This window comes from Salinivibrio sp. IB574, assembly GCF_001996205.1.
In the GTDB taxonomy this organism is placed as follows: domain Bacteria; phylum Pseudomonadota; class Gammaproteobacteria; order Enterobacterales; family Vibrionaceae; genus Salinivibrio; species Salinivibrio proteolyticus.
Genome location: NZ_MUFN01000003.1, coordinates 3,208 through 60,878 on the forward strand (window position 1 = coordinate 3,208; position 57,671 = coordinate 60,878).

49 protein-coding genes, 1 tRNA gene, 2 rRNA genes and 1 pseudogene (2 of these 53 only partly in view) are annotated in these 57,671 nt (G+C 51.0%); 41 read left to right on the forward strand and 12 right to left on the reverse strand.

Annotated elements, in window-relative coordinates:
• The 3 genes from BZJ17_RS02050 to BZJ17_RS02060 all read left to right on the forward strand — a co-directional run.
• Window positions 1-32, forward strand: a 23S ribosomal RNA gene (locus BZJ17_RS02050) (its annotated part extends 3,207 nt beyond the left edge of the window); the annotation flags it as partial.
• Between the two features lie 48 nt (window positions 33-80).
• Window positions 81-196: ribosomal RNA gene (gene rrf / locus BZJ17_RS02055) — 5S ribosomal RNA — on the forward strand.
• Between the two features lie 205 nt (window positions 197-401).
• A tRNA-Asp gene (locus BZJ17_RS02060) sits at window positions 402-478 on the forward strand.
• Between the two features lie 308 nt (window positions 479-786).
• Here the strand turns inward: BZJ17_RS02060 and BZJ17_RS02065 are convergent.
• From BZJ17_RS02065 to rdgC, 3 genes are all read right to left on the reverse strand, one after another.
• Entirely contained in the window at window positions 787-1,041 is a 255-nt protein-coding gene (locus BZJ17_RS02065; RefSeq protein WP_069590579.1) for a YfhL family 4Fe-4S dicluster ferredoxin, read from the reverse strand.
• A gap of 1 nt (window position 1,042) precedes the next feature.
• Entirely contained in the window at window positions 1,043-2,389 is a 1,347-nt protein-coding gene (gene yegQ, locus BZJ17_RS02070) for a tRNA 5-hydroxyuridine modification protein YegQ (RefSeq protein WP_077639615.1), read from the reverse strand.
• Window positions 2,390-2,549: 160 nt separating this feature from the next.
• The gene (gene rdgC / locus BZJ17_RS02075; RefSeq protein WP_198534070.1) at window positions 2,550-3,458 is read right to left on the reverse strand and encodes a recombination-associated protein RdgC; all 909 of its coding nucleotides are present in this window, start codon (window positions 3,456-3,458) and stop codon (window positions 2,550-2,552) included.
• A gap of 117 nt (window positions 3,459-3,575) precedes the next feature.
• Here rdgC and BZJ17_RS02080 point away from each other — a divergent pair, with 117 nt between their 5' ends.
• The 5 genes from BZJ17_RS02080 (at window position 3,576) to BZJ17_RS02100 (ending at window position 11,718) form a co-directional block, all read left to right on the forward strand.
• Window positions 3,576-4,856, forward strand: coding sequence for an exonuclease SbcCD subunit D C-terminal domain-containing protein (locus tag BZJ17_RS02080; RefSeq protein WP_077639617.1), 1,281 nt, complete (start codon window positions 3,576-3,578; stop codon window positions 4,854-4,856).
• A 3-nt stretch (window positions 4,857-4,859) separates the two neighbouring features.
• Window positions 4,860-8,627, forward strand: coding sequence for an AAA family ATPase (locus tag BZJ17_RS02085; protein WP_077639618.1), 3,768 nt, complete (start codon window positions 4,860-4,862; stop codon window positions 8,625-8,627).
• Between the two features lie 107 nt (window positions 8,628-8,734).
• Window positions 8,735-9,424: a phosphate regulon transcriptional regulator PhoB gene (gene phoB, locus BZJ17_RS02090; protein WP_069590589.1), complete on the forward strand. Its 690-nt coding sequence runs from the start codon at window positions 8,735-8,737 to the stop codon at window positions 9,422-9,424.
• A gap of 45 nt (window positions 9,425-9,469) precedes the next feature.
• Window positions 9,470-10,765, forward strand: coding sequence for a phosphate regulon sensor histidine kinase PhoR (gene phoR / locus BZJ17_RS02095; RefSeq protein WP_077481289.1), 1,296 nt, complete (start codon window positions 9,470-9,472; stop codon window positions 10,763-10,765).
• Complete coding sequence (locus BZJ17_RS02100) at window positions 10,759-11,718, forward strand: phosphate ABC transporter substrate-binding protein (RefSeq protein ID WP_077639619.1); 960 nt, start codon at window positions 10,759-10,761, stop codon at window positions 11,716-11,718. Before phoR ends, BZJ17_RS02100 begins: the two co-directional genes overlap by 7 nt.
• Here BZJ17_RS02100 and BZJ17_RS02105 read toward each other — a convergent pair.
• The 3 genes from BZJ17_RS02105 to BZJ17_RS02115 are packed head-to-tail and all read right to left on the reverse strand — an operon-like array spanning window position 11,715 to window position 15,669.
• Window positions 11,715-13,049 carry an exopolyphosphatase gene (locus BZJ17_RS02105; protein WP_077639620.1) on the reverse strand — a complete coding sequence of 445 codons (1,335 nt, stop codon included), beginning with the start codon at window positions 13,047-13,049 and terminating at the stop codon, window positions 11,715-11,717. The genes BZJ17_RS02100 and BZJ17_RS02105 overlap by 4 nt on opposite strands.
• Window positions 13,027-15,138, reverse strand: a complete 2,112-nt coding sequence (gene ppk1, locus BZJ17_RS02110; RefSeq protein WP_077639621.1) for a polyphosphate kinase 1 — start codon at window positions 15,136-15,138, stop codon at window positions 13,027-13,029. The genes BZJ17_RS02105 and ppk1 overlap by 23 nt, the downstream gene beginning before the upstream one ends.
• Window positions 15,139-15,159: 21 nt before the next feature.
• The gene (locus BZJ17_RS02115; RefSeq protein WP_069590601.1) at window positions 15,160-15,669 is read right to left on the reverse strand and encodes an ACT domain-containing protein; all 510 of its coding nucleotides are present in this window, start codon (window positions 15,667-15,669) and stop codon (window positions 15,160-15,162) included.
• Between the two features lie 240 nt (window positions 15,670-15,909).
• Here BZJ17_RS02115 and BZJ17_RS02120 point away from each other — a divergent pair, with 240 nt between their 5' ends.
• Genes BZJ17_RS02120 through phoU form a run of 4 tightly spaced genes read left to right on the forward strand, consistent with a single transcriptional unit; the run spans window position 15,910 to window position 21,332 of the window.
• The gene (locus tag BZJ17_RS02120) at window positions 15,910-18,111 is read left to right on the forward strand and encodes an ABC transporter permease subunit (RefSeq protein WP_077639622.1); all 2,202 of its coding nucleotides are present in this window, start codon (window positions 15,910-15,912) and stop codon (window positions 18,109-18,111) included.
• An 18-nt stretch (window positions 18,112-18,129) separates the two neighbouring features.
• The gene (pstA, locus tag BZJ17_RS02125) at window positions 18,130-19,776 is read left to right on the forward strand and encodes a phosphate ABC transporter permease PstA (protein ID WP_077639623.1); all 1,647 of its coding nucleotides are present in this window, start codon (window positions 18,130-18,132) and stop codon (window positions 19,774-19,776) included.
• 19 nt (window positions 19,777-19,795) lie between these two features.
• Window positions 19,796-20,614: a phosphate ABC transporter ATP-binding protein PstB gene (gene pstB, locus BZJ17_RS02130; RefSeq protein WP_077639624.1), complete on the forward strand. Its 819-nt coding sequence runs from the start codon at window positions 19,796-19,798 to the stop codon at window positions 20,612-20,614.
• A 10-nt stretch (window positions 20,615-20,624) separates the two neighbouring features.
• The gene (gene phoU / locus BZJ17_RS02135) at window positions 20,625-21,332 is read left to right on the forward strand and encodes a phosphate signaling complex protein PhoU (RefSeq protein WP_069590609.1); all 708 of its coding nucleotides are present in this window, start codon (window positions 20,625-20,627) and stop codon (window positions 21,330-21,332) included.
• Window positions 21,333-21,335: 3 nt separating this feature from the next.
• Here phoU and ppk2 read toward each other — a convergent pair whose 3' ends face one another.
• The 3 genes from ppk2 to BZJ17_RS02150 all read right to left on the reverse strand — a co-directional run bounded on the left by ppk2 (window position 21,336) and on the right by BZJ17_RS02150 (window position 23,868).
• Entirely contained in the window at window positions 21,336-22,157 is an 822-nt protein-coding gene (gene ppk2 / locus BZJ17_RS02140) for a polyphosphate kinase 2 (protein WP_077639625.1), read from the reverse strand.
• A gap of 146 nt (window positions 22,158-22,303) precedes the next feature.
• Window positions 22,304-23,044, reverse strand: a complete 741-nt coding sequence (locus BZJ17_RS02145; RefSeq protein WP_077639626.1) for a copper homeostasis protein CutC — start codon at window positions 23,042-23,044, stop codon at window positions 22,304-22,306.
• A 221-nt stretch (window positions 23,045-23,265) separates the two neighbouring features.
• Window positions 23,266-23,868: a peroxiredoxin C gene (locus BZJ17_RS02150; RefSeq protein WP_069590615.1), complete on the reverse strand. Its 603-nt coding sequence runs from the start codon at window positions 23,866-23,868 to the stop codon at window positions 23,266-23,268.
• A 143-nt stretch (window positions 23,869-24,011) separates the two neighbouring features.
• On the opposite strand from BZJ17_RS02150, the gene BZJ17_RS02155 reads away from it, so the two are divergent.
• The 3 genes from BZJ17_RS02155 to aceA all read left to right on the forward strand — a co-directional run bounded on the left by BZJ17_RS02155 (window position 24,012) and on the right by aceA (window position 28,336).
• Window positions 24,012-24,875, forward strand: coding sequence for a hydrogen peroxide-inducible genes activator (locus BZJ17_RS02155; protein WP_077639627.1), 864 nt, complete (start codon window positions 24,012-24,014; stop codon window positions 24,873-24,875).
• A gap of 476 nt (window positions 24,876-25,351) precedes the next feature.
• A complete protein-coding gene (aceB, locus tag BZJ17_RS02160; protein WP_077639628.1) occupies window positions 25,352-26,959 on the forward strand; it encodes a malate synthase A in 1,608 nt (535 codons plus the stop codon).
• A gap of 72 nt (window positions 26,960-27,031) precedes the next feature.
• Window positions 27,032-28,336 carry an isocitrate lyase gene (gene aceA, locus BZJ17_RS02165; protein ID WP_069590620.1) on the forward strand — a complete coding sequence of 435 codons (1,305 nt, stop codon included), beginning with the start codon at window positions 27,032-27,034 and terminating at the stop codon, window positions 28,334-28,336.
• A 46-nt stretch (window positions 28,337-28,382) separates the two neighbouring features.
• On the opposite strand, the gene BZJ17_RS02170 is transcribed toward aceA, so the two are convergent.
• Window positions 28,383-28,823, reverse strand: coding sequence for a CBS domain-containing protein (locus tag BZJ17_RS02170; protein ID WP_069590622.1), 441 nt, complete (start codon window positions 28,821-28,823; stop codon window positions 28,383-28,385).
• A 218-nt stretch (window positions 28,824-29,041) separates the two neighbouring features.
• Between BZJ17_RS02170 and queA the strand changes: the two genes are divergently transcribed.
• The 5 genes and pseudogenes from queA (at window position 29,042) to secF (ending at window position 34,268) form a co-directional block, all read left to right on the forward strand.
• Complete coding sequence (gene queA / locus BZJ17_RS02175; RefSeq protein ID WP_077639629.1) at window positions 29,042-30,121, forward strand: tRNA preQ1(34) S-adenosylmethionine ribosyltransferase-isomerase QueA; 1,080 nt, start codon at window positions 29,042-29,044, stop codon at window positions 30,119-30,121.
• Between the two features lie 84 nt (window positions 30,122-30,205).
• Window positions 30,206-31,327: a tRNA guanosine(34) transglycosylase Tgt gene (tgt, locus tag BZJ17_RS02180; protein ID WP_069590626.1), complete on the forward strand. Its 1,122-nt coding sequence runs from the start codon at window positions 30,206-30,208 to the stop codon at window positions 31,325-31,327.
• A 36-nt stretch (window positions 31,328-31,363) separates the two neighbouring features.
• Window positions 31,364-31,693 carry a preprotein translocase subunit YajC gene (gene yajC, locus BZJ17_RS02185; RefSeq protein WP_069590628.1) on the forward strand — a complete coding sequence of 110 codons (330 nt, stop codon included), beginning with the start codon at window positions 31,364-31,366 and terminating at the stop codon, window positions 31,691-31,693.
• Between the two features lie 27 nt (window positions 31,694-31,720).
• Window positions 31,721-33,574, forward strand: a complete 1,854-nt coding sequence (secD, locus tag BZJ17_RS02190) for a protein translocase subunit SecD (RefSeq protein ID WP_077456433.1) — start codon at window positions 31,721-31,723, stop codon at window positions 33,572-33,574.
• Window positions 33,575-33,585: 11 nt separating this feature from the next.
• Window positions 33,586-34,268: pseudogene (secF, locus tag BZJ17_RS02195) on the forward strand (protein translocase subunit SecF).
• 108 nt (window positions 34,269-34,376) lie between these two features.
• Here the strand turns inward: secF and suhB are convergent.
• Entirely contained in the window at window positions 34,377-35,180 is an 804-nt protein-coding gene (gene suhB, locus BZJ17_RS02200; protein WP_069590632.1) for an inositol-1-monophosphatase, read from the reverse strand.
• A 261-nt stretch (window positions 35,181-35,441) separates the two neighbouring features.
• On the opposite strand from suhB, the gene trmJ reads away from it, so the two are divergent.
• From trmJ to der, 19 genes are all read left to right on the forward strand, one after another.
• Window positions 35,442-36,197: a tRNA (cytosine(32)/uridine(32)-2'-O)-methyltransferase TrmJ gene (gene trmJ, locus BZJ17_RS02205; RefSeq protein ID WP_077639630.1), complete on the forward strand. Its 756-nt coding sequence runs from the start codon at window positions 35,442-35,444 to the stop codon at window positions 36,195-36,197.
• Window positions 36,198-36,329: 132 nt separating this feature from the next.
• Window positions 36,330-36,851, forward strand: coding sequence for a Fe-S cluster assembly transcriptional regulator IscR (gene iscR, locus BZJ17_RS02210; protein WP_069590637.1), 522 nt, complete (start codon window positions 36,330-36,332; stop codon window positions 36,849-36,851).
• A 29-nt stretch (window positions 36,852-36,880) separates the two neighbouring features.
• Complete coding sequence (locus tag BZJ17_RS02215) at window positions 36,881-38,095, forward strand: IscS subfamily cysteine desulfurase (RefSeq protein ID WP_077456440.1); 1,215 nt, start codon at window positions 36,881-36,883, stop codon at window positions 38,093-38,095.
• 54 nt (window positions 38,096-38,149) lie between these two features.
• The gene (gene iscU, locus BZJ17_RS02220; protein ID WP_069590641.1) at window positions 38,150-38,533 is read left to right on the forward strand and encodes a Fe-S cluster assembly scaffold IscU; all 384 of its coding nucleotides are present in this window, start codon (window positions 38,150-38,152) and stop codon (window positions 38,531-38,533) included.
• A gap of 21 nt (window positions 38,534-38,554) precedes the next feature.
• Entirely contained in the window at window positions 38,555-38,878 is a 324-nt protein-coding gene (gene iscA, locus BZJ17_RS02225) for an iron-sulfur cluster assembly protein IscA (protein WP_069590643.1), read from the forward strand.
• A 13-nt stretch (window positions 38,879-38,891) separates the two neighbouring features.
• Window positions 38,892-39,404 carry a co-chaperone HscB gene (hscB, locus tag BZJ17_RS02230; protein ID WP_069590645.1) on the forward strand — a complete coding sequence of 171 codons (513 nt, stop codon included), beginning with the start codon at window positions 38,892-38,894 and terminating at the stop codon, window positions 39,402-39,404.
• A gap of 47 nt (window positions 39,405-39,451) precedes the next feature.
• A complete protein-coding gene (gene hscA / locus BZJ17_RS02235; protein WP_077639631.1) occupies window positions 39,452-41,302 on the forward strand; it encodes a Fe-S protein assembly chaperone HscA in 1,851 nt (616 codons plus the stop codon).
• Window positions 41,303-41,304: 2 nt separating this feature from the next.
• Window positions 41,305-41,643, forward strand: a complete 339-nt coding sequence (gene fdx, locus BZJ17_RS02240) for an ISC system 2Fe-2S type ferredoxin (RefSeq protein WP_077639632.1) — start codon at window positions 41,305-41,307, stop codon at window positions 41,641-41,643.
• Window positions 41,644-41,677: 34 nt separating this feature from the next.
• Window positions 41,678-41,872: a Fe-S cluster assembly protein IscX gene (gene iscX, locus BZJ17_RS02245; RefSeq protein WP_175418670.1), complete on the forward strand. Its 195-nt coding sequence runs from the start codon at window positions 41,678-41,680 to the stop codon at window positions 41,870-41,872.
• A 205-nt stretch (window positions 41,873-42,077) separates the two neighbouring features.
• The gene (gene pepB, locus BZJ17_RS02250) at window positions 42,078-43,373 is read left to right on the forward strand and encodes an aminopeptidase PepB (protein WP_077639633.1); all 1,296 of its coding nucleotides are present in this window, start codon (window positions 42,078-42,080) and stop codon (window positions 43,371-43,373) included.
• Window positions 43,374-43,527: 154 nt separating this feature from the next.
• A complete protein-coding gene (ndk, locus tag BZJ17_RS02255) occupies window positions 43,528-43,956 on the forward strand; it encodes a nucleoside-diphosphate kinase (protein WP_077456448.1) in 429 nt (142 codons plus the stop codon).
• A gap of 236 nt (window positions 43,957-44,192) precedes the next feature.
• Complete coding sequence (locus BZJ17_RS02260; RefSeq protein ID WP_069590656.1) at window positions 44,193-45,314, forward strand: bifunctional tRNA (adenosine(37)-C2)-methyltransferase TrmG/ribosomal RNA large subunit methyltransferase RlmN; 1,122 nt, start codon at window positions 44,193-44,195, stop codon at window positions 45,312-45,314.
• Between the two features lie 29 nt (window positions 45,315-45,343).
• Window positions 45,344-46,099 carry a type IV pilus biogenesis/stability protein PilW gene (gene pilW / locus BZJ17_RS02265; protein ID WP_077456452.1) on the forward strand — a complete coding sequence of 252 codons (756 nt, stop codon included), beginning with the start codon at window positions 45,344-45,346 and terminating at the stop codon, window positions 46,097-46,099.
• The gene (gene rodZ / locus BZJ17_RS02270; protein WP_077639634.1) at window positions 46,089-47,021 is read left to right on the forward strand and encodes a cytoskeleton protein RodZ; all 933 of its coding nucleotides are present in this window, start codon (window positions 46,089-46,091) and stop codon (window positions 47,019-47,021) included. Before pilW ends, rodZ begins: the two co-directional genes overlap by 11 nt.
• A 15-nt stretch (window positions 47,022-47,036) precedes the next feature.
• The gene (gene ispG / locus BZJ17_RS02275; protein ID WP_069590662.1) at window positions 47,037-48,170 is read left to right on the forward strand and encodes a flavodoxin-dependent (E)-4-hydroxy-3-methylbut-2-enyl-diphosphate synthase; all 1,134 of its coding nucleotides are present in this window, start codon (window positions 47,037-47,039) and stop codon (window positions 48,168-48,170) included.
• A gap of 47 nt (window positions 48,171-48,217) precedes the next feature.
• Window positions 48,218-49,486, forward strand: a complete 1,269-nt coding sequence (gene hisS / locus BZJ17_RS02280; RefSeq protein ID WP_077456456.1) for a histidine--tRNA ligase — start codon at window positions 48,218-48,220, stop codon at window positions 49,484-49,486.
• Between the two features lie 12 nt (window positions 49,487-49,498).
• Window positions 49,499-50,101: a tetratricopeptide repeat protein gene (locus BZJ17_RS02285; RefSeq protein ID WP_077456458.1), complete on the forward strand. Its 603-nt coding sequence runs from the start codon at window positions 49,499-49,501 to the stop codon at window positions 50,099-50,101.
• A 9-nt stretch (window positions 50,102-50,110) separates the two neighbouring features.
• Window positions 50,111-51,268 carry an outer membrane protein assembly factor BamB gene (gene bamB, locus BZJ17_RS02290; RefSeq protein WP_077456460.1) on the forward strand — a complete coding sequence of 386 codons (1,158 nt, stop codon included), beginning with the start codon at window positions 50,111-50,113 and terminating at the stop codon, window positions 51,266-51,268.
• Window positions 51,269-51,359: 91 nt separating this feature from the next.
• A complete protein-coding gene (gene der, locus BZJ17_RS02295; RefSeq protein WP_069590670.1) occupies window positions 51,360-52,853 on the forward strand; it encodes a ribosome biogenesis GTPase Der in 1,494 nt (497 codons plus the stop codon).
• A 402-nt stretch (window positions 52,854-53,255) separates the two neighbouring features.
• On the opposite strand, the gene xseA is transcribed toward der, so the two are convergent.
• Window positions 53,256-54,620: an exodeoxyribonuclease VII large subunit gene (gene xseA / locus BZJ17_RS02300; RefSeq protein WP_241836741.1), complete on the reverse strand. Its 1,365-nt coding sequence runs from the start codon at window positions 54,618-54,620 to the stop codon at window positions 53,256-53,258.
• Between the two features lie 247 nt (window positions 54,621-54,867).
• Here xseA and guaB point away from each other — a divergent pair, with 247 nt between their 5' ends.
• Both guaB and guaA read left to right on the forward strand, forming a co-directional pair.
• The gene (gene guaB / locus BZJ17_RS02305; protein WP_069590671.1) at window positions 54,868-56,331 is read left to right on the forward strand and encodes an IMP dehydrogenase; all 1,464 of its coding nucleotides are present in this window, start codon (window positions 54,868-54,870) and stop codon (window positions 56,329-56,331) included.
• Window positions 56,332-56,426: 95 nt separating this feature from the next.
• Window positions 56,427-57,671, forward strand: the 5' portion of a protein-coding gene (gene guaA, locus BZJ17_RS02310) for a glutamine-hydrolyzing GMP synthase (protein ID WP_077639636.1). The gene runs 333 nt beyond the window's last position; the window shows 1,245 of its 1,578 coding nt (coding positions 1-1,245); the start codon lies at window positions 56,427-56,429; its stop codon lies off the right edge, out of view.

Consider the following 57,671-nt stretch of genomic DNA (forward strand, 5'->3'; position numbering starts at 1 on the left):
AATTTATCAAATACATCCTTGTATTTGACCCTGACGGGCCGCACTGAAGTGCATTAAATTTTGTTCCAGACAAAATTTTGCTTGGCGACCATAGCGCTTTGGACCCACCTGATTCCATGCCGAACTCAGTAGTGAAACGAAGCAGCGCCGATGGTAGTGTGGGGTCTCCCCATGTGAGAGTAGGACATCGCCAGGCTTTAATTGCTTATCTTATTGATAGCTCGATGCTGTTGATATCTGCGATGCTCATGTATTGGCATACACTGCGCGTCTCGATTCAACATCCTCATCGCATCAAATAAGATAACCTAATTAAAGCAGCTACATGTAAGGCTTTAATTAGACACAATTTGAGCATCAAAGCAGATATGCGTAAGACTTTGATGAGACAGAATTGGTGCGGAGTGGTAGTTCAGTTGGTTAGAATACCGGCCTGTCACGCCGGGGGTCGCGGGTTCGAGTCCCGTCCACTCCGCCACTACTTAGAAACCCTAGCTGAAAAGCTGGGGTTTTTTGCGTTTAAGGCGTCCCTAATTCAAGAGCTTATTCATGTTAGAGAATTGCACGGCGTAGAGTGTTTCGCTCGCCTTTCACTATACGTTTTTACTAACGCATGCTTAGTCGCGGCTTGATGAATGCATAAACTGCGATATGTGCGAGCCTGAGTGTCTCAATGCAACTTCGTTACTCTAGACTGTCATGCATTATTGCTACGCGCTTAGCAATAGTTCACTGTTGTAGGTTGATGTAGACATAAAAAAAGCGCCTTGCGGCGCTTTTAATTGTTTAGGCCATCCCTTGAATGACCACAAACTTTTCTAGGAGTTGCTCCTCGGTCTCGACATTATCAGGGTCGGTGATAATGCATTTGGAGATCGGACAGACTGACTGGCACGTCGGCTTTTCGTAGTGACCTTTACACTCGGTGCATAAATCTGGCTCGATCTCAAAGATCTCTGAACCCATCGAGATAGCCCCGTTGGGACACTCGGGTTCACACATATCGCAGTTTATGCATTTATCCGTGATGAGTAATGCCATACTACTTTCCTGATGGATTACGCGTATCTTGACCTGATTGTAGGTTACGCATCAGTAGTGCGTATTCCAAGTCCATATCTTCTGGAACAGGAATAAACACAAAGTGACCATTACCTTTGGCATCGTCGATAGACTCTGATTTGCGGCTTTCCATGACTTCAAGAGTGAAGTGGACGTTGCCTTTCGGCGTCATGAGCTCAAGGCTATCACCTAAAACAAACTTGTTCTTCACGGCAACTTCCGCTAAATCGCCACGGCGCTTACCGGTAAACTCACCAACAAATTGCTGTTGGTCAGAGACTGAATAGCCGTAATCATAGTTTTGGTAGCTATCGTGTGTATGGCGACGTAAGAAACCTTCGGTATAACCGCGGTGCGCGAGGTTTTCCAGTGTGCTCATGAGGCTTTCATCGAAAGGCTTACCGGCCACGGCATCATCAATCGCCTGACGATAAACTTGGGCTGTTCGAGCGCAGTAGTAGAAGGACTTCGTCCGACCTTCGATTTTCAGCGAGTGAACGCCCATTTGGGTCAAGCGTTCAACGTGCTGAATGGCACGGAGGTCTTTTGAGTTCATAATGTAAGTGCCGTGCTCATCTTCATAAGCGGCCATTAATTCACCGGGGCGACGGCCTTCTTCAAGCAAAACCACATCGTCGACAGGCTGACCTTCACCCAATGTTGGCGTGACTTCTTGTACTTGTACCACTTGGCCGGCATCGTCTTCTTTGGCTTCGTGAACCTTATAGTCCCAGCGGCACGCATTGGTACAGGTACCTTGGTTAGGGTCGCGCTTGTTGATGTAGCCGGAGAGCAGACAACGGCCCGAGTAAGCCATGCACAGTGCGCCGTGCACAAATACTTCAAGCTCCATCTCTGGGCATTGTTTGCGGATCTCTTCGATCTCTTCAAGCGACAGCTCACGTGAAAGGATTACGCGTTCAACACCTTGCGAATACCAGAACTTCACTGTCGCCCAGTTCACCGCGTTGGCTTGTACTGACAAGTGAATTGCCATATCGGGGAAATGCTCACGCACCATCATGATAAGGCCTGGATCAGACATGATCAGCGCATCAGGACCCATATCGATGATAGGTTGTAAATCGCGGATAAAAGTTTTCAGCTTGGCATTGTGCGGCTGAATGTTACAGACCACATAGAACTTTTTGCCCTGAGCGTGGGCTTCATCGATCCCGATTTTCAAGTTCTCGTGGTTAAATTCGTTATTACGCACACGTAAGCTGTAACGCGGTTGTCCGGCGTAAACGGCATCAGCCCCATAGGCGAATGCGTAGCGCATGTTTTTAAGGCTACCGGCGGGTGAGAGTAGTTCTGGAGTAAACATAATTCCTAGCTAAAGTCTGAGTGTAAGTCAGGCACCTTCATAGTGAAGGTGAGTGTGGGCGCTATTTTACTGTGACAGTGCCCACACTACCAGCAGGAATTACCTAGTCTTTGTGTGGATTAAGCCTGTTGCATCAGTATGCAAAGGCTCACTCGGGCGACTAATCGGTTTGTAAACCGCCAAGGGTCGTGAATAATCCATCAAGTAATACATCGAGCTCACCGCACATCAACGACAAGTCAGCATCCAGTCGGGCTGCGATATCTTCGCGGTCGATATCCGCGTTTTGATCGCGTAACTCTTCTGAAAACTTCAGGCGCTTAAGGCTGAGATCATCGCCCAACACAAAATGGATTTGTTCTTGCCAGTCCATGGCGAGTTTGGTGACTTGTTTGTCGGCATCGAGGTGAGCGTGAATTTCTTCACTGGTGAGATCTTGCTGTTTGCATTTAATCACCCCACCTTCTTCAAGCAGTGCTTTGAGTTCAGCCTCATCACCAAGGTGGAAGCCCTGAGGCGCGCTGCCTTGTTTCACCCATTCTGTCATGGCGTGTTCTACCGGTGTTTGGGTTTCGACGGGCACTACCGGTAAGCTACCGATGGATTTACGGAGTAAGGCAAGTAGCTCTTCGGCTTTCTTAATACTGGCCGCATCGACCAGAACCAGCCCTTTTGCCGGCATGAGAAGGGCGCACATCTGGCTTTGGCGGGTAAAAGCGCGCGGGAGCAACTCCATGACAACATCATCTTTTAGGCTGTCTTTCTCACGTTTTTTCAAACGTTGGCCTTGGGCTTGCTCCATGGCATCAACTTTTTCTTCTAGCGCATCTTTGATCACCGAGGCAGGGAGCAGCTTTTCTTCTTTGCGTGCCCGGATCAAAATATTGCCACCGCTGACATGGGTCAGCATGTCGCCGTGCTTACCCAATGCTTTATCCCAGCCGAACTTCTGCATGTCCTGGCTGCCGCAAGGGGTAAAGTCGAACTCTTTGAGTTGGCTTTCGAGCTGTTCGGGATCGAGAGGAATGTCACGGGTGAAGCGGTAGACGAGTAAGTTCTTAAACCAAATCATGGCGAGGCTTTATCCATCCAGTTGTGAGAAAGCCAACATGGTATTGCATTCATCCTCGAATGTCGCTGCAATTAGCGTAGAATTTTACCCGGCTCGCGACATTGGCGAGTGTCTATGACCTCGTCTTTTTTCAACCAACGGATAACCCCAGCAGTGTTAAAAATCATTCATACCTCAGATTGGCACCTTGGCCACCAATTGCATGGCTATGATCGTCAGCAAGAGCACCAAGCGTTTCTTGATTGGCTACAGCAGCAATTGATAGATGAAGAGGCGGATGCCTTGTTGGTTGCCGGAGACATCTTCGATAGTGCCAATCCGCCTGCCAGCGCTTGGCGTATGCTATACCGCTTCTTAGCGGATGTGGCTAAGGCATTGCCCCAACTGAATGTGATTATTACCGGTGGGAACCATGACTCACCTAGCAAACTCGATGCGCCACACGAGCTACTCAAAGCCTTTGATTTACACTTAATTGGTGCTATCTCACGGCACAGCGATGGTAGTTTAGATACCGAGCGTATGATGGTACCGGTGACGGACAAAGAGGGGCAAACCGCCGCTTGGGTGATGGCAGTGCCTTTTTTACGTAGCAGTGATTTACGCACGGAAGGATTGGGGGAAGACGATGATCGTCTCATCGAAGGGGTGCGACAGATTTATCAGCAAACTGAACAAGCGGCGCGCGCCAAATGCACGGGGAGCCAAGCGCTGATTGCGATGGGGCATGTTTATATGGCGAGTGGGCAGCTATCAGAAATGTCTGAGCGACGCATTCTCGGGGGCAACCAGCATGCGCTGCCGGCTGATATTTTTGCCAAGGATGTTGCCTATGTGGCACTAGGACATTTGCACCTTGCCCAGCGGGTCGCGAAGCAAGACCGAATTCGCTATTGTGGCTCGCCGATCCCACTGTCTCTTTCAGAGCGACACTATCGCCATCAAGTGCTCGCTGTCACGTTAGAGGGGGAGCAGCTTGCCGATATTCGCTCTCTTGAAGTGCCGCGACGGGTCGACTTACTGCGTGTGCCAGACAAGCCTGCTCCGCTTAATGAAGTGATAGAAGCGCTGCAGGCGCTGACCCTTTCCTCACTATCGCTGGATATGCAGCCGTTATTGGAAGTGCCTGTTCTATTGGATACCCCGCAACCGATGTTGCGTGAGAAGATCCTCGCGGCGCTAGAGGGGCAGCCTATCCGTTTGGCGAAGATAACGCCGCACTATCGTGACCGCACCCACGAGCGCCAATTTCGTGAGCAGCGCTTGTCTGATGTTGAACCGTTTCAAGTTTTCCGTCACGGCTGGCAGCAAAAATATCAAGGTGAGCCGGATCCGGCGATAGCCGCGACTTTTTCACATTTGCTTGAACAACTGGAACAGGATGAGGACCAATAAACGATGAAAATTCTGGCATTACGTGGCGAGAACCTGGCCAGTATTCAACACCCGTTTGAGTTGGACTTTTCGAAGGGCCCTTTGGGTGATAGCGGTTTGTTTGCGATCACTGGCAAAACGGGGGCTGGTAAATCCACGTTGTTAGATGCTATCTGTCTTGCGCTATACGACAAAATCCCGCGCTTTCAAGCCAACAAAAAGAACGATGCGGATATTGGTCTCGGCGATCCTGCAACCCGAGTTAAAGCCAACGATGTGCGCAGTATTTTGTCGCGAGGAAAAGGTGAAGGTTACGCAGAAGTCGACTTCTTTGCCCATGACGGCAGTCGCTGGCGTGCCCATTGGTCGGTACGTCGCGCGCGAGGCAAAGCCGATGGCCGGATCCAAGCCAGTGAGCATTGGCTCGAAAACCTCACCACCGGCCAACGTTTTGCAGGAAAGAAACAGGAAGTGCTCAGTGAAATTGAGCGTCTGGTCGGGCTCAGCTACGAGCAGTTTCGTCGTGCGGTGATGCTTCCCCAAGGGGATTTTGCGGCTTTTTTGAAAGCGTCAGCAGATGATCGCGCAGCACTGCTGGAGCGGATGACTGGCACCGAAATTTACAGCCGTTTATCCCAAATGGCCCATGAGCGTGCCCGTGATGAAAAACAAGCACTGGATCAGCTCATGCAACAGCTCGGTGACATTCAGCTCCTGAGCGAAGATGAAGAGCAGCAATTGGTAGATGAACAAGCCCAATGCCAACAGGCGGTCAAACATCATCAACACCAACTTAAAATGCTGAACGACTACCGCCAGCAACATACCCACTTAGCGCAGGCGCAACAAGCACTTGATGACGCGCAAGTGGCACTGGATGAGGCGGAACAAGAAAAAGCGGGTGTGGAAGCGCGCCGAGAGACATTGGCACAGATTGAACGTGCCCAAGCGGCGCGAGAGGATCTCAATGCGCTGCAGCGTTACCAGTGGCAGTCGCTATCCTTGGGGAAAGATCTAGCTGCACTAGCCCGAGATGAACAGGCTGTTGCCGCCGACTATGAGCGACAAGCGGATCGTTGGCGAGAAGCCAATCGCGCATTGACCGATGCCGAGCAAGCGTGGGCTGATATAGAGCCGAATGTGCGTGAGGCTCAGCAAATCGAGACCCAATTAACCAGTCTTGATGAGCAAATGCGTGAGCAAAACATCACCCTCAATGAAGAACAGCAAAAATGGCGTCAAGCGCAACAGACCCTTGAACAAACCCGTGCCCATGCACAGCATTTGGTGCATCGTGAAACGATCATTGCTGAGCAACTGGCAGCGTTTGGCGATTTCGGTCACGTGGCTGAGCACTATCAGCCGGTGTTTGACAATCTCAAGCAGTTTCTTGATTGCCAAGATGCGCTAGCCGCACTAAGTGATGAGCATAGACAGCGACAGCAGCAAGCCCAGCAATGGCGCCCTCAGCGCGATAAGCTTGAGCAGGATATTGCGCAAGTGGATGCCAGCAGTGACCAGTTAAAAACAAAACGAGCGGCTGCAGAACCCGATCGCCTGATCGCGGAGCAAGAAGCCGAACAAGCGCGCTATAGCCAATTGCAGTCGACCCGTCGTCTACAAGAGGCGGTTTTGAATGAAGCACATAACTGGCAATACTGGGACGAGCGCTGCCAACATAATCAGTTGGAGTTCGAAAAATTTGATGCCATTTTCCGCGATAGCCAAACCCACCTAACGCGTTTGAAAGACACGGTAACGCGCCAACAAGCTCAGGTTGACGAAGCACGTCACAGTTTGCAGCAAGCGATGGCCGTGATGGAGTTGGAAGACTTGCGTCAGGCGCTTAACGAGGGAGACCCTTGTCCGCTTTGTGGGGCGACTGAGCATCCTTACTTACACCATGCGCCTGTAGTGGAAAGCTTGATTGATCAGCAGCAAACGCGTCTTGCTGAGCTGCAAGCGACACTCAATCAAAGCCAAGCAGAATATTACTACTGGCAAAAGCAACACCAACAAAGTGAGCATGCATGTGCTGAGTTGCGAGAGCAGGGACAAGTGTGGCAGGCGGAGCGTGATCAGTACGAAAAAGGGCTGCGTGTTGCCATCGCTGCACTGGATAGTGACATCGACAGTCAGACGCCACTGCGTGATGTGCTCATCGATATTGAAGCCCGTGCCCAACAGACGCAAGCGGACTATGTGGCCTGTTATCAAGCCATGACCGAACGTCAGCAACAGCTTGCCCATATTCAGCAGATTGATGCGGCACTCAGTGAGTTGCAACAAGCTCGAGAGCAGCTTGTTGCCCGTCGTCATCACTTAGACCAAGCGCTAACCGAATGTGAAACACGCCTTAGCGCCATTGACGAACAATGGCACCAGCAACAAGCTCAGCGTGATAGTCGCTGCGAAGCACTCGATAAACAGCTAGGCAAAGGCCAATGGCAGGCCAGCTTACAACAAGTTGGCTCCGCACGTTACATTCGGCAAATGGAGCAAAAAATCCAGCAATACCGCGCTTTGCAAGCGGAGCGTGAGGGGATGGCGGAAGAAAAGCAGCGTACCGACACCGAGCTTGCCACGCTCACACAGCAGTGTCAGAGCTTGTCAGATGCCATTCAGTCACGTCAGACGCAGTTGGTGAACTTGGCCCAACAACATCAGCAGCGTATGGCGGCGCGACAAGCGCTGGTGGGCGATCAGGATCTTGCGAGCTTAGAAACTGAGTACAAATCACGCATAGACGTGCAGCGCCAGCGTCGAGCTGAGGCGGAAAAGGCGTATACGCAAGCCAGTGAACAACGCGCCAGCTTGCAAGCCCGTCAGCAAACTTTGCAGCAGCAACGGCAAGATGCTAATCAGCACTATCGTACCGCCGTTAGGCGTTGGATCCAGTGGCAACCTGCGCTGGGAATGAGTCAGTATACTTTGATGGCGCATTTATCATTGAGCGAGGCTTGGCGGGCGGATGAACGCCAAGCTTTAAACCAGATTGAGGCGCGCTATCAGGAAGCAAAAACACGCTTTGAAGAACGTGAACAGCAGCTAAATCATTGTCATCAGGCCATTGCGACCGCCAAAGCGTGGTTTGATGAACAAGCGCTGACAGATGACGAGACAGTCTTGGAGACGCAGCAAGCCGAGTGGCAACACGCGCAAGAGCAGGCTGAGCAGCGTGTGTTCGATATTCGTCATCGGCTGACGCAAGCCGAGCAGGCACGTCAGCAAGCGGGGAGTTTAACGGACAAAATTGATACCCAGCGCAGCAAAACGGAACAATGGCTAAAACTGGCCGACTTAATTGGCTCGGCCAGCGGTGCCAAATTTCGTAACCTTGCCCAATCACTCACACTCGCCCAGCTGGTGGAGATTGCCAACGAGCACCTTGCTTCGCTCTCCCCTCGCTACGCGCTGCAAACCGTACCCGACAGTTTGTTAGCATTGCAGGTGGTGGATCATGATATGGGAGATGAAGTGCGCAGCGTGGAATCCCTCTCTGGAGGAGAGAGTTTCTTGGTTTCTTTGTCGCTGGCACTGGCGCTCGCCTCATTAGCGGCAGATACCCGTCAGTTAGGATCGCTGTTTATCGATGAAGGCTTTGGCACCTTGGACCCTGACAGCTTAGAGATGGCGCTGTCGTGTCTCGATACCCTGCAGGCGGATGGACGCCAAATTGGTGTGATCTCTCATGTGAGTACGTTGGTCGAGCGGATTGGCGCCCAAGTTCGCGTAGACAGTCAGGGCGGAGGTGCAAGTCGCGTGCTGGTCACACAGCAAGGTGTTGGCTAGGTCACAGCATGCACAAAGGTTGGGGAATTTGCTCGCGCTGGGTCACAAAAATGTCATAATAAATCCACATAATGGCGCCAGTTAAATGATAACACTAGGTAATTATCATGGTTAGAAGGATTCTAGTTGTTGAGGACGAAGCGCCGATCCGAGAGATGCTGTGCTTTGTGCTGGAGCAAAAAGGCTACCAAACGGTAGAGGCCGAAGACTACGACTCAGCGCTGGCGCAAATTTGCGAGCCTTACCCGGAAATGATCCTCATGGATTGGATGTTACCGGGCGGATCGGGGATTAACTTGATCAAGCACCTTAAGCGCGATGAACTGACCCGACAAATTCCTGTAGTGATGCTGACCGCGCGTGGGGAAGAGGAAGATAAAGTCCGAGGCCTAGAAGTTGGCGCGGATGATTACATTACCAAACCTTTTTCACCGAAAGAGCTCATGGCACGCTTAAAAGCGGTGATGCGTCGCGTATCACCGACCACACTGGACGATGTGATTGATGTACAAGGCCTCAAGTTAGACCCTGTCTCGCACCGTGTGACGGCCAATGATGAACCGCTCGATATGGGGCCAACCGAATTTAAAATGTTGCACTTTTTTATGACGCACCAAGAGCGTGTCTACAGCCGTGAGCAGCTGTTGAATAACGTTTGGGGTACCAATGTGTATGTTGAAGATCGTACCGTTGATGTGCATATCCGGCGTTTGCGCAAAGCGCTTGAAGCGGGTGGCCATGATAAGTTAGTGCAAACCGTACGTGGCGCAGGATATCGCTTCTCGACACGCAACTAAAAAGATAGAAAGCGCTCCACATACGTTGGGGTGGATGGAGAGTAAATGGTCGAACGACTGTCTTGGAAGAAGCTAGCTTGGGAGCTGGCTTTTTTTTATTTGCCTTGGTTTATTATTGGCTGGCTGTTCGGTGGCCTGCCTTGGTTGCTATTGGGTGCAACGGTTGCCATGTTGCTTTGGCATCTGCATCAACAAATCAAACTGTCCGACTGGCTATGGAAAGATAAAAGCCTGACCCCGCCTTCAGGCACAGGCTCTTGGGAGCCATTGTTTAATGGCATTTATCGGCTTCAAAAACGTAATCGCCGCCGTCGCAAAGAGTTAGCAAACCTGATCCGTCGTTTCCGCAACGGGGCCGAATCCTTGCCCGATGCGGTGGTAGTCTTTGAAAGTGATGGCTCGATTGTGTGGTGTAACAAGCTGGCACAAGAACTCCTTGGCTTGCGAATGCCAGATGATAATGGCCAACATATCAGTAATCTTATTCGAGCGCCTGAGTTTGTCAGCTACATCGCCGAGGCAAATTACGATATACCGTTAGAAATGCGCTCCCACATCAACAGTGCGCGCACCTTAGAATTTCGTACCATGCCCTATGCCGAGGGAGAGTTCTTGATGGTGGTACGTGATATCACCCAACTCAAACAGCTGGAAGGAATGCGACGCAACTTCTTCGCCAATGTCTCACATGAACTGCGTACGCCAATGACGGTGTTGCGCGGATATCTTGAGATGACAGAAGATCCTGACATGGTGATAGGACCAATGTGGCCGAAAGCGCATGGTGTTATGACTGAACAGCTATCGCGCATGGAATCACTGGTTGAGCAGCTCCTGACGTTATCGAAAATTGAGGCGGCCGCAAAACCAGAATTAGATCACGATGTTGATGTGCCAGCCATGCTGGATGTTTTGCAAAAAGAGGCGCAAACCTTGAGTGGTGATCGTGAGCATGTGCTGACGTTTGATGTTGATAAGAGCCTAAAAGTAAAAGGCAATGACGACCAACTCCGCAGCGCGATTTCCAATTTAGTCTATAACGCGGTGAAGCATACCCCAGCGCAGGCGGCGATTTCCGTCAAATGGTATCGCACCGACAAAGGTCCGCGTTTAGAGGTCACGGATAGTGGCGAAGGCATTCCTCCGCAACACCTCGATCGCTTAACCGAACGCTTTTATCGTGTCGATAAGGCGCGCTCTCGTGAAACCGGTGGCAGTGGTCTGGGTTTGGCAATCGTCAAGCACGCCCTGAGCCATCATGATGCGGAGCTCGAGATCCAAAGTGAGGTAGGGATGGGCAGTACCTTTGCATTTACGCTGCCGGAGCGATTGGCATGTTAAGGTGGGGCATACTCTGTGTCAGCCTGCTTTGGACTGCACTGGCCCATAGCCATACGACCCAGTCAATGCTGCCGGAATATCAGCGTATCAGCGGCGTTTCGGGGAACCTAAACTCCGTAGGTTCGGATACCTTAGGCAACATGATGGCGGCGTGGTCCGACGGGTTTAAGCGTTTGTACCCGGGCGTAAATGTCCAGCTGCAAACCCCCGGCTCTGCCTCGGCGGCCCCCGCGCTGGTGGAAGGTACAGCACAACTTGGCCCAATGAGCCGTCCGATGCGGGTCAGTGAAGAAAATGCGTTCCAAGCTCGATTCGGTTATCCACCCACTGCTGTGCCGGTGGCGATTGATGCCATGGCGGTTTATGTCCACCAAGATAACCCACTACAGAGAATTAGCTTCAATCAGCTGGATGCTATCTTTTCGCGAACGCTCTGGTGTGGGGCGAGTGAGCCTATTACTCGATGGGGGCAGTTAGGGCTTACGGGGCGTTGGCAACCTCGCGATCTACAATTGTTTGGGCGTAACTCGGTATCCGGCACCTATGGCTACTTTAAACAGGCGGCATTGTGTCGTGGTGACTTTCGCGCCAACGTCAATGAGCAACCGGGATCGGCATCTGTGGTACAGTCCGTGGCCTCCTCATTAAATGCGATCGGATACGCGGGGATGGGTCACCAAGCGTCGGGGGCGAAAATGCTCGCCGTCGGTCATCCCGGTAAGCCTGCTGTTCTGCCGACTCAGCAGTCAATTCGCGATGGTGAGTACCCACTGACACGGTATTTATACCTCTATATCAATAAAGCACCCAACGCGCCGCTAGCTCCGCTTGAGGCCGCGTTTATGAGGTATATCCTCTCTGCACAAGGGCAAAAGGAAGTAAGCCGAGAAGGATATATTCCCCTCCCGGCGCAAGTGGTGCATGCGCAGCGCCACGCACTTGGATTGGATTAGTCGCTAAAACAAAGCGACCAGCCGGCCGCTTGCCAGTAGTCTTGCTCTGCGGTCAGGTCGGCCGCAAGCAAGCGATTATCACCCAGCCAGCCTTTGGGAAACTGCAGCTGCCAACCGCCGTTTTTATCGATAGTCACCGTAATCTTGGGGAGAGCTTCGTCATTGCGCTGTGAGTGCAACACACAGGCGAGCCGCAGTGCGCAGATAAGCGTTTCGATCAGTTTGGGTTTAAACAAGGTGAATTTGGGCATTTCTCCCAGCTTTAACGCTTTACGATGAAAGCGCGCAAGGGTTGCCAAGACGGTTTGTTGCTCTTGGTTAAAACCGGGTAGGTTAGTATTGCTGAGAATATACGCCGAATGTTTGTGATAGCCCGGATAACCAATGCTTAACCCCACTTCGTGCAATAAAGCAGCCCAATTGAGTAATCCAGCCAATTCCGTTTTTTTACTGCCTTGTTCGGGCTCGGCTTGTGCATAGAAGTGGGCGGCTGTCTGTTGCACCCGCCGTGCATGATCAAGGTCGACATTGTAGCGTGCAGCCATATCATCTGTGGTTCGGCCACGGATGTCGGTGCGTTGGAAGCGCTCTTCCATCTCATACAGCAAGCCTTCACGCAGAGCACCATCTGAGAAGCGCAATTCATCAATTTTGAGCGCGTCGAGAACACCGGATAAAATTGCCACCCCAGCGGCAAAGACCGGCTGCCTGTCTTCGGTCAATCCCGGTAAATCGATGCTGTCACTGTGTTTGAACTTTAATAGCTTTTCAATCACATTATCCAAGCGCTTGCGCGTGATAATGCCATCCTCATCGCCCAACCCAATCACCACCTCGCGAATGGCTTTAATGGTGCCCGATGCGCCTAACGCGACTTGCCATCCTGCTTTGCGATATTGACTCGCCAGACTTTCCAATTTTTGTTGGGTAGCCGTTTGGGCTGCGAGAAATTGCTTTTCACTCAGCGCGCCTTGTGGGAAAAAGCGTTCGTTATAGCTGACACATCCCATACGTTTACTATCAATAAATTCATGTGCATTTTTGGCTTGGCGTAATGTGTGTGTCCCAGCTATACGTACGTTATCTACCTCAATGCCATTAAGACGTTCGGCAAACATGGCTAAACAGTCGACACCACGTTGTATTGCATCGTCGCTTAGGCGCTGCTTTTTATCCAGCCCTGCGCCTAATCGTACCCGCTGCTTGTGGCGACTGATAATTTGTAGGCCTTGCCCGACCACGCGGGCAACCACCATATGAAAGCTATTAGAGCCAAGATCTACGGCCGCAATCTCTCGCGGCTTATCATTACTTGCTTGGGGGTGTGTCATGCTGCAACTTTTCCGCGTGTTTGAGTTCCTGTCTCTCCAACTGCTTGAGGAAATCGTAAGTCTCGATTTGCGATCGAATTTTTTTCTTGTTCCCTCGTTTAACATAGGTATTCGACATCTCCTTGTCGATGATACGCGCCTTGGTCCGATCGGAAAATTGGATCTCAAGGATGTCCATGATGCGATCTTTTAAGCGCGGATCGCGGATGGGTGCCCCGACCTCGATACGGTTATCGATATTGCGGGTCATCCAGTCGGCGGAAGAGATATAGACATCACGCTCACCGCCATTTTCAAACGCAAATACACGTGGGTGTTCTAAAAACCGATCGACGATACTGATTGCCTTGATATTTTGACTCACGCCTTTCACGCCCGGCACTAAAGAGCACATGCCGCGCACAATCATGCGGATTTTTACCCCTTCGCTGCTGGCTCGGTAAAGCAGGTTTACCAAGCTTTTATCGACAAGGTTGTTCACTTTTAAGGTGATCCCGGCCTTACGCTTGGCTTTCGCGTGTTCGATTTCGCGCTCAATCAGCTTTTGAATGCGGCGTCGAGAGTTACGTGGTGAAACGATCAAATGATTGAACTTGACCGGACGATAGGGGTTTTCGATAAACTCGAAGACCTTACGAATTTCAGACGTGATCTGCTGATCGGCGGTAAAGAGTGCAAAGTCGGTATAAATACGAGCCGTTTTTTCGTGGAAGTTACCGGTGCCAATGTGGCCGTAATCACGCAATTCGCCATTTTCTCGGCGTGAGATTAGGCAAAGCTTGGAGTGAATTTTAAGCCCCGGGGTACCAAATACGACCTTGACGCCAGCATCAGTGAGCACGCGCGACCATTCGATATTGGCTTCTTCATCAAAACGGGCTTGTAGCTCGACCACCACGGTCACACGCTTGCCGTTATTGGCTGCATCAATCATGGAGTTAATGATTCGCGAGTTCTTTGCCACTCGGTACACGTTAATGCGAATGCTGCGCACGGACGGATCAAAAGAAGCCTGACGGACCAGCTCTGTCATATGACGGAAGGTGTGGTACGGATAGTAAAGCAGGATGTCGCGCTCACGAATCGCGTCAAAAGCATTGTTATGTAATTGAAAATCGGCCGATTCGAATGGCGGCAGTGGCGAGTTTTCCAGATATTTTCGCCCGACGTTAGGAAAGCCGATAAAGTCGCGAAAATTATGATAACGCGCTCCGGGTAGGACGCTGTCATAATCAGAAATTTTCAGCACTTGGATGAGTTTACTCACCATTTCCGGCGGCATATCCCGTTGGTATACAAAACGCACCGGGAGGGCGGTGAGGCGTTGGTCCAAACTTTCCGACATATTTTCGAGTAGGCTGTGCTCCACCTCATTGGTGAGATCGTACTCTGCATCTCGGGTCATTTTCATGGCATAAGCATCGATCGTGTCATAGTCGAAGAAGCCGCTGAAAATTTGGTCGAGACATAGGCGAATGATGTTATCGAGCAAGATGATGGTTTTGCGCTGTCGTTTCCCCTTGGGCTCAGGGACTTTAATAAAACGGTCAAGATCATCTGTTGGGATCTCAATCAACGCATACTTGGGCTCTTCCCCTTCTTTTTTAAGCTGTACGGCGAGGTACGAGTAGGCATCTTTCAGAAAGCTCAATACATCGACGTCTTTGGTCAGCATAATAGGCGTAATGTAGGGCAGAATATTGCTGCGAAAATAGCGCTTTAGCCATTGAGATTGGTTATCGGTGAGCTGACGTTCGTTGACCAGAAAGATATTGCGGCGCGCCATCTCCAGCAAGATATCGTTGTAGAGGTGGTCGAAATCTTGGTTTAGTTTGACGACTTTCGCTTGAATTTTACTTAAAAGTTCTTTGGCATGACTGTCGACCCCACGCTCTTCGTCAATGATGATACGGCGTTTAACGTCCGCGAAACGCACTTGATAAAACTCATCAAGGTTGGAGGAGAAAATCCCCAAAAAACGAACACGTTCGATAATGGGGACGCTCTTATCGGCGGCTTCTTGGAGGACGCGTTCGTTAAAAGATAGCCAACTTAATTCTTTGTCGACGTGGTAAGTATCTAATGTCATAAAGCGTGAGAAAATCCTGTTCTACTGGGTGAAATTACTGTCAAACTCGACGATCAAATCGTCGGACAGTGCTTCAAGGGCTTCGTGTAACATGGAGACATCCGCATCCGGCGGAATATCCAGATAAAAATCAGCAGTAAATATTTGCCCACCGGTATTGGCTGCGCTTTGTGTTTGCGCATTGAGTTTATTAATAGTGATACCGTGAGCGGCCAGTAATTGGCTGAGTGTTTGAACAATGCCGCGACGATCGTTGCCCGTAACCGACAAGGTATGTGTGGTCGGGTTAGGGGTGACTGGTTTGGCGTCGGTGATCAGCAGCTGTAAGCCATCCAATTCGCGAAGGGCATGGACGAGCGCATCTGCATGGGTATCAGACACAGATAGATGGATGATCCCTGCGAATTGTCCGGCGAGTTGGCTAAGGCGGCTGGCTTGCCAGCTCCCGTGATACGTAAAAATGGTCTGTGAGATTTGATCAACCAGCCCAGCGCGATCGGGACCCATCAGTGTGATAACAAAATGTTTCATGCGTGATCCTTACGGCGATTGTCGAGTCAATTATTGAGGCCGGTCAAGGTGTTGTCTATGCTGCTTTGCAGTAAAGTCGCTAAACTGTGCCCAATATCAACCTGCGCCAGCCTAAAGCCCGTTTGTTTCATTTTTATTGCGTACAGCCCTCGGTGGTATCCCTGTTTAGAGTAGGGATGTCATAAAAATGTCATTGTAATGACATACAATTAAGGGCTTGATCTAAAACAAGAGGCACGAATGACCCACACTTCACCATCACTCAAAGATGCCAATCGAGTAAGACGTTTAAAAGACACGTTTACACGGCATACAGTACGTCTTGGTGGCGTGATGGTATTGGTCACTTTACTGCTCTTGTTCTTTTATTTGCTGACCGTCGTGTTACCGCTTTTTCATCAAGCGAGTATGACGCCGACCGGCCGTTTTAGTGTGCCAACACCAGCTACGCCGCACTTTATTGGCGCTGACAATCGTGAGCAGCTGGTTTATGCGCTTGATGACAGTGGCACCCTAACCGTAGCTCGTCGTCCTTTACAGGTCGACCAAGTTGCCACTGTGATGTTGGCGCGCAACTTATCAGATATTCCTCGTCCTGCGATGGCGACAGTCCCTGCCACCGCGCCCTTTATGGCTGTAGAAATCAAACCGGGGCAAGTAGGCGTTTGGCAGCTACGTTTTCGCGCTGAGTATGGCGATAGTACCTCGGTATTACCCAAGCTGCGCCGTATGGCGGCATTTCCTTTACCTGTGATACTGGACTCGTCGGCGCTACGCCAATTAGCGCTCGCTGTGCCAGACAGCTTACACGGCGAAAATATAGCCCCTGTTTTGGTGGCGGTGACACACACACAGGAGTTGGTGCTTTATCGGAGTGGACGGATTGAACGTCACTCACTGAGTGAGCCAGTTGATAATATAGCGCTCTCGCCTGACGGACAGCGCCTCTTTGTTCGCCAAGGCAGCACACTGACGGTGTGGCGAATTCACGAGCAACAGATGGCCGTACGTGAAACCATTAATCTTGCCAATGTGGTGGAGAGTCCGGTTCAGGCGATGACCTTGCTCGCAGGTGGGCGTTCGTTAATGTTACACCATCAAGATGGCGGCTTGAGTCAGTGGTTTGATGTGGTGAAAAGTGGCCAGCCATCGCTGACCGAAGTGCGGCTATTTCAGCCAGCTAAAGGGAAGTTTGTGGCCTCACCGGAGCTGCACCGTAAAAGTATTGCGGTTGCGGATGAGCAAGGGGGGCTGAGCTTGCTGCATGCGACCAGCGAAAAGCAACGTTATTTTGCGGCCATGCTCGATACCTTGCCGCAAGCAATGGCATTTTCTCCTCGTGCACAGGCACTGATTACCGCCACCGATGGTGTATGGCAATGGTTTGCTGTCGATAATCCACACCCAGAAGTTAGTGTTCATTCACTTTGGGAGAAGGTCTGGTACGAAGGGTACGCAGAGCCCCAATATGTGTGGCAATCCACTTCTGCGGATGACACGTTTGAAGCTAAATTAAGCGTGGTCCCGGTGATTTTTGGCACCCTGAAAGTGGCACTCTTTGCGCTTGTATTTGCCGTCCCGATGGCGATTGGTGCGGCGATTTATACTGCCTATTTTATGTCTTCGGGGTTACGTAAAGTCGTGAAGCCGACGGTTGAAACCATTGAGGCACTGCCAACCGTTATTATCGGCTTTTTAGCCGGGCTCTGGTTAGCCCCTTGGGTTGAGCAACACCTGCCCACGGTATTTTTACTGTTGCTGATGGTGCCACTTTGTTTGCTGGGTCTTAGCATGATTTGGCGAATGATCCCGCGCTATGTACGCCGCCGCTTACCGGACAACGCACAAATCTTGGTGATCATTCCGGCCCTGTTACTGATTGCCTTGGTGGCTTGGCAATTAGGTCCTTGGTTAGAACACCTATGGTTTGGCGGCGATGCGCGTCGCTTTATCACCCATGAATTAGGGATAGGCTATGACCAGCGTAACGCACTGGTAGTCGGTATTGCGATGGGCTTTGCGGTAGTGCCAACCATTTTCTCGATTGCGGAAGATGCCATTTTCTCTGTACCACCGCATTTAAAAAGTGGCGCGTTGGCCCTAGGGGCCACTCACTGGCAGACATTGACACGTGTGGTATTACTCACCGCAAGCCCTGGTATTTTTTCGGCGGTGATGATGGGACTAGGACGAGCGGTGGGTGAAACCATGATTGTACTGATGGCGACCGGGAATACGCCCATCATGGATTGGAATCTGTTAGAGGGGTTGCGCACTTTGTCCGCCAATATTGCGGTTGAAATGCCCGAGTCTGAGGTGGGGAGTTCCCATTATCGCGTGTTATTTTTAACCGCATTTATTCTGTTTGTATTTACCTTTGTGTTTAACACCCTAGCTGAACTCGTACGCCAACGCTTGCGCGACAAGTACAGTAACTTATAGGTGGGGATGAGAGCTCGTATGCGCGCATGGATGAAATCAGGAACCCCTTGGGTGTGGATAACCGCAGGCATGGTCAGTGTCAGCTTGATTGCGATCCTTGGTGTATTGCTTCTTATTGGTGCGCGCGGGTTGGGCTATTTTTGGCCTACGCCCATCACCCAGTTCACGCTCAATACACCCGAAGGCCAAGAAACGGTGATTGGGCAGATTTACCAAACGGACCGTGTCGACGCGACGCAACTGCAAGATGCTGGCATCACATTACCGGAAGATGCTACCCCAGATTATGCCCGTTTAGTGGTCAAAATCGGTAATCGCGAGCGTGAGGGAGTGGACTTCCGGCAGTTGTTGGCGTTTAACATTCGCAGCCAATTTACACCGGCATCATTAGCCATGATAGAGCGGGTCGAGAATGGGGTTTTCTATGGATGGCCTGTTGCGCTGGTAGATGAGAAAGGTACGCGCCATCGCCTAGATGAGGCGGATCTTGAGGCGCGACTTGATGCCTTGTCCGCGCGACGTGATGTGATTGATGACATTGAACGCGTCCACCTAGCCAGTGTCAATTATCAACTGGAACAGCTGCGTTTAGAGGAAAAACGCTGGGCCTTGGCCCATGCCGCAAATCGTGAGCCCCCAGCCCATATCGCAGAGCAGCGCGCGCAGCTATTGGACCAATATTCCCAGCTTGAGAAGAAGCTGGAAAGTTTACGGCATCACCAAGATGATGCCATGTTAGTGGTCAAAGATAGCCATCATGAAGAAGTGCTACTGCCACTTCGTAACGTCTTGGCGGTATGGTACCCCAACGCAATGAGCGGGGTTGAGAAGCTGCTCTTTTGGGGCCATCAAATTGGTGCGTTTGTCTCAGAGCCACCACGAGATGGTAATGCTTCTGGCGGCGTGTTTCCGGCCATTTTTGGCACCGTGTTTTTGGTGCTGTTGATGGCTGTGATTGTGACACCGCTTGGGGTGATTGCCGCGGTGTACCTTCATGAATATGCGCCAAAAACCGCGTTTACACGGATGATTAGGATTGCGGTCGTTAATTTGGCTGGGGTACCTTCGATCGTCTATGGCGTCTTTGGTTTGGGCTTTTTTGTCTATTTCATTGGTGGTTCGATTGATGAGCTCTTTTATCAAGCAGCTCAACCGGCCCCTGTCTTTGGAACGCCGGGCGTACTGTGGTCAGCGTTAACATTGGCGATTTTGACGCTGCCCGTGGTCATTGTGTCGACAGAGGAAGGGTTGGCACGTATCCCGACCAGTGTTCGTCATGGTGCGTTTGCATTAGGTGCCACCCAAGCCGAGACACTGTGGCGAGTTGTGCTGCCGATGGCAAGTCCGGCGATGATGACTGGGCTGATCCTCGCCGTTGCGCGTGCAGCCGGTGAGGTTGCGCCTTTGATGCTGGTGGGGGTAGTGAAAGTGGCACCTGCTTTGCCGGTGGATGGTAACTTCCCCTTTTTGCACCTCGAACGTAAGTTCATGCATCTGGGATATCATATTTATGATCTTGGCTTTCAGAGTACCCATATTGAATCGGCACGCCCTCTGGTATACGCCACCTCGTTTTTACTGGTGTCTGTGATTGTGGCGTTAAACCTTGCCGCTATCGGGATCCGCCATTACTTGCGTGAAAAGTATCGCGATTTGGAACAATAATGATGAGGCTCGACAACCTATGTTTTCGATAAACTCCCGAATTGGCCTGACGCCCGAGCTCGATTTGGCAAATTTGCCTGAAGAGCAAACCGCGCTGTCGATCCGTCATCTCAATTTGTACTATCAGCAAACACAAGCCTTGTTTGATATTAATATGCGGATCCCTAAGGGAAAGGTCACGGCGTTTATCGGCCCGTCCGGCTGTGGTAAGTCGACCTTGCTACGCTGTATTAATCGGATGAATGATCTGGTTGATGGCTGTCGTGTCCGCGGGGAAGTGACTCTGCATGGGCAAAATATTTACGATCGCGACGTTGATGTGCCCGCATTACGCCGCCAAGTTGGTATGGTGTTTCAGCGGCCCAACCCTTTTCCTAAATCTGTTTATGAAAATGTGGTGTTCGGGTTACGCCTGCAGGGTATCAATGATCCACGGGTGCTCGATGATGCGGTAGAACGAGCACTGCGAGGGGCGGCTTTGTGGAATGAGGTAAAAGACAGACTCAATGATAATGCATTTGGCTTGTCAGGCGGTCAGCAGCAGCGTTTGGTTATCGCCCGTGCGATCGCGATTGAACCAGAGGTATTGTTGCTCGATGAGCCCTCATCAGCGTTGGATCCGATTTCAACGTTGACGATTGAAGAGTTGATTAATGATTTGAAAAGCCAATACACCGTGGTGATCGTCACCCATAATATGCAACAAGCCGCGCGTGTCTCGGATCAAACCGCATTTATCAATATGGGGCGTTTGGTGGAATACGCGGACACGGACACCTTGTTTACGACGCCGAAAAATAAACAAACTGAAGACTATATAACTGGTCGCTACGGATAAGGAGCAGGCCTTGGACAACCATAACATCAGTCGCCACATTTCAGGGCAGTTTAATGCCGAGCTTGAAGCCATTCGAACCCATGTTTTAACCATGGGGGGGTTGGTCGAACGCCAACTGACCGATGCACTACGTGCCATGCATAACCAAGATGTCGATCTGGCGCGTCATGTTATTCGTGAAGATCACAAAGTCAATGGCATGGAAGTAGCGATCGATGAGGCGTGCACGCGAATTATTGCCAAACGTCAGCCGACCGCCAGTGACTTGCGACTGGTGATGGCGATCATCAAAACCATTACCGATCTTGAACGTATTGGTGATGTGGCGGACAGCATCGCTAAAATGGCACTGGATAACTCCAGTCACTCTCAGCAGCCTTTTCTCGTCTCATTGGAAGCGCTAGGGCAACGTGCGGCGAAGATGCTGCACGAGGTGCTGGATGCGTTTGCCCGTATGGATATTGAGGCGGCGATGCGGGTGTATCGCAAAGATGACTCCTTAGATCGTGAATACGAGGGTATCTTGCGTCAACTGATGACCTACATGATGGAAGACCCACGCTCAATTCCTAACGTACTGAAAGTGATGTGGTCAGCACGCGCCATTGAGCGTGTTGGCGATCGCTGTCAGAACATTTGCGAATACATCATTTACTTCGTGAAAGGAAAAGATGTTCGCCATATTCAAAAAGAAGAGCTGGAAAAACTGCTTAAATAAGGGTTAATCGTCTGACTCATCGTTGAGCCACTCGCTGACTTGATCGGGCACAAAGCTTTGATCTTCAAGTGGCATGCGGACATAGCCTTCTTTATTGATTTCAGGTAGCTCGACCTCGGGATAGGTGATTTCTTGATACGGGATCTGCGATAACAAGTGCGCAATGCAATTGAGCCGTGCGTGCTTTTTATTGTCCGCTTCGACCACCCACCACGGACTGTCTTTGGTGTCTGTGTAAGCAAACATACGATCTTTGGCCTCGCTATATTGCACCCAGCGGCTGCGAGACTCTAAGTCCATTGGGCTGAACTTCCAGCGCTTTATGGGTGTGCTAATACGTTCGGCAAAGCGTTTTTCTTGCTCGTCGTCAGAAACTGAAAACCAATATTTAATCAAGATTATGCCTGCACGCATTAACATGCGTTCAAACTCGGGACAGGTACGTAGAAACTCTTCGTATTCTTCGTCGGAGCAAAATCCCATCACCCGCTCAACCCCCGCCCGGTTGTACCAGCTGCGGTCAAACAGAACGATTTCACCACCGGCAGGCAGGTGCTCAACATAACGTTGGAAATACCATTGGGTACGCTCGCGCTCGGTGGGCTTATCTAGCGCGACGACGCGACATACACGTGGGTTGAGTTTTTCGGTAATACGTTTGATCACGCCACCCTTGCCCGCGGCGTCTCGCCCTTCGAATAACACCACCACTTTGAGGCGCTCTTGCTTGACCCACTCTTGCAGTTTGACTAGCTCGGTTTGTAGCTCCGTCAGTTTCTTTTCGTAGTGCTTTTTGCTGATTTTACTCGATGTTTTATCCGACAAGGGAAACTCCTTTTCACACCATTGTGCTTTTACGGTAGAAAACTCGCCTTTACGATGCAACGCTACCGCCTCGAGGGCGGCGCTCGCGCATCAAAATATCCGAGTCAGTCACAGTTCAATGTTGTGCCATAGCCTGTTGCACGCACTTACAAGTGTGCGGAAAGGGCTTTTATTTGCCGGATAATGGCGGGGTTGGTCATTGGGTAACAGGCATCATCACCTTCGCCCATGGTGGCCACAGCGCGGTGTTGAATGGCACTGGGTTGATCCATACGGGCAGATAAATGAATTTCACGCGCGCCGCAGTGGGAGAGAATCGCGGCAGCATTATCTGGCGTGACACCCGCGCCAGGCATGATCTGTAAAGCAGCCTGTCGGGTCATTTCTACCCAACGTTTCAGTGCCTCTTTACCTTGCTCTGCGCTGCTGGCTTGGCCCGAAGTAAGTACCCGCTCAATCGCAGGGCGCGCTAAAAGCGCTTCCAGTGCTGATTCAGGATCGGCGCAGTGGTCAAACGCGCGATGAAACGTCACGCCCATACCTTTGGCTTCTGCCAACATGTCATCGATAAGTGGCAAGTCGAGCCGTCCTTGGGCTGTCAGTGCGCCGATCACCACGCCCGCACATCCAGCTTGGCGTGCCATCGCAATATCCTTGAGCATGACTTCTGCTTCGTCACTGCTGTATAAAAAGTCTCCCTCACGTGGCCGGATAATGGCATAAATGGGAATATTCGCTTGTAGGGCGGCAAGTTGCATATAGCCGTAACTGGCCGTGAGTCCACCAAGGCGCAGTGCACTACACAGCTCGATGCGGTCAGCGCCAGCGCGCTCTGCCACCTTTAAAGAGCCAATACTATCAATACAAACTTCGACCAAGACAGACATACCACCCCTTAGTGAGCAACACAGTGTCAATAATAAAGGCTGTATTGTGACAGCAGGCAGGGGAATTACCTAGTAGAAGCGGTAGAAAGGAAAGGGAAGCGTGACAATGCAAGTCACGTGTCATGGGGAAATAGATACAAAAAGGGCCCGGTTTAACCGGGCCTCATTATTATCTCACATTGTCCAGTGCGTAGGGCACGTCACCTTTTGACCGTTAATAATTACAGGTCAGCAGAGTGCTCAGACAGGTATGCAGCAACACCTTCTGGTGAGTCTTTCATACCTGCTTTACCTTCTTCCCACTGTGCTGGGCATACTTCACCGTTCTTCTGGTGGAAGCTCAGTGCGTCAACCATGCGCAGCATCTCGTCGATGTTACGGCCAAGTGGCAGATCGTTCACGACTTGGTGACGTACAACGCCTTCCTCATCGATGAGGAAAGAACCACGGAAAGCAACACCTGCTTCTGGATGCTCTACGTCGTACGCTTTGCAGATTTCGTGTTTAACGTCTGCAACCAGTGGGTATTTAACCGCACCGATACCACCGTCTTCGATGGCAGTTTTACGCCATGCGTTGTGTGAGAACTGAGAGTCGATTGACACACCGATAACCTCAACGCCCTTCGCTTGGAAGTCTTGGAAACGCTTATCGAATGCAATCAGCTCTGATGGGCACACGAAAGTGAAGTCGAGTGGGTAGAAAAAGACAACAGCTTTTTTGCCTTTGGTGAACTCTTTCAGGTTGAAGTTTTCAACGATTTCGCCATTACCTAGAACGGCTGCGGCAGTAAAATCTGGTGCTTGACGACCTACGAGTACCATAACTCAGCTCCTAATTAAAAAGTTTGCCTGAAGATCAGGTTCCTATATAAGCGAGACAAACTATAGCTGACTTGCTACATTGAAAAAAGTGGAATTAATAGATTGTTATAATCGAAAAAAACGATTGTATAAAGTTTGACAGAATGAACAAATATCCATCACTTAAGCAGCTACACTATCTGGTTACCTTGTCAGAAACTCGCCATTTTGGCGAGGCGGCGAAACTGTGTTTTGTTAGCCAATCGACCCTCAGTGCCGGGATCCAAAACCTAGAAGAGTTGATTGGTGCTCAGCTCATTGAAAGAGACAATAAAACCTTGGTGCTGACTGGCATGGGAGAGGAAGTGGTACGCCGCAGCCGCGAAATTCTTGCCCGAAGCCAAGATTTAATGGAGCTCACCCACGTTCAGTCTGATCCTATGCATGGCAAAGTCCGTTTAGGCTGTATTCCGACTATCGCTCCGTTTTTACTCTCCGACGTCGTCCAGCAGGTTAACCAGCGCTATCCCAATTTAGATCTCTTGTTACGAGAAGATACCACCGCGAACTTGCTTACCGCGCTCAAACACGGCGAAATGGATGTGCTGATTTTGGCCTTACCGATGGATATCGGCGCCATGACCAGCCGCATTGTTGGCCGTGATCCTTTCAAGATGGTGATGAGCCGCAAGCAAGCCGCGCAATTAACGCTGCCGGTGGATTACGATGCCTTACCCGATGAGTCGGTGTTTTTGCTCGAGCGCGAACACTGCCTCACGGACCATGCGGTATCTGCCTGCCAAATGACGGCCTCACAGAAGATTAACCCGTTTATGGCGACCAGCTTACATACCTTGATCCAGATGGTCGCCAACGGCAATGGCGTCACATTTATTCCGCAAATGGCGATTGATCATGGCTTAATCGATAATCTCGACGTGCACCTAGAAATTCCCCCCGGACGCGCCGCGTATCGTGAAATCGGCATGGTGTGGCGTCCATCATCGAGTCGTATTGATACNNNNTAGCAAAACAATCAGCATGTTTCTCTGCAATAAAACCTCCTCCAGTGAAATAGAATCGTTGGATTATTATCACGCCAGTGAGTCGGTTTATAATCAACGCATCTTGCTGTTTCGATTAACTGGCTGATAATCATAAATTTATTATCTCACCCACACATCTTTTGTCGCTTTATGTGTAATTAAATTACGTAATGAGTTACAAAGAGGTGACAAAAATATGATCTGCGTAGCAGGTTTATATCCTCCTAATAATTCGTACAAAAAAATCAATTCGAGCTAATACTCTATTTTATTTAACTTGCTGTTTTACTTGCATTTATGTGTTTTTTGTTGCGAGGTTGAAATGAATCTCTAGTTGATTTTTACGCCAAACTACGCCAACTTGATTAAACAGTGACCACATTGTCTAGAAAAGTTGCAGTGTGGCGGAATAATCATTTTTGTTGTGATTGGATTACAACTGAGGCCAGGGAGGCAACATGACTGAAGCGTGTTCAACGTTACGTGAATCGCTGGTGCTGACAGAAGCGTTATCACCGGAACAAGCTGAAATACTCACCGATGATGCGTTATGTTTTGTGGCGAGTCTCGCTGATAAGTTCGCATCACGCGTGCCTGAACTGCTCGCGGCGCGAGAAGTCCGTCAGCAGCGCATTGACGCAGGCACCTTGCCAGACTTTTTACCCGAAACCGAATCAATTCGCCAAGGGGACTGGACCATTCGTGGGATCCCCAGCGATCTGCAAGATCGCCGGTTAGAAATCACCGGACCTGTCGATCGCAAAATGGTGATTAACGCACTGAATGCGAATGTGAAGGTCTTCATGGCAGACTTTGAAGACTCATTTGCACCGGCGTGGCCACAAGTGGTTGAGGGGCAGCGAAATTTGCGTGATGCGGTCAACGGCACCATCAGTTATACCCACCCAGATACCGGTAAGCGTTATCAGCTCAATGATAATCCGGCTCGGCTGATCTGCCGCGTGCGTGGCCTTCACCTCACTGAAAAGCATGTAGAGTGGCAGGGCAAACCCATTCCAGGCGCTTTATTCGACTTCGCTTTGTACTTTTTCCACAACTATCGTCGCTTATTGGAGACCGGCTCGGGTCCATACTTTTATGTGCCGAAGTTACAAGCCTATCAAGAAGCCGCATGGTGGAGTGACGTCTTCTCATTTGCTGAAGATGAATTTGGTCTAAGCCGTGGCACCATTAAAGCCACCGTATTGATTGAGACCCTACCTGCCGTGTTTGAGATGGATGAAATTCTTTACCATCTTCGCGACCACATTGTGGCTCTAAACTGCGGCCGTTGGGATTACATCTTCAGTTACATCAAAACCTTGCGTAATCATCCGGATCGCGTATTGCCGGATCGCCAAGTCGTGACCATGGATAAACCTTTCCTCAATGCTTACTCCCGTTTGTTGGTAAAAACTTGCCACAAGCGCGGTGCATTAGCGATGGGCGGTATGGCTGCGTTTATTCCCAGTAAAGATCCGGCTGAAAACCAGCAGGTGCTGGATAAGATTGAAAAAGATAAAACCCTCGAAGCCAATAACGGCCACGACGGTACATGGATTGCGCACCCGGGGCTGGCAGATACCGCTAAAGCGGTGTTCGATCGCGTACTGGGTGACAAGCCTAACCAGTTACATATCTCCCGCGAGCAAGACGCGCCGATTACCGCCGCCGATCTCCTTGCTCCTTGTGACGGAGAGCGCACCGAAGCGGGAATGCGACACAACATTCGGGTCGCGGTGCAATACATCGAAGCATGGATCTCAGGCAATGGGTGTGTGCCGATTTATGGATTAATGGAAGATGCGGCCACTGCCGAGATTTCACGTGCGTCGATTTGGCAATGGATCAAACACCAAAAGCCATTGAGTAATGGCCAAGTAGTTACCAAAGCATTGTTTGAGCAATACCTCAGTGAAGAGATGAAAGTACTGGAACACGAGTTAGGGGCCGATGTCTTTGCCCGCGGGCAATATCAGCAAGCAGCCGCCTTGATGGCACAGCTGACGACCAGTGATGAGTTGGTCAACTTCTTAACCCTACCTGGGTATCAGTATTTGCCATAGTGGCACGGAAGCAACACAACAAAATGGATTGACAGGACTGGGCTTGCGCCCGAGAAATAAGAGGAATGGAACATGACTTTAACTCGCCAACAACAAATCGCTCAACTGGAAAAAGAGTGGGCAGAAAATCCACGTTGGAAAAACGTAAAACGGACTTACAGCGCGGAAGAGGTGGTGAACCTACGCGGCTCTTTTGTCCCAGAAAACACCATTGCCAAGCGCGGTGCCGCTAAGCTTTGGGATCTTGTCAATGGTGAGGCCAAAAAGGGCTATGTGAATTGCCTTGGTGCACTCACTGGTGGGCAAGCTGTCCAGCAGGCCAAAGCGGGGATTGAAGCCATTTACCTCTCCGGCTGGCAAGTAGCGGCGGATAACAACACTGCCTCAAGCATGTATCCAGACCAATCACTGTATCCCGTCGACTCTGTGCCTGCGGTGGTGAAGCGTATTAATAATGCTTTTCGCCGTGCCGACCAGATCCAATGGTCGAAAGGGGGCAGCCCGGAAGATGGCATTGATTACTTTTTGCCGATTGTTGCCGATGCAGAAGCAGGCTTTGGCGGCGTACTCAACGCGTATGAGTTGATGCGCAGCATGATTGATGCAGGTGCCGCTGGGGTGCACTTCGAAGATCAGCTCGCGTCGGTGAAAAAATGTGGCCACATGGGGGGCAAGGTATTGGTGCCGACCCAAGAAGCGGTGCAAAAACTAGTGGCAGCGCGTTTAGCAGCGGACGTTGCAGGGACAGATACCTTAGTCATTGCGCGCACCGACGCCAATGCGGCAGACTTGCTGACGTCGGATTGCGACCCCTACGATAAGGACTTTATTGTCGGCGAGCGTACGGCTGAAGGCTTTTACCGTGTGCGTGCGGGGATTGAGCAAGCCATTTCTCGCGGCTTGGCCTACGCGCCGTATGCCGATTTAGTTTGGTGTGAAACGGCAAAACCTGATTTAGAAGAAGCGCGTCAATTTGCCGAAGCCATTCACGCCAAATACCCCGATCAATTGCTGGCTTATAACTGCTCTCCGTCATTTAACTGGGAGAAAAACTTGGATGCAGACACGATTGCCCGTTTCCAACAAGCGCTTTCAGACATGGGCTATAAGTATCAGTTCATCACCTTAGCGGGTATTCATAACATGTGGTACAACATGTTTGATTTAGCCCACGCTTATGCGCAAGGTGAGGGGATGCGTCACTATGTCGAAAAAGTACAGCGCCCAGAGTTTGAAGCGGCTGAACGAGGCTACACCTTTGTGGCGCATCAGCAAGAAGTGGGCACGGGTTATTTCGACCAGATGACCAACACCATTCAAGGTGGTCAATCGTCGGTGACAGCGTTGACTGGCTCAACTGAAGAAGATCAGTTCTAACCCATGCGGATGGGACAAAACGGGGAGTGGTGACACTCCCCTTTTTTTATTCGTCGGCCTCCATAGGCTCAGTTTCTTCTTGGATTTCCAACAAGGTTGAGGCTATGGCAACAAAATCGCTGTCGGTAATAATGCCAACTAACTTCTGATTTTTAATCACAGGCAAACAACCGATTTTGCGCTCTAGCATGGTCAAGGCGGCTGCGCGTAGAGAGGCTTCTGGATCCACCGTCACCAGTTGACGATGAGCAAAATGCGACAGGGGCGTATTCATTTCGTTGTCCCCGTTAGTCGCTTTACCTAACGAAGAGGCTTGAGCGGATAGCACGTCGCGTTGCGTCACGAGTCCTACCAGTCGCTGCGCATCATCAACCACAGGTAAATGACGAAAGCGTTCGGCACTCATCAGCGTATGAGCGTCGGCCAAGGTGTGTTCCGGGGAGAGCGTATGTGGATGCCGGGTCATCATGTCATCAACGATAAACATGGCACCTCCTTACAGTCAGACAGGGAAGGGAAGCTATACTTACACTCTAGTCTACCTAGCACTAATTCGACGTGATACGTATCAAGGATAGTTGTTATAAAAGGCAGGCGAAGTGCAATAAGATGTGACAGTTTAAGCGGCGACTAATCCTCCACCTTGCTTGATATTCACCGTGGTGAACCTATACTAGCGGCCTGCTTTTTATCTAGGCAAATGTCATGCAATTATCCGATTTTCACTTTGAACTTCCCGATGAGTTAATTGCACGCTATCCGCAGCCGGATCGCAGTGCAAGTCGCTTATTGTCACTCGATGGCACAAGCGGTGAGGTGGTACATCGTCAGTTTAAAGATATCCTCGAGCTGGTTGAGCCTGGGGATTTGATGGTGTTCAACAACACACGAGTGATCCCCGCGCGTGTGTATGGCCGCAAAGCGTCGGGCGGTAAAATAGAGGTGCTGGTGGAGCGCGTGCTCGACGAACGTCGTTTCCTCGCCCACGTGCGCGCGTCTAAAGCCCCCAAACCCGGTGCCGAATTATTCCTTGGCGATGACGGACAGATCCCTGCAGAGATGGTGGCACGCCACGATGCTCTGTTCGAAATCCAGCTAAACGGCGAAAAAGGCGTGGTAGATACGCTTAACGATATCGGCCATATGCCGTTGCCGCCATACATCGACCGCACTGATGAAGAGAGCGATAAAGAACGCTATCAAACTGTGTATAACCAAAAGCCCGGGGCAGTTGCTGCGCCAACGGCGGGGTTACACTTTGACGATGCCATTATGGCTGCGCTTAAAGAAAAAGGCGTCAATATAGCGTTTGTTACCTTGCACGTCGGCGCCGGAACATTCCAGCCCGTGCGCGTTGATAATATCGAAGAGCACGTAATGCATGCAGAGTATGCGGAAGTGCCACAAGAGGTTGTTGATGCGGTGAACCACACACGTGCGCAAGGTAAACGCGTGATTGCGGTGGGAACCACCTCGGTGCGTTCACTGGAAAGTGCGGCACAAGCGGCGAAGCAAAACGGTGAGCCGTTGGCGCCATTTTTCAACGATACTCAGATTTTTATCTATCCTGGTTATCAATGGCAGCTGGTAGACGTGTTAGTGACCAATTTTCACTTGCCGGAATCAACCTTGATCATGCTGGTGAGCTCTTTTGCCGGTTACGAACATACGATGGCCGCCTATCGTGCGGCAGTTGAAGAGCGCTATCGCTTTTTCAGCTACGGCGATGCCATGTTTATTACCCGTCAGCAAGACGCTGACTCATCGACAACGACACGAGATTAACTGCTCGTGCGATGCTTGCGGCAGGATAAACCTTGCACGCATAAGACACACGCCAGACTGTTTCTCTGGCACTGAGGAGGATTCGTGGAATACGAACTGAAGAAAACCGACGGACGCGCCCGCCGTGGCCGTTTGATCTTTGAGCGCGGGACTGTAGAAACCCCAGCATTTATGCCGGTAGGAACGTACGGGACCGTAAAAGGAATGACCCCAGAAGAAGTTAAAGGAACCGGTGCCGAAATCTTGCTTGGCAACACCTTCCACCTTTGGCTGCGTCCGGGTCAAGAGGTAATGCGACTGCACGGGGATTTGCATGACTTTATGCAGTGGCAAGGACCCATCTTGACCGACTCTGGCGGCTTCCAAGTCTTCAGCTTGGGCGATATCCGTAAAATCACCGAAGAAGGGGTCCATTTCCGTAACCCTGTGAACGGTGATCGCATCTTTATGGATGCGGAAAAATCGATGGAGATCCAATACGACCTTGGCTCAGACATCGTGATGATTTTTGATGAGTGCACCCCCTACCCAGCGACACACGCGGAAGCGAAAAAGTCGATGGAGATGTCACTACGCTGGGCAAAGCGCAGCCGTAATCACTTTGACAAATTAGGTAACAAAAATGCGCTGTTCGGTATCGTGCAAGGTGGTGTATATGAAGACCTGCGCGATGTATCGGTCAAAGGGCTCACTGAGATTGGCTTTGACGGTTATGCTGTCGGTGGTTTGGCTGTAGGTGAGCCAAAAGAAGACATGCACCGCATCTTGGAGCATACCTGTCCGCAACTACCAGAAGATAAGCCCCGCTATCTGATGGGCGTGGGTAAGCCTGAAGATTTGGTGGAAGGCGTTCGTCGTGGCGTAGACATGTTTGATTGTGTGATGCCAACCCGAAATGCCCGTAACGGCCACCTCTTTATTACCGGCGGTGTGATCAAGATCCGTAATGCGAAACATAAAAGTGATACCTCGCCTCTGGATCCAGAGTGTGACTGTTACACTTGCCGCCATTACAGCCGTGCTTACTTGCACCATTTAGACCGCTGTAACGAAATTCTTGGTGCGCGCCTCAATACCATCCATAACTTACGTTACTATCAACGAGTGATGGAAGGTTTGCGTCACGCGATTGACGAAGGTAGATTAGATGCCTTTGTAGAGGATTTCTACGCGCGTCGTGGCAAGGAAGTGCCGCCGCTCGACTGATTTCGAATTCAACAACTAGAACGAGGACGTGATTGAATGTTTATCTCACAAGCTCACGCAGCCGCTGAAGCCGGACCACAAGGTGGTGGTATGCAGCTATTTATCATGCTTGGCCTTTTTGCGGTGATTTTCTACTTTATGATTTACCGCCCGCAAGCCAAACGTGTTAAAGAGCACAAGAACTTGATGGCTTCTATGAGCAAAGGGGACGAAGTACTGACCGGTGGTGGTTTGGTGGGTAAAATCACCCAAATCGCTGAAGACAATGATTTTATTGTCATCGCCCTGAACGACGACAACGAAGTGACGATTAAAAAAGACTTCGTGACCGCTGTTCTACCTAAGGGTACCATCCAGTCTCTTTAATTCTCGCAACCATAAAGGATGCATGCTGTGCTAAACCGTTATCCTTTGTGGAAGTACATCATGTTGCTGGTAATCTTGGTTACCGGCATCGTGTATGCGCTTCCCAATTTATACGGTGAAGATCCAGCAGTACAAATTTCCGGGGCGCGTGGCGCCTCGGTAGATATGACTGCGCTGGACTCCATCAAACAAACCCTCGAATCCAACGATCTTTCCTATCAATCTATCGCGCTCGAAGACGGCACCGTGTTGGCCCGCTTTAAAGACACTGAGACCCAAATCAGTGCTCGCGATCTTCTGATGTCCCGTTTTGATAGCAACGACTATGTGGTGGCTTTAAACCTGGCTCCGGCGACGCCGACTTGGCTAGACGCGCTGGGTGCTACGCCAATGAAGCTTGGTCTTGACTTGCGTGGCGGTGTGCACTTTCTCATGGAAGTGGACATGGACGCGGCACTCGAAAAGCTGATGACGCAGCAGGAAGACAGCTTCCGTACTGATCTGCGCGAAGCGCGTATTCGCTACCGCGGCATTCGAATTGAAGATAATACCCGCGTTGTGGTGCTGTTGCGTAATGCGCAAGACACAGACAAAGCACTTGAGCTACTGTCGAACAACTATCTGGATATGAACTTCTCGGTAGATGACGATCAAGGCAAACTGACCGCCGTCTACAAAGAAGAGCGCCTGAAAGAAATTCGTAATTACGCAGTGGCCCAAAACATCACCATTTTGCGTAACCGTGTGAATGAGTTAGGTGTGGCCGAGCCATTGGTGCAACGTCAAGGCGCAAGCCGGATTGTGGTTGAGCTTCCGGGTGTACAAGATACGGCGCGTGCGAAAGAAATTCTTGGCGCGACGGCGACCTTGGAATTTCGCGAAGTGGATCAAGACGCCGACTTGTCTGCTGCTATGGCTGGCCGAGTGCCGCCGGGTAGCGAGCTGATGATGACCCGTGATGGTCGTCCAACCGTGTTGAAAAAGCGCGTGATCCTGACCGGGTCTCATATTACCGATGCGAGCTCGTCACGTGACGAATACAGCCGTCCTCAAGTCAATATCTCGCTAGATAGCGAAGGTGGCGACAAGATGTCGGACTTCAGTAAACGCCATATTGGTGAACTGATGGCAACGGTTTTCGCTGAGTACAAAGACAGCGGAGAGCGCGACGAAAACGGCAAAGTGATCTTGGAAAAACACGAAGAAGTGATCAACCAAGCGACGATTCAATCGGCGTTGGGGCGTAACTTCCGGATTACTGGCATCGACTCGCCCGCAGAAGCGCACAACCTCGCGTTGCTGTTACGTGCAGGTGCCTTGATTGCTCCCATCTCTATTGTTGAAGAGCGCACCATTGGTCCATCTATGGGGCAGCAAAACATCAATATGGGTGTGCAAGCCTGTATCTGGGGATTGGTCGCGGTGATGATCTTCACCTTGATTTACTACCGTCGCTTTGGCCTTTTTGCTAACTGTGCGTTATTTGCGAATATCGTGCTGATCATCGGTATCATGTCTTTGATTCCTGGGGCGACCATGACGCTACCCGGCATTGCCGGTATTGTCCTCACCGTGGGGATGGCCGTGGATGCGAACGTACTTATCTTTGAGCGTATCCGCGAGGAGCTGATTGAAGGGCGTAATCCACAACATGCGATTGATCGGGGTTACTCCAATGCCTTCAGTACCATTGCTGATGCCAACATCACCACATTGATCACTGCCATTATCTTGTTTGCAGTGGGTACAGGGGCAATCAAAGGCTTTGCTGTGACGCTGTCGATCGGTATTTTGACCTCAATGTTTACGGCCATTATCGGTACACGTGCGCTGGTTAACCTGGTGTACGGCGGTAAACGCGTCAAGAAACTGTCGATTTAAGGGAGCCAAGCATGTTTCAAATTTTTAAACCAGACATGTCGATCAACTTTATGCGTTGGTCCAAGTTGGCCTTCGTTTTTTCGCTTGTCATGATTGCCGCGTCTGAATGCGCCGGATTGAGTTTGTGGGTCCAAACGTCGGGGACGAACTGACCGAAGCGGGTGGTCTGGCGATCATCATTGCCTTGGTTTGTATTTTGATCTACGTCTCATTCCGCTTTGAGTGGCGTCTGGCAGCCGGTGCGGTTATGGCGTTGGCGCATGATGTGATCATCACCTTAGGGATCTTCTCACTGTTCCAAGTGGAAGTGGACTTGACCATTGTTGCCGCGTTGCTAACGGTGGTGGGTTACTCGTTGAACGATACCATCGTGGTATTTGACCGGATTCGTGAAAACTTCCGTAAGCTGCGTAAAGGTGAGTCGGATGAGATTATCAATGCCTCTATCTCACAAACCTTAAGCCGGACCACGATTACATCCGGGACCACGTTGTTTGTGGTCATCGCCCTATTCACCTTGGGCGGCTCAATGATCCACGGGTTTGCCATGGCATTGCTGATTGGTATCACGGTAGGTACGTATTCTTCGATTTACGTTGCGTCAGCGTTGGCGCTGAAATTGGGGATTACTCGCGAGCACTTGCTGGTACCCGAGGTGGAAAAAGAAGGTCAAGAGTTCGACTCTATGCCTTAATGCTGTCGGCTACCGACTCGGTGGCCGTGGCTTTACCATTCAGTTTGGTAATAAAAAAAGCGGCGCTCGATGAGCACCGCTTTTTTCTTTTTTCGTCTGTCGTGTCGATTATTTCTTCATCGACTCAGGCGCATTCTCACGCACTTTTGCCAGCATACCTTTCACGATACGTGGGTTACCACTGACAATGTTGCCTGAGTGCATGTAATCGGTGCCGCCACTAAAGTCGGTACAAATCGCACCCGCTTCACGAGCAATCAGCTCACCGGCCGCAAGGTCCCACGGCTTAAGGCCAAGCTCAAAGAAACCGTCCACACGGCCAGCGGCCACGTAGCACAGATCCAAGGCTGCTGAACCGGTACGACGGAAGTCTGCACAATCAACAAACAAAGCACTGATCACGGCCATAAAGCCTTCAGCATGTTGCTTCGCTTTGAAGGGGAAACCCGTCGCGAGGATAGTGCCGTTCAGATCTTTTGCGCTGCCGGTACGGATACGTTTGTTGTTAAGTTGCGCGCCAGCACCGCGTTGTGCGGTGAATAGCTCGTTACGCATTGGGTCATACACGCAGCCGATTTCGGTGCGGCCTTTAATGCGCACAGCGATAGAAACGCTGAAGTGAGGTAAGCCATTAACGAAGTTAGTGGTGCCATCCAGTGGGTCGATGATCCATTGATAGTCGCTATCTTTACCTTCCGCAACGCCAGATTCTTCACCAACGATGGTGTGGTCAGGGTAGGACTTCTTGATAATGTCGATGATGATTTGCTCAGCACCTTTGTCCACATTGGTGACAAAGTCATTGGTGCCTTTTTGCGCGGTTTCGATGTTGTCTCTGTGTTCTGCAGATTTAGCGATAAAGTCGCCAGCCTTCCGTGCAGCACGGACGGCGATGTTTAGCATCGGATGCATACGATTTTCCCAACGGATGTTAAAGAACGAAAGCGGGCGCGAGTATAACAGAGCTGGATGAAAAGGAAAGTGGTTATTTTTTCATCGCCACGGATCAGGCAATTAGCGCGGTAACATGTTTTTCGTCAATAGTCGCTCTTGTCCTAGCTGAGAAGTATTATCGATTGCACTGTGATAAACTGCGCAGATCTTTCAGACCTCTGCTTGCGGGTAGTCAAAGCCAATAATTACCCCAGTAGTGCAAGAGACGACGATAACACCATGCTAGATCAAATTCGCGTAGTGCTAGTGGGCACTTCCCACTCCGGCAATATCGGCTCGGCGGCACGAGCCATGAAAGTAATGGGCTTAAGCCGTATGACCCTAGTGGCACCTCAATGTGACGTTGATGGACAAGCCATTGCACTGGCTGCCGGTGCCAGTGATATCGCCAATAACGCGCGAGTGGTGGACACGCTTGAAGAAGCCGTGGCCGATTGTGGCTTGGTGATTGGGACCAGTGCACGCAGCCGAACGCTAGAATGGCCGATGCTAGATGCCCGCGAGTGTGGGAAAAAGGCCTTGTCTGAAGCACCGTCTCATCCGGTTGCGATTGTGTTCGGCCGTGAGCGCACAGGACTCACAAATGAGGAGTTGCAAACCTGTCATTATCATGTCGCGATTCCTGCCAACCCAGATTATAGCTCGTTGAATTTGGCCATGGCGGTGCAAACACTCTGCTATGAGCTGCGTATGGCATGGTTAGAAAGCCAAGCGTATCAAGGCGAGAGTCAGGTTCAAGACTATCCGCTTAATGAAGAGCTAAGCCGTTTTTACCAACACCTTGAAAAGGTGTTAACCCAAACCGGTTTTATTCGTAAACAGCATCCTGGCATGGTGATGACCAAATTGCGTCGTCTGTTTAATCGCGCAAGGCTGGAGAGCCAAGAGCTTAATATTCTGCGCGGCGTCTTGTCGTCGGTTGAAAAAGGGACCCGGCCAACAGACGCATCACCATCCAATAAAGAGAATTCATAACGGCATTGATCGATTTCATTGGCACGACGTAATAGGGCAAATAAAACCTGACTAAATTACTCAGGTAAATACTTGACCAAAACACTCAAGTATGTAACCATTTGACCATCTATTCACCACAGGTAGCGTGTTATGAGACTGACTTCGAAAGGCCGTTATGCGGTAACCGCGATGCTCGATGTCGCCCTTCATTCTGAGCAGGGCCCGGTGCCACTGGCGGACATTTCTGAGCGTCAAGGCATTTCATTGTCTTACCTTGAGCAACTTTTCTCTCGCCTGCGCAAGGCGGGGCTAGTGAGCAGTGTTCGTGGCCCAGGCGGTGGTTATCGTCTTGGTGTAGAAGCCACTGATATCGCGGTAGGTGCCGTGATCGCGGCGGTTGACGAATCCGTAGACGCCACTAAGTGCCAAGGTAAAGCTGATTGTCAAGGCGGTACTCGCTGTTTGACGCATACCTTGTGGCGCGATTTAAGTGCCCGTATAAGCGGTTTTCTAAATGACATCACGCTCGGTGAGCTGATGCAAGATAACGAAGTGAAGCAAGTAGCAGATCGTCAGGACGCTAAACTGGATGCCACCTTGGCGCCCAGACATTCTTTTAGCTCACAAGTAAAGCAAGACAGTGCCACCATTGGTGTCAATGTTCGCTCCTGATGACCATGTCGGTGTAATTGGAGAAAAACATGAAATTGCCCATTTATTTTGATTACTCAGCCACGTGTCCGGTTGACCCGCGTGTGGCTGAAAAAATGAGTCAGTACCTGACTATGGACGGGTTCTTTGGTAACCCGGCCTCTCGCTCGCACCGTTTTGGCTGGCAGGCAGAAGAAGCGGTGGATACCGCTCGTGAGCACATCGCGAACTACTGTAATGCTGATCCTCGTGAAATCGTCTTTACCTCTGGTGCGACCGAGTCTGACAACTTGGCAATTAAAGGCATCGCTCACTTCTACGCGAAGAAAGGCAAGCACGTCATTACTTGTAAAACCGAGCATAAAGCGGTGTTGGACCCATGCCGTCAACTCGAGCGTGAAGGTTTTGAAGTTACCTACCTTGAGCCAGAAGAAAATGGCTTGGTAGACATGAAAAAGCTCGAAGCAGCGATGCGTGACGACACAATCTTGGTGTCTATCATGCACGTGAACAACGAGATCGGTGTGATTCAAGATATCGCGGCCATTGGCGAACTGTGCCGTGAGCGTAAGATCATGTTCCATGTCGATGCGGCGCAATCTATCGGTAAACTGCCTATCGATGTGCAAGAAATGAAAGTGGACCTGATTTCATTCAGCGCCCACAAAGCCTACGGACCTAAGGGTATCGGGGCGCTGTATGTTCGCCGTAAACCTCGCGTGCGTATCGAAGCGCAAATGCACGGTGGTGGCCACGAACGCGGTATGCGTTCAGGTACACTCCCTACCCACCAAATCGTGGGCATGGGTGAAGCGTTCCGTATTGCCAAAGAAGAGCGTGAAAAAGATTACCAACACGCACTGGCATTGCGTAACCGCTTCTACGAAGGCGTTAAAGATCTGGAAGAAGTCTACGTCAACGGTGATATGGAACAGCGTGTCCCACACAACCTAAACGTAAGCTTTGCGTTTGTTGAAGGCGAATCTTTGCTGATGGCATTGAAAGACCTGGCCGTTTCTTCAGGCTCAGCCTGTACGTCAGCAAGCCTTGAGCCTTCTTACGTATTGCGTGCACTGGGACGTGACGATGAGCTTGCACACAGCTCACTGCGTTTCTCATTTGGCCGCTTCACCACTGAGGAAGAAGTGGACTACGCGGTTGAAAAAGTCCGCGAAGCGGTTAACAAACTGCGTGAAATGTCTCCATTGTGGGATATGTACAAAGACGGTATCGACCTAAGTACCGTTGAATGGGCGCACCACTAATTCAAAAAACGCGCCAGCTGGCAACAGTGAGCAATCATATTTGAGGAAACGATTATGGCTTACAGCGATAAAGTAATTGACCACTACGAAAACCCACGTAACGTCGGTGCGTTTGAAAAAGATGATCCGTCTGTCGGTAGCGGCATGGTGGGTGCGCCGGCTTGTGGTGACGTTATGAAGCTACAAATCAAGGTGAACGACCAAGGCATCATCGAAGACGCCAAATTTAAAACCTACGGCTGTGGGTCAGCGATTGCATCAAGCTCGCTGGTGACTGAGTGGGTAAAAGGCCGCTCAATTGATGATGCCGCAGCGATCAAAAACTCAGAGATCGCTGAAGAGCTAGAACTTCCGCCGGTAAAAGTGCACTGCTCTATCTTGGCAGAAGACGCTATCAAAGCGGCAGTGAGTGATTACAAGAAAAAACACCAGCAGTAAAACCAAGGGGTTGTTGTAACTATGGCGATTACCATGACACAAGCGGCATCTGATCGCGTCAGAGCTTTTTTGGATAACCGAGGCAAAGGCATCGGCCTGCGACTGGGTGTCAGAACGTCAGGTTGCTCAGGCATGGCTTATGTCCTTGAGTTTGCTGATGAGCTGCAAGAAGGCGATCAGGTGTTCGAACGTGACGGTGTAAAGGTGATTGTCGACAGCAAAAGCCTGCTTTATCTCGAAGGGACAGAGCTGGACTTTGTGAAAGAAGGCCTAAATGAGGGCTTTCAGTTCAACAACCCTAACGTGAGCAGCGAGTGTGGTTGTGGCGAAAGCTTTAACGTGTAATTCGTGAGAGCACATGAATCATTTTGAACTCTTCGAGCTACCGTACCAGTTTGAGCTGGACGGTAGCTCGCTTTCTTCCACATTCCGGGAACTGCAACGTCAGTACCACCCCGACAATGTGGCTAGCCAAGACGATAAGACTCGTCTTCAGGCGGTACAGAAAGCATCCCAAATAAACGATGCGTTCCAGACCCTAAAAGATCCGGTGAGTCGCGCAGAATACATGCTGCTCCTGCAAGGCATTGACTTGAAAGACGAGCAACAGACCATGCAGGATCCGGAGTTTTTAATGCAGCAAATGATGCTGCGCGAAGAACTTGAGTCAATCACCGACAGTCATGACGACGCGGCACTGTTTGATTTTGGTGAGAAAGCCCAAGCGCTTTACGACAGCTTGATTGCGGATGTTAAAACCGCGCTAGCACAATCGCAGTGGCAAGATGCTGCGGTGATCGTTCGTAAGCTCAAGTTTGCGGTCAAACTTCGTCAAGAAGTCGAACGCGTTGAAGATCAGCTCATGGGCTGATGTTGCACTTATTCGCCTGTCAACGCAGTAAAGTTTAAGGATTCGACATGGCACTGTTACAGATTTCAGAACCCGGTCAAAGTGCTGCGCCGCACGAGCACAAACACGCGGTGGGCATTGATTTAGGGACCACCAACACCTTGGTAGCGTCGGTGCGAAGTGGCAAGGCGACCACCTTGAACGACCATCAAGACCGACCTTTGATCCCCTCCGTCGTCCACTACGGTGAAGAGACTGTTTCTGTCGGTTACGATGCGCTAGACAAAGTGCAGACAGACAGCGCGAACACCTTGGTGTCCGTGAAACGTATGATGGGACGCTCATTGGAAGATGTCCAAGCCCGCTACCCTAATTTGCCTTATCAGTTTTCTAAAACCGAAAACGGTCTTCCACAAGTCGAGACACGTCGAGGGGCGATTAACCCAGTTCAAGGTTCGGCCGATATTTTACGTGCCGTGCGTGAGCGCGCAGAGGACAGCCTAGGCGACGCCTTAGAAGGCGTGGTCATTACGGTGCCTGCTTACTTTGACGATGCGCAGCGCGCAGGGACCAAAGATGCGGCCAAACTTGCAGGCCTTAATGTCTTGCGCCTGCTTAATGAGCCAACTGCGGCGGCGATTGCCTACGGCCTCGACTCTGGTCAAGAAGGCGTGATTGCCGTGTACGACCTTGGCGGCGGTACCTTTGATATTTCTATTTTGCGCCTTTCGAAAGGGGTGTTTGAGGTCATGGCCACGGGCGGTGACTCGGCACTGGGTGGCGACGATTTTGACCACTTGGTTGAACAGTGGATCTGCGAGCAAGCCGGATTTGAAACCCTGAGTGGTGATGAGCGTCGTACGGTGCTTCACGCGGCGACACAAGCCAAAATTGCGCTATCGTCGGCGGACACCACGGCCATTGATGTGCTTGATTGGCAGGGCGTGCTGACGCGAGAAACGTTCGATCAGCTGGTGGCGCCACTGATCAAGAAAACCTTGATGTCGTGCCGTCGTGCACTGAAAGATGCCAGTGTCAGTGCTGATGAAGTGCTGGAAGTGGTTATGGTGGGTGGTTCAACCCGTGTGCCTGCGGTTCGTGAGCAGGTTGGCCAATTCTTCGGTCGTGAGCCCCTCACTAGCATTGACCCAGATAAAGTGGTTGCCATGGGCGCGGCCACTCAAGCGGATATTTTAGTCGGCAACAAGCCAGACTCTGACATGTTGCTGTTGGATGTGATCCCCTTGTCACTCGGTATTGAGACCATGGGTGGCTTGGTGGAAAAAATCATTCCACGTAATACCACGATTCCTGTCGCCAAAGCGCAAGAATTTACGACCTTCAAAGACGGCCAAACCGGCATGAAAGTGCATGTGGTACAAGGCGAGCGTGAGATGGTCGACGACTGTCGCTCACTGGCCCAGTTTAGCCTGAAAGGCATTCCACCCATGACGGCTGGCGCCGCACATGTGCGCGTTACCTATCAAGTGGATGCTGACGGCTTGCTGTCTGTCACCGCGATGGAAAAATCAACCGAGGTTGAAGCGTCCATCCAAGTGAAGCCGTCTTACGGGCTCAGCGATGACGAGATCGCTACGATGATCAAATCATCGTTTACCCATGCGGCAGAAGACAAAGACGCGCGCTACTTAGCGGAGCAGCGTGTTGAAGCTGACCGCGTGATTGAAGGGCTGCTTGTTGCGATGCAACAAGATGGCGATACCTTGCTTGATGCCGATGAGCAACAAGCACTGGTGAATGAAATAGAAAAACTGATCGCTCTGCGCAACGGTGATGATGGCGCTGCGATAGAAGCCGGAATCAAAGCGCTGGATAAAGCAAGCCAGACCTTTGCGGCACGTCGCATGGACCAATCGATTCGTCATGCGTTGGCCGGCCAATCCATTGATGAGGTGTAATCATGCCTAAGATTATTGTTCTGCCACACCAAGATTTGTGTCCAGAAGGCGCAGAATTAGAGGCCAAAGAAGGTGAAACGGTTCTCGACGTGGCGCTAAAAAACGGTATTGGGATCGAACATGCCTGTGAAAAGTCCTGTGCCTGTACCACATGTCACATCATTGTTCGTGAAGGCTTCGACTCTCTCGACGAAAGTGACGAGCTAGAAGACGATATGCTGGATAAAGCGTGGGGGCTGGAGCCTGAATCGCGTCTCGGCTGTCAGGCAAAAATCATGGATGAAGATCTCGTGGTCGAGATCCCACGTTATACCCTCAACCATGCGGCAGAAAACCATTAATCCAAGCCGCTAAGGACGGAGAAGCAAGATGAGCTTGAAATGGACAGACTCACGCGATATCGCGATTGAACTGAGTGATACCTACCCAGATGTAGACCCTAAAGCGGTACGTTTTACGGATTTGCACCGTTGGATCACTGAGTTAGAGGATTTTGATGACGATCCGGAGCGTTCCAATGAGCGTATCCTAGAAGCGATCATCATGTGTTGGATGGATGAGCTAGACTGAGGGTTAACTCTCGTGAGTGGCTGATAATACTTGTATTTTAGCCACTGCCTCGGCACAGTATCTGTGGCCAAATACCTAACACATTATTAAAAGCGGGCCAATCGGCTCGCTTTTTTACATTCAACTGGCTGTCATCGACCTCGATTAAGATAGCCGGATGACGCTGCGCAGCAAAAAGCAGCGCGATAGTACAAGGAGTGCAACTATGTCTGAAACATTAATGGTTACTTTGTCGCATGAACCGGCAGCCGCGCATTGGGGCGAGAACGCCTTGGTCTCATTTGAGGCGGATAAAGCGGTTGTACACGCGCCAAAAGGCGAGACGCAACGCGATAAAGTACAGCAAGCCGCTCGCAAGCTTGAAGGGCAAGGCGTACCCGCATTAACGCTTGGTGGTGACCAGTGGGACTTGGAGCTGGCGTGGGCGTTCTATCAAGGTTTGCGCGGCCCGAAAAATACCGTCGCATTTGAACAGGCGGTGCTCAGTGGCGCCGATGCCGATGAGTTCGCCCTGCGCCAGCGAGTGGGCGATTGGGTGCGCGACATTATCAACCAAACTGCCGAAGAAGTGGGCCCTCATCAACTGGCTGCCCGCGCGGGGGAATTTGTCAAATCCATGGCCCCGGAGGCGGTCAGTTATAAAATTATTTCTGGCACCGATTTGCTTGAGCAAGGCTGGAACGGCATTTACACCGTTGGACGTGGTTCGGCGCGTAAACCGACCATGCTGCAGCTTGACTTCAACCCAACTGGTGATGAATCTGCCCCTGTCTATGCGTGTTTAGTGGGGAAAGGGATCACCTTCGACTCGGGCGGTTACAGCATTAAGCCGTCTGACTTTATGGCGTCGATGAAAGCCGATATGGGGGGGGCTGCCACCGCGACCGGCGCATTAGCGATGGCGATTGCCAAAGGGCTGAATAAGCGCGTCAAACTGATCCTATGCTGCGCAGAAAACATGATCTCAAGCAGCGCCTATAAGCTTGGGGATATTATTACCTACAAAAACGGTGTGACGGTCGAAGTGCTCAACACTGATGCGGAAGGCCGATTAGTCTTAGCCGATGGTCTGATGTACGCCAGTGAACACAAGCCTGAACTATTGATTGATTGTGCGACCCTAACCGGTGCAGCGAAAGCCGCGCTGGGTAATGACTATCACGCTTTATTCAGTTTTGACGACTCGCTGGCGCATCGCACCCTTGAAGCGGCGCAGCAAGAAGGTGAAGGCATGTGGCCGCTGCCACTGGCAGAATTCCACCGTAAACTCTTGCCTTCATCGTTCGCAGACATTGCTAATGCGTCTTCTGGTGCATACATGCCAGGCGCGAGCACCGCGGCTGCGTTCTTGTCCTACTTCGTGGATGATTATCAAAAAGGTTGGATGCACGTTGATTGCTCCGGCACCTACCGTAAAGCCGCGAATGACAAATGGGCGGTGGGCGCGACCGGTATGGGTGTGAAAACCCTCGCTCGTGTGTTGTTGGATGAGGCGAAATAATCGCTCATTGACTGAAAACAGGCGAAGCATGTCACTGATTTTTTGTGCCAGTTAACGCTTCGCCTGATTAGGCTTAGGGCGCACGGATAAAGTCTGCTAGGGTAGGCCCGTATCGTCCCTTGAGGCCCATTATAGAGAGTGAAAGGAAAAGCGAATGACCATTGAACGCACTTTTTCTATCGTCAAGCCTGATGCCGTAGAGCGTAACCTCATTGGTGCTATCTATCAGCGTATCGAAAGTGCTGGTTTGCGTATTGTCGCAGCGAAAATGCTGCATCTGACCAAGGAGCAAGCAGAAGGGTTTTATGCCGAACACCAAGGCAAACCGTTCTTTGCGTCACTGGTTGAGTTTATGACCTCGGGTCCCATTATGGTCCAAGTGCTAGAAGGTGAGGGCGCGATTAGCCGTTATCGCGAGCTAATGGGGAAAACCAACCCAGAAGAAGCGGCCTGTGGCACCTTGCGCGCCGATTTTGCAGAAAGCATGCAATACAACTCAGTGCATGGCTCGGATAGCCCCGCGTCTGCTGAGCGTGAAATTGCTTACTTCTTCACGGCCGATGAGATCCATCCTCGTTGCTAATCCCGCTTTTAGCGCACGGGTGTTTTAAAAAGAGGCGTTGGCCTCTTTTTTTACGTCTTAAGTGCAAATAACCCTGCTCGCTGAGAGTGGAAACTGTGATCTAAAGCCTGTACAATTTCGCGCCTTGAGCGCGCACGCCAGCCCCTTGTTAGCATAACAGGGCGGACAAGCAGCGTGACGCAATGGCGAATATACTTGTCTTTACCACACAGCTAGTTCTTACGAGGCAACCCCCAATGACAACAGAGAAAGTTAATCTGCTTGATTTTGACAGGCAGGCACTCCGTGCATATTTTGCTGACGAGCTCGGCGAAAAGGCATTCCGTGCCGACCAAGTCATGAAGTGGATCTATCACTTCGGTTGCGACGACTTCGATGAGATGAACAACATCAACAAGAAGTTGCGTGAGAAACTCAAGCGTGTGGCGGAGATCCGCGCACCAGAAGTGGCATCGGCCCAGTACTCAAAAGATGGCACCATTAAATGGGCCATGCGTGTGGCTGGTCAAGATGTTGAAACCGTCTATATCCCAGAAGATGACCGGGCAACCTTGTGTGTGTCTTCGCAGGTTGGTTGTGCGTTGGACTGTAAATTCTGTTCGACCGGTGCCCAAGGCTTTAACCGCAACTTGCGCGTGTCTGAGATCATCGGTCAGGTATGGCGTGCGTCGAAAGAAATCGGGATTGAAAAAGAAACCGGTCGCCGTCCGATCACCAACGTGGTGATGATGGGCATGGGCGAGCCATTACTGAACATGAAAAACCTGATCCCAGCGTTGAACCTGATGCTAGATGATAACGCCTACGGCCTATCGAAGCGTCGCGTGACGGTCTCAACCTCAGGGGTTGTATCAGGTCTTGAGCAAATGATCGGTAAAATCGACGTAGCGTTGGCGATTTCTCTGCATGCGCCGAATGATGAGCTTCGCAGCCAGATCATGCCAATCAATGACCGCTGGGACATTGAGGCATTCCTTGATGCCGTGCGCCGTTATATTGCGACATCGAATGCGAACCGTGGTCGTGTCACGGTTGAGTATATTTTGCTCGATCATGTCAATGATTATATGGAGCATGCGCGTCAGCTCGCAGAGCTACTGAAAGATACGCCAGCGAAGATTAACCTTATTCCATTTAACCCGTATCCTGAGTCTCCGTACAAGAAACCGAGTAATTCTCGTATCGATAGGTTTATGAAAACCTTGATGGAATACGACTTTACCGTGACGGTACGCAAGACGCGTGGAGATGATATTGATGCCGCTTGTGGGCAATTAGCCGGCGATATCATTGATCGAACCAAACGCGCCGAGAAGCGACTGGGTGCACAGGAGGTTATCCCTGTTCGTCCAGTCTGACCGTTAGGCTCAGAAAAAAGGATAGGGACATGCACCGTACTGGCTGTGTACTCTTACTCATCATGACGTTGGCTGGATGTGCAACGCCAGTAGAAAAGCAAAAAAGTTCAGAATTTGATAGTATTCGGGCGGCGGATGCCCGAATATCGCTGGGATTAGGCTACCTAAACAGTGATCGCTATCAACAAGCGCAGCAAAACTTACAACAAGCGCTACGATATGCGCCAGACTACTATCGTGCCTTGCTGTCAATGGCGTATTATCAACAACGTGTCGGAGAAAGTGAAAAAGCCGACCGTTTTTATCAACAAGCATTGCGCCAGGCGCCCGATAATGGCGACGTATATAACAATTACGGTGTATTTTTGTGTGAGCAGCGGCGTTTTGCTGCGGCGAAGCAAGCATTTTTGCAAGCCATTGCGCAACCGTATTATCATCGGGTGTCAGACAGTTATGAAAATGCCGCCTTTTGTCAGCTAACGGCTGGGGAAAGGCAAAGTGCAAAAGCCTTGTTTGAAAAAGCCGTCGATCATGACCCACTTCGAGTACGGTCAGGATTGCAACTTGCCAAACTTGAAATCGAAGATGGGCAAGAGACGCGTGCTATCGCACGTATTCAACGTTTGCAAAGACAGGTCGGCGAGCGCCCTGCGGGGCTACTGCTTTTAGTGAAGGCACATCAACAACAAGGCAACGCGGAGCAAGCTGCCCATGATGCACAACGATTGGCGCAACAGTTTCCAGAATCCAAAGAATATCAATTGTACCTAGCGAATGAATACTGAACAGACGGAAGAACAAGCGCAAACACATACTCAACCTGCGCCCGGGGAAGTATTAAAGCAAGCGCGTGAAAAAATGGGCTGGAGTGTTCGCGATGTTGCCGACAGGCTGAGATTGCGCGTGAGCGTGATTGAAGATCTCGAAAACAACAATCCAGATACCGATCAATTGGCCACGTTTACACGTGGCTATTTGCGATCCTACGCTAAGTTGCTGCAAATTGATTCGAATAAATTGTTAGAAGAACAGGATATCGACGCTAATAGTTCTGAGACAATTCAAAAAATGCAGAGCTTTTCACGCAAAACACGTCGTCAGAAAAGCGAGAGCCGTTTGATGATGCTCTCAGGAGTGATTGCGCTGATCTTGGTTGGGATCACGGGTGCTTGGTACTGGCAAAATCAACAAACCGTCGAACCGTTAGTGCCTCAGCAAGCAGCGGACGAGTTGGTGACCACACCGAATGACACCGATACCATGCCGGTGGCTGATCCTGCACAAGCACCTATCTCGGACGCTGAACCAGAGCCGTCGGTACCGGCCTCTAGCGAAGGACAACAAGCGACACAAGCCGTGGCGCCAGAGTCAACGACCAGCGAACCGAGCATCAGCGAACAAATCGATGAAGCCCAGCGCGCTGCCAATGACAGTGTCGGCAATGATAACGAAGCGCCGGTCGCTGCGGACAACACATTGGTCATGCGCTTTAGCAGCGATTGCTGGATTGACGTCCGTGATGCCACCGGTGCGCGCTTGGCCACGGGCATTAAAACCAACGGCGATGCACTGACTTTAAACGGTGAGCCGCCTTATCAACTGGTATTGGGCGCCCCGAGTGCGGTGACCATTACTTTTAATGGCGATAATATTGATCTTGATGGCTATCCAACCGGCCAAGTGGCACGGTTGCGCCTTCCGCAGTAATCAGAGAACGTCGACATGCATACCGAATCCCCGATTAAACGCCGTCCGTCTAAACGTATTTACGTCGGTAATGTTCCCATTGGTGATGGTGCGCCGATAGCGGTGCAATCGATGACCAATACACGCACCACAGATGTAGATGCCACAGTAGCGCAAATTAAAGCGCTAGAAAAAGTGGGCGCCGACATTGTACGTGTCTCGGTACCGACGATGGATGCGGCTGAAGCCTTTAAATTGATCAAGGCGCAAACCTCGATCCCGTTGGTCGCGGATATCCACTTTGACTACCGTATTGCCTTAAAAGTCGCAGAATACGGTGTGGATTGCTTGCGCATCAATCCCGGTAATATAGGCCGTGAAGAACGCATTCGTGCCGTGGTGGATGCTGCGCGAGATAAGAATATCCCGATCCGTATTGGCGTGAATGGCGGCTCACTGGAGCGTGATTTACAAGAAAAATATGGCGAACCGACCCCAGACGCGCTAGTTGAGTCAGCGATGCGCCATGTCGATATCCTGGATCGGCTCAACTTTGATCAATTTAAAGTCAGCGTGAAAGCCTCAGACGTATTCTTGGCCGTCGAGTCATATCGAAAATTGGCGCAGCAAATCGATCAACCGCTGCACCTTGGCATTACCGAAGCGGGTGGCGCCCGTGCGGGTGCGGTTAAATCTGCGGTGGGCCTAGGGATGCTATTAGCGGAAGGCATTGGTGATACCTTGCGTGTATCCCTTGCCGCTGATCCGGTAGAAGAAATCAAAGTCGGTTTTGATATTTTAAAATCACTGCGGATCCGTTCACGCGGGGTGAACTTTATTGCCTGCCCAAGCTGTTCGCGTCAAGAATTTGATGTGATAGGAACCGTGAATGCGCTCGAGCAGCGCCTTGAAGACATCACCACACCGATGGATGTTTCTGTCATTGGCTGTGTGGTGAATGGGCCCGGTGAAGCCGAAGTCTCTCACCTAGGCTTGGCGGGTGGCAACAAACGCAGCGCCTATTACCTCGATGGCAAGCGTCAGAAAGAGCGTTTTGATAACGAGAACCTTGTCGACGCACTTGAGGCAAAAATTCGCGCGAAAGCGGCGATGATGGATGAAAAGAACCGCATCGACGTCTCACAAATTGAAAAGGAAGGCGAAGCCTAACGGCCGCCTTCTCCATTCTCACTCTTTAATCGGTAACGGAAGTTAACGTGGCTAAAACAATTCAAGCAATTCGAGGCATGAACGATTGCCTCCCGTCTCAGTCTCCCCTATGGCAAAAACTAGAGAACACGGTCAAGCAGGTGGTCAGTGCTTACGGGTATAGCGAAGTACGCATGCCTATCGTGGAAGCAACCCATCTTTTTAGCCGCGCCATCGGTGAAGTCACCGACGTTGTCGAAAAAGAAATGTACACCTTTGATGATCGCAATGGTGACAGCCTCACACTGCGTCCTGAAGGGACAGCGGGTTGTGTGCGTGCCGGTATTGAAAATGGCTTGCTTTATAACCAAGAACATCGCCTTTGGTACACTGGCCCAATGTTCCGTCACGAGCGTCCACAAAAAGGCCGCTATCGTCAATTCCACCAATTTGGTGTGGAAGTGTTTGGCATCGATGGCCCAGACGTCGACGCTGAACTTATCATGATGACGGCGCGTCTCTGGCGTGAGCTAGGCATTGCCGATCACGTCCGTTTAGAGCTTAATTCAATTGGCTCGCCACAAGCGCGTGCTGACTATCGCCAAGCCTTGGTGAATTTTTTGATGCAGCATGAATCTGTTTTGGATGAAGACAGCAAACGCCGCATGAAAACCAACCCATTACGTGTGTTGGATACCAAAAATGCTGACATCCAAGCCATTCTGGTGGATGCTCCTAAGCTGAGCGACTACCTCGATGAGGAATCGAAGCAGCATTTTGCCGGCTTGTGTGAACTCTTGGACGCAGCAGGCATCCAATACGAGGTTAACCACCGTTTGGTCCGTGGCCTTGATTACTACAACCGCACCGTGTTCGAGTGGATCACAGACAGCCTTGGCGCCCAAGGTACAGTATGTGGCGGCGGTCGCTATGATGGTCTGGTTGAACAACTCGGCGGTAAAGCGACGCCTGCGGTTGGATTCGCGATGGGCCTCGAGCGTCTCGTTCTGATGCTCGAAACCCTGAACCAAGATGATGTGCGTCCTGCTGTGGATGTGTATGTTGTCACGGTTGGAGAAGGTAGCCTCGTTGCCGGTATGCAGCTGGCTGAGCGCTTACGTGAGCAAGTCCCGGGCCTACGTGTTATGTCGCACTTTGGCGGGGGTAACTTCAAAAAACAATTTAAACGTGCGGACAAAGTCGGTGCGTCTGTGGCACTGGTGCTTGGCGAAGATGAAGTCGCGAATGGCACCGTGGCAGTAAAAGATTTGAAAGGCGGCGAGCAGCAAACCTTGAAACAAGACGAGGTCGCCGCGACACTCGCAGATTTGATTTAGAGAGGACAGATCGTGGACGTCTACACCACAGAAGAACAGCAAGTTGAAGCGATTAAAAAGTGGTGGCGAGATAACGGCAAAGCCGTTGTTATTGGCGCTGTAGTCGGATTGGGTGTGCTATATGGATGGCGTTACTACCAAGCACACGTGACTGAGAGCAAGGAACAAGCCTCACAGCAATATGTTCAAGCGCTTAGTGGTCTGGACAAAGGCGAAACCGCCGCCCTTGAGAACGTGGTTAAAAGCGAAGACCACGAAGGCTATCGTGCGTTAGCTGCCATGCAATTGGCGAAAAAACTGGTTGAACAAGGGGAGCTTGCGCAAGCGAGCGAACAGCTGCGCCAAGCCAGTGCTTGGGTTAAAGACGATGCCATTCATGGTTTAATTGCCACTCGTCTTGCGCGGATTGAGGCGGAGTTAGGTAATTATGACACCGCAGTGACTGAGCTCGATAGCGTGAAGGCACCAAGCTGGCACGCGAAAGTGGAAGAGATCCGTGGTGATATCATGCTGCTTAAAGGCGACAAAGATGCGGCACGTAGCGCCTATGCGGCGTCACTTGCAGCGGCAGAGAACCCAACCGTCAATATGAAGCTTAACAACCTCAGTCAGTAAGGTCGCGGTATGACAAAAGGATTATGGCGTGGGGCGGCGATGGCAGCTGCCTTGGCGTTGCTCGCCGGTTGTGCCGGTGAAGAAGATGTGGTGCAAATGGCACCATTGCCGACGGTGAATAGCCAATTTACCCCAAGCTTGCAATGGAAAGCACAAGTCGGTGATGGCGTCGGTCATTATTACTCTGCACTGCGTCCGGTCGTGGCTTATGACAAAGTCTTTGCCGCAGATCGTAACGGCCTTATCGGCGCGTATGATTTACAGACCGGTCAGTCGGTATGGGAACAATCAGTGCAAACCGATGTACCTGCGTTGCTCTCGGGCGGTTTGAGTGCGTCTTACGGGAAAGTCTATGTCGGCGCGGAAACTGGGGTGCTTTATGCACTGGATGCCGAAAACGGTGAGCTCGTTTGGCAACAAAACGTCAACGGCGAAATCCTGTCAAAACCCTTGGTTGAAGCTGGACTGGTCGTGGTCAATACCAGCCGCGGTGAGCTAGTTGCGTTGGACGCCGAATCGGGTGAAGTGCAATGGAACAACACCAACGATGTGCCCAATCTCAGCTTGCGTGGCGACAGTGCGCCCGTCACTATCTCCGGCGGTTTATTCTGGGGCATGGCCAATGGTCGATTGGGCGCGGCGATGATCCAAGATGGTCGCTCGCTCTGGCAAATTCCAATTGCCACGCCGAAAGGGGCGACCGAAATTGATCGTCTGGTCGATGTGGATGCCACTCCGGTGATTGAAGGCGACCGCCTGTACGCGGTGGGGTATAATGGTCAGTTGGTGTCGATTGATTTGCGCTCTGGCCAAGCGGCGTGGAAGCGTGATTTTTCGACAGCGACAGACTTTATGGTTGCGGGCAACACCGTTTATCTGATTGATGATAAAGACGATATCGTGGCATTGGATGCGCGCAACGGCCTAGAAAAATGGCGTAACACTGAACTGGAATACCGGATTCTCACGCCACCTTCGGCGAGCAGTGGTTACATCATGGTGGGTGACAGCCAAGGTTATTTGCACTGGCTTGATCCACAAACCGGTGAGTTTGTTGCTCAGCAGTCACTGGAAGGTAATGGCATCGCCGTTGCGCCAGTACAAACGGATAACGGCTATATTGTGATCACACGTGATGGTCAAATGAGAAAACTGACCATCGAGTAGAATTAGCCAACATAACTATTTTGGGCTCCTGACTGCTCTGACAGTGAGGAGCCTTGTTCATTGATAAGAGAATGAAAGAGAAGAGGTCTACATGATTCCTGTTATTGCCCTTGTAGGGCGCCCGAACGTGGGGAAATCGACGCTCTTTAATCGTCTAACCCGCACGCGTGATGCGCTAGTAGCGGACTTTCCGGGACTGACCAGGGATCGAAAATACGGTAAAGCGATGCTGGGTGAACATGAGTTCATCGTGATCGATACCGGCGGCATTGATGGCACCGAGGAAGGCGTAGAAACCAAAATGGCTGAGCAGTCTTTGGCCGCCATTGAAGAAGCAGACGTTGTCCTGTTTATGGTTGATGGTCGTGTGGGTTTAACCCCGGCCGACCAAGAAATTGCGCAGCATATTCGCACCCGTGAAAAAACATCTTTCTTGGTGGTGAATAAGGTCGACGGGATGGATCCGGACACCGCCGCGTCTGACTTTTGGCAATTAGGCATGGACAACATGTACCAAATTGCGGCCGCACATGGTCGCGGTGTAAGTACCTTGATCAATCGTGCGCTGATGCCGTTCGCGGAACAAGCTAAAGAAGACCAAGAAGCTGGCTTGGTTGATCTCACCGGTGAGGATGATATCGAGCCGGTAGACGAAACCACCATGACCGAAGAGGAAGCGGAAAATGAGTACGCCCGCCTCCAAGCCCAGCCGATTAAAATCGGCATTATTGGCCGTCCAAATGTGGGTAAATCGACCCTAACCAACCGCATGCTCGGCGAGGAGCGCGTGGTGGTTTACGATATGCCGGGCACCACACGCGACTCTATCTACATTCCTATGGAGCGTGATGGACGCGAATACGTGATGATTGACACCGCCGGTGTACGACGTCGTAAGCGCGTGACGGATAAAGTCGAGAAGTTCTCGGTCATCCAAACCCTTAAAGCGATTGAAGACGCCAATGTGGTGTTGCTGGTGATTGATGCGCGCGAAAACATCTCTGACCAAGACTTAAGCCTACTGGGCTTTGCCTTGAATGCCGGACGCTCTATTGTGCTGGCAGTTAACAAGTGGGATGGATTGGATAGCGAAGTGAAAGAGCGCGTCAAATCAGAGCTCGACCGCCGTCTTGGTTTTGTCGACTTTGCGCGTGTTCACTTTATATCTGCCCTGCATGGTACGGGTGTGGGTCACTTGTTTGAGTCGATTCAAGAAGCCTATGAGTCAGCGACTAAGCGTGTAGGCACATCGATGCTGACGCGCATCATGAAGATGGCGCAGGACGACCACCAACCGCCGATGATTCGAGGTCGCCGAGTGAAGCTGAAATATGCACACGCCGGGGGCTATAACCCACCGATTGTGGTGATTCACGGTAACTTGGTCAATGAACTTCCGGACTCCTACAAGCGCTATTTAATGAACTACTATCGCCGGACGCTCGATATTATGGGCACCCCGATTAAGATCCAGTTCCAGAATAGTGAAAACCCGTATGAAGGGAAGAAAGAGAAGCTGACGCTTTCTCAGTCCAGACAGCGCAAGCGCTTGATGGATATGGTGAAAAACCGAAACAAAAAATAATGACTCGCCCAGCCATCGCGCTGGGCTTTTTTTGATCTTTCTTACCGCTCTATGATCCTTTTCATGATCTTTTGCGGAAATAAAGTGATCTAAATCACATTAAATTGCAGGTTACAGTCAGTGAAACGATCCGCTGTAATACCGCGCTAGGCGGGTTTTTGAGCGGTGAGAATTCAACCATCACCTGACGCTATTCTCTTTTCATTAATTCTGGATCACGTCCAAAATAGATACCCAAACAGTTTTTTATATCGCTTAAAATCCAAATGCAGAACATGTAACTTATGCTTTCGGGAAGTGTATTGATAAATATTCTTTTTAGGGTAGGAAGCTGATCAAGGGGCATTAACCCCTCGATCAGGCGATCACAACCAGATCAGAGAGAAGTCGGTTGTGCAGAGGTTAATCCTGCGTGGGGGAGACACAAGCCGGTGCAAGCGCGGTGACCGTACTTGTGATGTCACCCTCACGCAGATGGGTATGTAGTGTTTGACCCACGCTAAGCTGATCGGTCTGGGTCACCACTTTGCCATCGTCCGTACGCGTGATGGAATAACCTCGGGTTAGGGTGGCCAGTGGGCTAACGGCATCTAAGGTTGCCATCAGGGTATGCAAACGCTGTTGTGCGTGCTGCAAGTGAGCGTCCATGGCGTGATTAAGACGCTGCTCAAGCTGGCTCACATGCCCTTGCTGGCGATGAATGGTGTGGATTGGCGTTGCACGCTGCAATCGGCCGTCCAACTGGCTACATTGCGCCTGAGCGCGACGAATTTTGGTCATCATCGCCTGTTGCATGCGCCGTTGTAGCTCATCTAATCGCTGGCTTTGCTGTTGTAAGCGCGTGCGCGGATGCTGGTGGGACAAACGGTGCGACAATTGGGTGAGATGGCGTTGCTGACGATAAAGCACATCGGCCATCGCGCGACTGAGTGCCTGCTCGCGTTGCTGGTATTGCTGAAGCCGATAACTCAGATCGCGGCTAACCAGCTCCGCAGCAGCTGAAGGGGTTGGGGCGCGCATGTCAGCGACAAAATCAGCAATGGTCACATCCACCTCATGGCCCACCGCACTGACGATAGGAATTGTGCTGGCAGCGATGGTACGGGCGACGATTTCCTCATTAAAACACCAGAGATCTTCTAGCGATCCCCCGCCACGACCGACAATCAAGACATCACACTCTGCACGGCTATTGGCACGACCAATGGCTTGCGCGATGCTGACCGCGGCATCGCGCCCTTGCACCAGCGTAGGATAAATAACCACGGGTAGGCTAGGATCGCGCCGTTTGAGCACATGCAGAATATCATGCAAGGCAGCGCCGGTTTTGGAGGTAATAATGCCAATACGGCGTGGTTGAGCGGGTAACGGCTTTTTCTCGCTTTGAGCAAAAAGCCCTTCGGCCGCAAGCGCCTGCTTACGTTGCTCAAACTCTTGTTGTAACCGCCCATCCCCTTCAGGTTGCATACTTTCGAGGATCAACTGATAGTCACCGCGTGGCTCATACAAGGACACTCGGGCGCGGACTAACACCTGGTCGCCATTTTTCGGTTTGAAGGTAACACGACGGTTGTTACCGCGGAACATGGCACATTTCACTTGGCTTTGGTTATCTTTTAGCGATAAATACCAATGCCCCGAGACTGCGGCGGTAAAATTGGAAATCTCCCCGCTTAACCAGACAATGCCGATATCGCGCTCAAGACACAGCCGAACTTCGGCATTCAGCCGAGACACCGTCAAAATGTTGCGATTGTTTGTGCTCACGTCGCCAACCTTTTTCATTCACCTGCACGCATACTACCTGTCTGGTTTGAGGATGCCAATTGCTAAGCGTATGCCGTGCGTGAGTGGGCGTTTTCACCCGAAGTGATTGAATATTAAGCGCCTAAAATCAAAGACACCAATAAATGAAAATTCTCAGTAAAAACCTGTAGCCAAACGTTTGCGCTATACGTATAATGCTGCGGCAATATTTTGTTCCCCTTCACAAATTTTGGTGTGAGATATTGCAATGCTGAGAATCGCGAAAGAAGCGCTAACCTTTGACGATGTACTCCTCGTCCCTGCCCATTCCACTGTTCTTCCGAACACTGCGGATCTGCGAACCCAACTGACTCGTTCTATTAGCCTGAACATCCCTGTTTTATCAGCAGCGATGGATACGGTGACAGAAGCTCGTCTGGCGATTGCACTTGCGCAAGAAGGTGGCCTTGGTTTTATCCACAAAAACATGACCATTGAACAGCAAGCTGAGCAAGTTCGCTTGGTTAAAATTTACGAAGCGGGCATGGTCACTAACCCTGTGACAGTGACGCCAGAAATGACCATTGCGGATGTGAAAGCACTCACCGAACGCAACGGTTTCGCCGGCTATCCAGTGGTTAACGCACAAAAAGAGCTTGTCGGCATTATCACCGGCCGTGATGTACGTTTTGTGTCTGACTTGAGCAAGCGTGTTGATGAAGTGATGACGCCGAAGTCGCGCTTAGCCACGGTGCAAGAAGGTGCCGATCGAGAACAAGTTCAGCAAATGATGCAGCAGCACCGCGTAGAAAAAATCTTGGTCGTCAATCAAGACCACCACCTAAGCGGCATGATCACCGCAAAAGACTTCCAGAAAGCAGAAAGCAAACCAAATGCCTGTAAAGACGAGCAAGGTCGTCTGCGCGTGGGTGCCGCCGTCGGTGCTGGCGCGGGCAATGAAGAGCGTGTGGCCGCCTTGGTGGAAGCCGGTGTTGACGTTCTTTTGATTGACTCATCACATGGCCACTCTGAAGGCGTGTTACAACGCATTCGTGATACACGCGCCGCGTATCCAAACCTGCAAATCGTGGGGGGTAACGTTGCCACGGCAGACGGTGCTCGTGCCCTGATTGAAGCTGGTGTTGATGCCGTTAAAGTAGGGATTGGTCCAGGGTCGATTTGTACCACCCGTATTGTGACCGGGGTTGGCGTACCACAAATTACTGCTATCAGTGATGCAGCAGCGGTTGCGCAGGAATATGGTATTCCGGTCATTGCTGACGGTGGCATTCGCTTCTCGGGCGATATGTGTAAAGCGATTGCCGCTGGCGCATCCTGTGTGATGGTTGGCTCCATGCTGGCAGGAACGGAAGAATCACCGGGTGAAGTTGAGCTTTACCAAGGCCGCGCGTACAAATCGTACCGTGGTATGGGATCGGTGGGCGCGATGTCAAAAGGCTCATCTGACCGTTACTTCCAAAGCGACAATGCTGCCGACAAATTGGTCCCAGAAGGCATTGAAGGCCGCGTAGACTACAAAGGCATGATGAAAGAAATCATCCACCAACAAATGGGCGGTTTGCGTTCATGCATGGGTCTGACTGGCTCTGCCACCATCAACGATTTACGCACCAAAGCGCAATTTGTTCGCGTGACTGGCGCGGGCATGAAAGAGTCACACGCTCACGATGTGACCATCACCAAAGAAGCGCCTAACTATCGCCTCGGATAATGTATGGCGGTGTGGCTTAAGGGTCACACCGCTTTCTATTCGTCCAAGAGGGCTGACAACGCCCCTTTGTTCCACTTAATTGAGAAAGCCAGATAATGACCAAAAACATTCATGCTCAACGTATTTTGATCCTCGACTTTGGCTCCCAGTACACGCAACTGATTGCACGTCGTGTCCGTGAAATCGGAGTGTATTGTGAGTTGTGGAGCTGGGATGTAGAAGAGCAAGATATTCGTGATTTTGCCCCTGATGGCATCATCCTTTCCGGTGGCCCTGAAAGTGTCGCTGAAGCTGGCTCACCGCGTGCGCCTGAGTATGTCTTTAATGCTGGCGTGCCGGTGCTTGGCGTATGCTACGGCATGCAAACCATGGCTGAGCAACTGGGCGGTAAAGTGGCCGGCTCTGAGCACCGCGAATTTGGTGATGCCCAAGTTAAGCGTGTTGCCAACAGTGCTTTGTTTGATGGTATTGAAGATGCGATCGCAGAAGATGGCACCGCGCTATTGGATGTGTGGATGAGCCACGGTGATAAAGTGGTCGCTATCCCAGAAGATTTCGTCAAAATCGCTGAAACCGACACCTGTCCGTTTGCGGCGATGGCTAACGAAGAGAAGCGCTTCTACGGCGTACAGTTCCACCCGGAAGTCACGCATACTCGCCAAGGCAAACGCATGCTAGAGCAGTTTGTGATGAACATCTGTGGTTGTGAGCGCCTATGGACTCCTGCATCTATCATCGAAGATGCGGTTGAGCGTATTCGCGAGCAAGTCGGTGATGATGAAGTGATCCTTGGCCTATCTGGTGGCGTTGATTCCTCAGTAGTGGCAATGCTGGTTCACCGCGCGATTGGCGACAAGCTCACGTGCGTATTTGTGGATAACGGCCTGCTACGCCTTAACGAAGGCGAGCAAGTACTGGAAATGTTTGGTGACCACTTCGGCCTCAACATTGTCCATGTCAACGCCGAAGACCGCTTCCTTGACGCGCTGAAAGGCGAAGCTGACCCTGAAGCTAAGCGTAAAATCATTGGCCGTGTGTTTGTTGAAGTATTCGACGAGCAAGCCACCAAAATGAAAAACGCCAAATGGTTGGCGCAAGGCACCATCTATCCGGATGTGATTGAATCAGCAGCCTCGAAAACCGGTAAAGCACACGTGATTAAATCGCACCACAATGTGGGCGGTCTTCCGGAAGAAATGAAAATGGGCTTAGTTGAACCGCTCAAAGAGCTGTTCAAAGACGAAGTCCGTAAGATTGGCCTTGAACTAGGCCTGCCTTACAACATGCTTTACCGCCACCCATTCCCAGGGCCTGGCCTTGGTGTGCGTGTGCTGGGCGAG

Bases quoted from the DNA above. Each gene is read 5' to 3' on its own strand.
- BZJ17_RS02065 (WP_069590579.1), bottom strand. From the start codon at position 1,041: ATGGCATTACTCATCACGGATAAATGCATAAACTGCGATATGTGTGAA.
- yegQ (WP_077639615.1), bottom strand. From the start codon at position 2,389: ATGTTTACTCCAGAACTACTCTCACCCGCCGGTAGCCTTAAAAACATG.
- BZJ17_RS02080 (WP_077639617.1), top strand. From the start codon at position 3,576: ATGACCTCGTCTTTTTTCAACCAACGGATAACCCCAGCAGTGTTAAAA.
- BZJ17_RS02085 (WP_077639618.1), top strand. From the start codon at position 4,860: ATGAAAATTCTGGCATTACGTGGCGAGAACCTGGCCAGTATTCAACAC.
- phoB (WP_069590589.1), top strand. From the start codon at position 8,735: ATGGTTAGAAGGATTCTAGTTGTTGAGGACGAAGCGCCGATCCGAGAG.
- phoR (WP_077481289.1), top strand. From the start codon at position 9,470: ATGGTCGAACGACTGTCTTGGAAGAAGCTAGCTTGGGAGCTGGCTTTT.
- BZJ17_RS02100 (WP_077639619.1), top strand. From the start codon at position 10,759: ATGTTAAGGTGGGGCATACTCTGTGTCAGCCTGCTTTGGACTGCACTG.
- BZJ17_RS02105 (WP_077639620.1), bottom strand. From the start codon at position 13,049: ATGACACACCCCCAAGCAAGTAATGATAAGCCGCGAGAGATTGCGGCC.
- ppk1 (WP_077639621.1), bottom strand. From the start codon at position 15,138: ATGACATTAGATACTTACCACGTCGACAAAGAATTAAGTTGGCTATCT.
- BZJ17_RS02115 (WP_069590601.1), bottom strand. From the start codon at position 15,669: ATGAAACATTTTGTTATCACACTGATGGGTCCCGATCGCGCTGGGCTG.
- BZJ17_RS02120 (WP_077639622.1), top strand. From the start codon at position 15,910: ATGACCCACACTTCACCATCACTCAAAGATGCCAATCGAGTAAGACGT.
- pstA (WP_077639623.1), top strand. From the start codon at position 18,130: ATGCGCGCATGGATGAAATCAGGAACCCCTTGGGTGTGGATAACCGCA.
- pstB (WP_077639624.1), top strand. From the start codon at position 19,796: ATGTTTTCGATAAACTCCCGAATTGGCCTGACGCCCGAGCTCGATTTG.
- BZJ17_RS02145 (WP_077639626.1), bottom strand. From the start codon at position 23,044: ATGTCTGTCTTGGTCGAAGTTTGTATTGATAGTATTGGCTCTTTAAAG.
- BZJ17_RS02150 (WP_069590615.1), bottom strand. From the start codon at position 23,868: ATGGTACTCGTAGGTCGTCAAGCACCAGATTTTACTGCCGCAGCCGTT.
- aceB (WP_077639628.1), top strand. From the start codon at position 25,352: ATGACTGAAGCGTGTTCAACGTTACGTGAATCGCTGGTGCTGACAGAA.
- aceA (WP_069590620.1), top strand. From the start codon at position 27,032: ATGACTTTAACTCGCCAACAACAAATCGCTCAACTGGAAAAAGAGTGG.
- BZJ17_RS02170 (WP_069590622.1), bottom strand. From the start codon at position 28,823: ATGTTTATCGTTGATGACATGATGACCCGGCATCCACATACGCTCTCC.
- queA (WP_077639629.1), top strand. From the start codon at position 29,042: ATGCAATTATCCGATTTTCACTTTGAACTTCCCGATGAGTTAATTGCA.
- yajC (WP_069590628.1), top strand. From the start codon at position 31,364: ATGTTTATCTCACAAGCTCACGCAGCCGCTGAAGCCGGACCACAAGGT.
- suhB (WP_069590632.1), bottom strand. From the start codon at position 35,180: ATGCATCCGATGCTAAACATCGCCGTCCGTGCTGCACGGAAGGCTGGC.
- trmJ (WP_077639630.1), top strand. From the start codon at position 35,442: ATGCTAGATCAAATTCGCGTAGTGCTAGTGGGCACTTCCCACTCCGGC.
- iscR (WP_069590637.1), top strand. From the start codon at position 36,330: ATGAGACTGACTTCGAAAGGCCGTTATGCGGTAACCGCGATGCTCGAT.
- BZJ17_RS02215 (WP_077456440.1), top strand. From the start codon at position 36,881: ATGAAATTGCCCATTTATTTTGATTACTCAGCCACGTGTCCGGTTGAC.
- iscU (WP_069590641.1), top strand. From the start codon at position 38,150: ATGGCTTACAGCGATAAAGTAATTGACCACTACGAAAACCCACGTAAC.
- iscA (WP_069590643.1), top strand. From the start codon at position 38,555: ATGGCGATTACCATGACACAAGCGGCATCTGATCGCGTCAGAGCTTTT.
- hscB (WP_069590645.1), top strand. From the start codon at position 38,892: ATGAATCATTTTGAACTCTTCGAGCTACCGTACCAGTTTGAGCTGGAC.
- hscA (WP_077639631.1), top strand. From the start codon at position 39,452: ATGGCACTGTTACAGATTTCAGAACCCGGTCAAAGTGCTGCGCCGCAC.
- fdx (WP_077639632.1), top strand. From the start codon at position 41,305: ATGCCTAAGATTATTGTTCTGCCACACCAAGATTTGTGTCCAGAAGGC.
- pepB (WP_077639633.1), top strand. From the start codon at position 42,078: ATGTCTGAAACATTAATGGTTACTTTGTCGCATGAACCGGCAGCCGCG.
- ndk (WP_077456448.1), top strand. From the start codon at position 43,528: ATGACCATTGAACGCACTTTTTCTATCGTCAAGCCTGATGCCGTAGAG.
- BZJ17_RS02260 (WP_069590656.1), top strand. From the start codon at position 44,193: ATGACAACAGAGAAAGTTAATCTGCTTGATTTTGACAGGCAGGCACTC.
- pilW (WP_077456452.1), top strand. From the start codon at position 45,344: ATGCACCGTACTGGCTGTGTACTCTTACTCATCATGACGTTGGCTGGA.
- rodZ (WP_077639634.1), top strand. From the start codon at position 46,089: ATGAATACTGAACAGACGGAAGAACAAGCGCAAACACATACTCAACCT.
- ispG (WP_069590662.1), top strand. From the start codon at position 47,037: ATGCATACCGAATCCCCGATTAAACGCCGTCCGTCTAAACGTATTTAC.
- bamB (WP_077456460.1), top strand. From the start codon at position 50,111: ATGACAAAAGGATTATGGCGTGGGGCGGCGATGGCAGCTGCCTTGGCG.
- der (WP_069590670.1), top strand. From the start codon at position 51,360: ATGATTCCTGTTATTGCCCTTGTAGGGCGCCCGAACGTGGGGAAATCG.
- guaB (WP_069590671.1), top strand. From the start codon at position 54,868: ATGCTGAGAATCGCGAAAGAAGCGCTAACCTTTGACGATGTACTCCTC.